This window comes from Burkholderia sp. 3C (assembly GCF_054589155.1).
On record NZ_BAAILN010000136.1, the window covers coordinates 28319 to 85989 of the forward strand.

The window sequence follows — 57671 nt, forward strand, 5'->3', positions numbered from 1 at the left end:
AGGCGATCGCCATCTTGATGCTGTTCTTGCGGGCCGAGGTCGAGATCATCTCGCTGCCGCGCCATGCCACCGGCCGCACGTAACCGTCCGCGATGCCGTTGCGTTGCAGCAGCTCGGCCGTCACGGTTTCGATCTGTTCCCGGGAGTAGGGAATCGCGAAATCCATCAACTCGGCCGAGCGGAACAGGCGGTCGGTGTGCGCGCGCAGCTTGAACACGCGCCCGTCATACACGCGCTCGCCTTCGTAGACGCAGCTCGCGTAGTGCAGGCCATGATTGAGGACGTGGATGTTCGCGGATTTCCATTCGACGAACTCGCCGTTCAGCCAGATCCAGCCGTCGCGAAGATCGAATGGCAAAGCTTGGGTCGTGCTCATGCTTCCTCCGTCAAATGCAGCAGTTCGTTCAGTTCGGGCAAGTTCAGGTGCTTCGCTTCGCGCAGCAGCACCTCGGTTTCTTCGTCCGATGCGGGAATCCCGTCGCTCAGGCGCGTGGCGCGGATGCGTTCCTGCGGATCGCCGGCCACCAGCACCTGCTGGCCGTCGCGGGCCGGGGTGGCGCGCACGGCGTCCATCAGGCGGGCGACTTCGCTCTGGAAGCGGGCCGGTTCGATGAAGGCGCCCACATCGATGGCGATCATGAAATGGCCGATCTGGCGGCCCGTGTCGAAGCGGCCGGTGTCGAGGTGTTCGAGTTCGTGGTCGAGCGGCATGCCCGACAGCACGCAGCTCAGGATCTGCACCATCATCGCGAGCCCCTGGCCCTTGTAGCCGCCCAGCGGCGCGAGCGACACGACCTCGTCGGGGCTTTCGGTGTAGTCGCCGTGCTGGTCGAGCACCCACCCGAGCGGCAGCCGGATGCCGTTCTTTCGGTAGTGCTTGATTTGCGAATAGGAGATCTGGCTGGTGGCCATGTCCAGCACGAAGTTCCGGCCTTCGCCCGCCGGCGCCGCAAAGCACACCGGATTGGTGCCGAACATCGGCCGCTTGCCGTTGAACGGCGCCATGCGGGCCGCGGCGCTGGTGGTGACGAGCGCCGCCATGCCGCGCGCCGCGATTTCGCGGCCATAGACGGCCGCCGCGCCGAAGTGATTGGAGTTGCCCACGGCCACCGCGCCGATGCCGTGCTCGGCCGCCAGATCGGCCGCGAGCCGTGCCGCGTGCGTGCCCGCCACGGTGCCGAGCGCGCGGTCGGCGTCGAGCGTGGCGATGCCGCCGCGCCGGCGCAGCACCTTGAACTCGGGCGCGGCGTTGCTGCGGCCTTCGTCGAGTTCGCGCAGGTAGAGCGGCAGCAGCCGCAAGCCGTGCGTATCCACGCCCGTCAGCGAGGTTTCGATCAACGCATGCGCGAACCAGTGCGCATGCTCGGCAGACACGCCGCGGCGCAGCGCGGCCTGGACGCAAATGCTGCGCGCCTTATCGGATTTCAGGTAGTTCACGGGTGGACTCGCGGTGAGGGGGCCGGGGATGGAGCGTGTCGCGTTGCGCGGCGGGCACGATGCGATGAACCGCATGAGCCGGGTGCCGCGCAGGTTTGTGCTCCGCTTGCAGTTCTTTCTCGAAGAAGAAATTCGCCTCGCCGAAGGCCGGCACGAGATCGTCGAGCCAGGTCGCGTGCTCGTCGAACTTGGCGAAGAACGGGCGGCGCACCCAATCGGGGTTTCGCGCCTGCAGGAACTGCAGCGCGAAGACTTTCTCGCCGGCGATGGTGGTGATGCCGTCCACCATCACCTTGCCGGGGAACGCGCTCATCGACGGGCCGCGCACCGTGCGCGACAGCCCCGACACGCGTTGATAGGCCGACTGGAAAATTTCGTAGGCCTTCGCCAGCGGCACCTCGAAGTAGTGGCTCGGCCCGGTATCGCGCTCCACGAACATGTAGTACGGAATCGCGCCCAGGCGCGTGCCGGTGGTCCACAGCTCGACCCAGTCGTCGGGGTTCTCGTTGATGTTGCGGATCAGCGGCGCCTGCATGCGCAGCGTCGCCCCGGAGCCGGTAATGCGCTTGACCGCCTGCTGCGCGATGGGCGAGCGCAGTTCGGCCGGGTGGTTGTAATGGCCCATGATCGCGAGGTTCTTGCCCGACGCCACCACCTTTTCGAACAGGCGCAGCAGGTCGTCCGCATCCTTGTCGGTGACGAAGCGGTGCGGCCAGTACGACACGGATTTGGTGCCGATTCGAATGTTGCGAATGTGTTCCAGCTCCGGGATCAGCAGCGGCTCGATGTAGCTCGCGAGCGAGCGCGTGTTCATGACCAGCGGATCGCCGCCCGTCACCAGCACATCGGTGACCTCGGGGTGACGGCGCAGGTAGGTGACCAGTTCATCGGTTTCCCGGGCATTGAATTTGAATTCCTCCATGCCGACGAATTGCGCCCAGCGAAAGCAGAACGTGCAATAGGCATGACAGGTTTGCCCGGCGCTCGGGAAGAACAGCACGGTTTCCTTGTATTTGTGCTGGATGCCGTGCAGCGGCACGCCGTCGAGCGTCGGCACGTTGTGCGTCATCTGCCCGGCCGGATGCGGATTCATGCGGCGGCGCACGGCCTCGACGCGCGCCTTGAGCGCATCGCCGTTGCCGCTGTCGATCAGGTCGCTCAAGGATGCGTATTCTTCCCTGGACAACATGTCGGGATGCGGAAAGATCATCCGGAACATCGGGTCGTCGGGAATTTTTTCCCAATCGATCAAATCGCGTAATACATATTCGTTGGTGCGGAATGGCAGCACTTGCGAAACCACGCGGAGTGCATCCTGCATTTCGTGCGGCAATCGCTTCCAATAGGAAGACTCGCGAAACAGCTTCGCGGTATATGCCTTGAACTTTTCAGGCTCCAATTTATTTCTCCATCAGCATTAATGTGTTGTTCGCACCGGTAGCTGGATGAGTCGAAAACGTGGTTCTGCGATAAACCGCTGGCGAGCCACGGCAATGACGCAAATTAAAAAGACAACAGTTCTCCCTTCGCTCGATTTCGCGAAAAAAACGACTGGTCCGAATTAGAGTTATCTGATGCCGGCTATTTAGTAAATGAAGCTAAACAACATAAAGAAAAGTCTTGCGCACAACAAGGCACGCCCCTGCTGATGCAGGATTGCGTGCTGGTCGATGAATCGCGTCAGAATCTTTCTTTATTTGTTTTGTTATGGGGCTGCTTTCGTCTTGCCAATTCAGATTGAATTGGATTCAAACATGGTACCTTTGTTTTTGCCGAGAATGCTCAAGAATTGAATGTGGTTTCATTTCGTGACATTTAATCGAAACTAACGGCGCGGTAATGTTCAATTCGGTAAAGCGACGCTCATTTCCCGCAACAGCGAATCGGCATGATCGAGGTGATGCATCACCCACAGCATGTAGCGGATGTCGACGTGAATCGCGCGAGTGGCGGCCGGGTCCAGCAGCCAGCCCGAACTGACGCCTTCCCACGCGCTGTCGAATACCAGCCCCACCAGCTTGCCGTCGCGGTCGAGCGTGGGCGAGCCCGAGTTGCCTCCGGCGATGTCGACATCGGAGAGGAAATCCACCGGGAGTGGGTTCGCGTCGGGGCCGGCCAGGCCGTCGAACGCATGCGCACGGATGGCGGCGAGTTCGGCGGCCGGGGCATTGAACGGCTCGATCCCGGTGGTTTTCTGCACGATGCCGTCGGTGGTGGTGAATGGCGCGTAGTCGACCGCGTCGCGTGGCCGGTAGCCGCGCACCACGCCGAAGCTCACGCGCAGCGAGGCGTTGGCGTCGTGGTAAGCCGGCAGGCCGTGTGCATCGCCGTACGCCGTCAGTGCCTTCATGTAGCCGGCGCGCGCGGTGGCGTCGTCGCTGTCGGCGGCCTGTTCCGCATGTTCGACGGCGATCAGGTCCGGCATCAGCGCACGCATCAGCACGATCCAGCTGTCGTGGCTTGCCGCGAGTTGATCGGGGGTGGCCGACATCGCCGCGATGCGGCTCGATTCGTCGGTCAGCGTGCTGTCGGCGTATAGCGCCTCCACCTTGCCCGCCAGCGCGGCGGCGTCGCTCGCGCCGTCGAGCCAGCGATCGAGCGCGGGCAGATGCTGATCGGCCGGCAGCGTCACATAGCGTTGCAGCACGTAGGCCAGCAATTGCCGATCGACGGCCGGATCGTAGCGGCGGTCGATGCTCCGCTGTTGATCGAGCAGGTTCGCCTCGTCGCGCTGCCGGAAGCCGTCCTCGCGTTCGGTGTCGGGTTTTTGCCGTTCCGCCGCCAGCCGCACGATCCGATACGACGCCTGATAGAGCTGCGTCTGTTGCAGCAGATAGAGCATCAGATGCCGCTCGCGATAGGCGCGGTGCGCCTGGACGAGCCGTGTCAGCGTATCGACCTTGGCTTGCAGTGCCGGGCCGTCGAGCCGGCCGCCGGCCGGTTGCTGCGCAAGCCAGTGGCGCAGGTCGGCTTCCTGCGCGCGACGTATCGCAAGCGCGTCGCCGCGAATCAGCTCGTCGCGCGCGCCCCGATAGAACTTGATCGAATTGTCGAAGCGCGCGACCTGGTGCGCGTACGCCACCGCGACGGCCGGCCTGCGCTGCCCGGCGTCGTCGACGATGCGGTTCATGTCGCCGAGCGTGCGGATCAGCGCGGGGTATTGCCAATCGATCGCATCGCCGAGTTCTTCGGGCAGCCGGTGGCGATCCGTGCGCTTCGGATAGCCGGCGGTCATCACGAAATCGCCGGCCTTCACGCCTTGCGGGTTCAGCGTCAGCCAGTGCTTCGGGCGATACGGCACGTTGTCCTTGGCATAGGTCGCGCTGCTGCCGTCGCGGCCCACGTAGGCGCGCAGGAAACTGAAATCGCCGGTGTGGCGCGGCCACATCCAGTTGTCGACTTCGCCGCCGAACTTGCCGATCGATTGGGGCGGTGCGTACACGAGCCGCACGTCGCGCAATTCCCTTTGGCGTACCAACTGATAGTCGTAGCCGCCGCTGAAGGTTTGCACGACGCACTGATAGCCGGGCGTGGTGCAGTCGCGTTCGAGCCGATCCTTCTCGTTGCGGATCGCGACATAACGCCGATAGCCGTCGCTGCCGGGCGGTACCGCGGCTTCGATGCGGTCGGTCACGTCGGTCACCTGCTCGGTGACGTAAACATGCTGCGTGGGCGCGGCCGCCAATTCGTCGGCCTGCGTGCGGGCCAGGAAGCCGCGCTCGATCAGGTTGCGTTGCGGCGTGGAGTTGTATTGCAGCGCGCCGTAGCCGCAGTGATGGTTGGTGACGATCAGGCCGTCGGGCGAGACGAACGAGGCCGTGCAGGCGCCGAGCCAGACCACGGCATCGAGCGGCCACGCTTGCAGCGAGGCGAGTTGCCGGGGATCGAGCGCGAGCCCGCGCTGCTTCAATTGCGGCGCGAGCGACGGCAATTGAGCGGCTTGCCACATGCCTTCATCGGCGCGCGACACGGTGGCGGCCAGCATCGACAGGGCGACGAACAGGGAGCCGTGCGCGCACGACGGCTTGAAACGCATCTTGAGCCCCGTATCGATACCGGCTGGGTGGCGTGGGGCCCGGCCGGCCCGCACGCGCGGTTGCCGGGCGGCGGCGGACGAGAAAAGCGCGGAGATGAGCGCGTTCAATGGGTGCGGACGAGCAGGTCGGCGGTGACGTCGTCGCAGGTGCACGCGCCGAGCATCGCCATGTCCCGATCGACCTCGTCACGCAGCAGGCGAATCGCGTGTGCCACGCCCGCTTCGCCGGCCACCGCCGAGGCGTAATTGAACGGCCGCCCGACGAACACGAGCCGGGCGCCGAGCGCCAGCGCCTTGAGCACGTCGGCGCCGCGGCGAAACCCGCCGTCGATCATCACGGGGTAGTCGCGGCCCACGGCGCCGACCGTTTCGGCCAGGATGCGCATCGGCGACACCGCGCCATCGAGTTGCCGCCCGCCGTGATTCGACAAAATGATGCCGTCGGCGCCGGCCGCGCGCGCGGCCACCGCGTCGGCCACGCTCAGAATGCCCTTGATGACGAGTTCGCCACGCCACTCGTTGCGGATTCGCTCGAGATACCGCCAGTCGAGGTGATCGCGCGCCGAGAAATCGCGCAGCACATGCGCGGACACAATGGGCGCGCCGCGCGTGGCGAACGAGTTTTCGAAATGCGGCATGCCGTGCGCCAGCAGCGTGCGGGCGAAGGTGCCGGCCAGCCAGCGCGGCCGCACGATGCCGTCACGGAACAAGCGCAGGCTCGGACGCAATGGCGTCGAAAATCCGGTTTTGACATGGTTCTCGCGATTCGCCGGCACGGGGATGTCGACCGTGACGACCAGCGTGCGATAGCCGGCGCGGGCCACGCGTTCGAGCAGCGGCGTGATCCGGCTCGCATCGCCGGGCAGGTAGGCCTGGAACCAGGTATCGGGCGCGGCGGCCGCCACGTCTTCGAGCGGGATCAGCGACGAGCCGCTCAGGACCGACGGGATGCCGGCCCGTTGCGCGGCCCTGGCCAGCACGATGTCGCCGCGATAGGCCGACAGCGCGTGAATGCCCATCGGCGCGATGCCGAACGGCGAGGCGTAGCGGCGGCCGAACAGCTCGATGCCCTGATTGCGGCCGGAAACGTTGCGCAGCACGCGTGTCACGAAGCCGTGCTGCTCGAACGCGATGCGATTGTCGGTGCAAGAACGATTGTCTTCCGTGCCGCCGCTGACATAGCCGAAGATCGGGCGCGGCAGCACGCGGCGCGCGGCTGCTTCGAAGTCATGAAGATTCTGAATGCGCCGCAGAACGCGCGGAGGCCGGGCCGCGCGAGCGGGGGCAGGGCTTTCGTGATCGATGGGCGAGGCAACCGTATTCATCGCAATGCACGTTCAACAGGACTCCATGATTCTAGGTAGGCGGGGGTCCGATAAAAAGCGATAATCCGCCAACACGTTCGTTCGAAAAAAGCGAAGGAAATGGCCACCCCGACTCTCAAGCAACTGGACGCGTTCTATTGGGCCGCAACCTGCGAGAACTTCACGACCGCCGCGCAGCGGTTGCACCTGTCGGTGTCCTCACTGTCGAAGCGCATCAACGAACTGGAACAGGTGGTGGGTGTCAGCCTGTTCGATCGCAGCGGCCATCGCGCCGTGTTGACCGGCGAGGGCGAGAAGCTGATCCCGGGCGTGTTGCGCGTGCTCGAATCGGTCGCCGCCTTGCAGAACACGATCGCGCACGACGAGGGGCTGACGGGGCGCATGCGGTTCGGTGTCGGCGAGCTTTCGGCGATGACATGGTTGCCGCGTTTTATCGCAACGGTGCAGCAACATCACCCGAAGCTCGCGATCGAACCTCATGTGGACGTGGGCGCGATCCTGGAAGAGAAGGTCGATATCGGGGAACTGGATTTCGCTGTGATCGCAGGGCGATCGTCGCGCAGCAGCGTGCTGTCGCAGCCGGTTGGCGAAGCGCAGTTCGCCTGGATGGCCGCCGAGCGTCTGGTCGGAGCGCAGCGCAAGCTGACATCCTCATTGATTTCTCAGCACGCGCTCGTGATCCTGCCGTCGGGCTCCGGCATCACGCGCATTCTCGATGATTGGTTATTGGCGCGCGGCATCAATCACGCGCGCCGGTTGCCGTGCAACAGCTGGAGCGCGGTGGCCGGCATGTTGCGCGAAGGCGTGGGCATCGGCTTCCTGCCGGTCAACTGGGCCGCCGGCCCGTGGGGCGACGAACTCGTGCCGCTGGAAAGCGATCCGCCGCTGGCGCCGCTTCAATATGCGTTCCAATGGCGGCGCGGCGACGTGCGTGGCCTCATTCCGGCGATGCTGGCGCTGGTGCGGCAGCGCGTGGATTTTCACTGATCCGGTTTGCCATCCAGCAACTCGATCAAACCGAACGGCGCGTGCTCCCCGGTGCAACGATCGAGCGTGTCGTGTGCCTGTACCGCCACGGCCTCGCTGCGCGCGAACATCGCCGTTTCGTAAGATGCCAGCGCCGCGTCGAGATCGTCAGGATGCCGGACGATCGCCGCCGCGAGTTCGGCGCCGTCGAGCATCGCCAGGTTCGCCCCGTCGCCCGACGGCGGCATCAGATGCGCGGCGTCGCCAAGCAAGGTCACGCCGGGCACGCGCGGCCAGCGCAGGCCCACCGGCAGCGCGTGCAGCAGGCGGGGCGTCAGCTCCGAATCGGCTGCCGTGATCAGCGTGGTGAGCACCGGCGACCAGCCTTCGAATTCGGCCGCGACCGTTGCGATCGCAGCGGCTTTATCCGTGAAATCGATGGCGGCCATCCACTCGGTGCTTTTCCTCAGTTGTACGTAGGTGTGCAGCACGCCGTTCGCCTCGCGATGCGTGAACAGCCCCTTGTCGGGCACGGATGCGATCATCGCGCCGGCGCCCACCACCCGAGCCGTGGCGGCATGGTGTCGATCCACATCGTACAGATAGGTTTCGACGATGCTTTCGCCCACGTAGGCCGGCTTCACGTCGGTCAGGCAGGCGCGCACTTTCGACCAGGCGCCGTCGGCGCCCACCAGCAACGCGGCGCGGGCCGTCGTGCCGTCCGCGAACGCGAGCTGGCGTGCGCCGCCCTGGAGGGCCGAGATGCCCGTGAGCTTCCTGCCCCAGCGCACCGTGCCGGGCGGCAGCGATGCCAGCAGCACGCGGCGCAGATCGCCGCGCAGCACTTCCGGCCGCCGGCCCTGGCCATCGTCGGGCTGGTCGAGCAGTACCTTGCCCTGCGGATCGAGCACGCGCATGGCCTCCGCGCCCTTGTGCACGATCGCCCAAAACTCCGGTAGCAGGCCGGCGGCGGCCAGCGCGCGTTGCCCGTCGTGTTCGTGAATGTCGAGCTGGCCGCCTTGCGTGCGCGTATCGGCCGACGGATCGGCTTCGTAGACGGTAGCGGCGATGCCGTGCCGGTGCAGCACGCGAGCGAGGATCAGGCCGCCCAGGCCCGCCCCGATGATGGCAATCGATGAGTTCATTCGGATTCCATGACAATTCGACGCTTGCCGCGACCACGGCAATTTCTCTGGAACGTCGTTCCATGATATGGTGGAACATTGTTCCAGTAGTCGTCAAGTCAATGATGAAAAAGAAAGACAGTGCCGGATCACGCCGGGAGGCCTCGCTATCGCGCGAGCGCATCGTGGAAGCATCGATCGAACTGCTCGACGCGCACGGCGAGCGCGGTTTGACGTTTCGCGTGCTGGCCGAGCGGCTGGCCACGGGGCCGGGGGCGATCTACTGGCATGTGGAGAACAAGAGCGAATTGCTGACCGCCGCGTGCGACGCGGTGGTGGCGCGCACGATCGAGGCGACGGCCGGCGCGGCCACGCCGGCCGACGTGATCCGCCAGTTGGCGCTGGCCTTGTTCGATACGTTCGACCGGCACCCGTGGGTCGGCTCGGCGCTCACGGATGCGCCGGGGCAATTGCCGACGGTGCGCATTTTCGAGCGCATCGGCCAGCAGGTGCGCGCGCTCGGCGTCGCGCCCGGTTCGCAGTGGATGATGGCGTCGGCGCTGTTCAGCTATATCGTCGGCATCAGCGGGCAGAATGCCGCGAACGCCGAGATGGCGCGCGAACAGGGCTTCGATCGCGTCACGCTGTTGTCCGAGATGGCGGCCGCCTGGTCGCAACTCGATTCGGATGCCTATCCGTTCGTGCGCAGCATGGCGCCAGGATTGAGCGAGCACGACGACCGGGCCGATTTCATGGCCGGCATCGATCTGATTCTCGGCGGGTTGGGTGCCCCCGCGCCGGCCACTGGCGCGGGGAAGGCGAAAGCGCGGCGCTGAAGCGCGCATCGGTCCGGCGCACCAACCTGCGCCGTCGCGGTGGATATTTGATCGATATGACACGATGTGTCATATAATCCACCAAGAGTCGCTCGGCGATTCGGGCGCTATCCACTGGGGTTCTGATGAAAATTCATTTCGTTGTCCATGAAGCATTCGAAGCGCCCGGCGCTTACGAAACCTGGGTCGTCACGCGCGGTCATACGGCGCGTTATTCGCGCGTCTATCTGGGCGAACCGCTGCCGCAGGACGTTCGGAACATCGATCTGCTGGTCGTGCTCGGCGGCCCGCAATCGCCGTCCACCACGCTGACCGAGTGCCCGCATTTCGATGCCGAGGCCGAGAAGGCGCTGATCCTCGCCTGTACGCAAGCGGGCAAGGCGGTGGTGGGCGTGTGCCTCGGTGCGCAGTTGATGGGCGAGGCGTTCGGCGCGGCCTGCATCGCCAGCCCCGAGAAGGAGATCGGCAAGTATCCGATCACGCTGACGCCCGAAGGCCGCGCGAACCCCAAGTTCGCGCACTTCGGCGACACGCTGGCGGTGGGCCATTGGCACAGCGACATGCCCGGCCTGACCGAGACGGCGGTGGTGCTGGCGGCCAGCGAGGGCTGCCCGCGCCAGATCATCGCGTATGGCCGGCTCGCTTACGGCTTCCAGTGCCACATGGAATTCACGCGCAGCGTGGTGGAGTTGCTGATCGCCGCGACGGGCGACGGATTCGACGCGCTGGCGGCGCACCGCTTCGTTCAGCAACCGGCGCAACTGCGCGCCAACCACTACGACGCGATGAACGACACGCTGTTCGGATTCCTCGACAAATTGGCCGAGGACTATCGCGTGTCGTCGCGCCCGGTAGCGCGAGCCGATTGATTCCCGCGCGCGGTGGCGAACCGCGCAACCCCGCCTTCGGCATTGCCGAGCCGGTATTGGTGCGGCGTCTCGCCGGCGATGCCGCGGAACATGTTGATGAAGACGGACGGCGAGGCGTAGCCCAGCTCCGACGCGATCCGTTTGACGGACTGCCCCGCATCGAGCCGCGCGAGCGCGCGCATGAAGCGGATGCGCTGCTGCCATTCGCCCAGGCCGATGCCGAGATCGGCGAGGCAGCGCCGTTCGAGCGTGCGTTCCGTCACGTTGAAGTGCGCGGCGAGCCACTGGGTCGTCAGCCGCTTGCCCGGCTCCGAATCGATCCGTTGCAGCACGGCCTGCATCAAGTCGGACGACGGCGGCGGCAGATACGCATCCACATGCGTCGAGGCACGGATCTCGTCGAGCGCGACCTGCGCCATGCGCTGTTGCGCGGCCGTTTCCGGCACCCGCACGTCGATGGCCGAGAACGCGTCGAGGATCGCGCGCAGCACCGGGCTGACCGTCATCGCGCAGGCTTGCGCGGGCAGCGCCGACGAGATGTCCTTCGACAAGTAAACGGATCGATAGGACACCGGCATGTCGTTGACCGAAAAATGCTCGACGTTCGGCGGAATCCACACGGCGTAATGCGGCGGCGAGAGAAACGTCCGGCCCGCGATCTCCAGGCGCATCACGCCGCGCGTCAGGTAGTTGAATTGCCCCCAGTCGTGCGCATGCGCATCCCAGATGTCGGGTTCGAGCGCGAGGTGGCGGAAATACAGCCCTTGGGAGAGATCGACGGAGGTGGGGATGGCGACTTTCGGCGGCATGTCGGCTTTTCGCAATCGAATGTCGGGAAACAGGGATATGCCGATAGTACGACAGTCCCTAGAATCGGCGCACCCGACACTCCGATAAATGACCTTCGATGAACTATTTTTTTCCGTTGCTCGCCGCCGTGCTCTGGGGCGGAAACACCGTCGTGACGAAGTTTTGCGCGGCGTCGCTGTCGCCGTTCGAAATCAGTTTCTATCGATGGCTGCTGGCCGTCGTCGCGCTGACGCCGTTCGTGCTGCCCGGCGTGCTGGGCAACTGGCGCACGATTCGCCCCGCGCTGGGCAAGGTGGTGGTGCTCGGCCTGCTGGGCGGCGTGGTGTATCAGGCGATCGCCTATATCGCCGCGCATTACACCAGCGCCACCAACATGGGCATCATCCAGGCGCTGGTGCCGTTGATCGGGCTGGTGCTGGCGATGGCGCTGCTGCGCCACAAGACCGATGCGGCGGCGCTGTGCGGGCTGGCCGTGTCGATCGTCGGCGTGCTGCTGGTGGTGACGAAGGGCTCGCCCGGCATGCTGCTGCGGCAAGGCATCAATCGCGGTGACGCGCTGATGCTGGTGGGCGTGTGCGGCTTCGCGCTGTACGGCACCTTGCTGCACAAATGGAAGCTGAACGTACCCGCCATGCAGTCGGTGTATCTGCAGGCGGTGGTATCGACCGTGGTGTTCGTGCCGCTGTTCGTGGCCGGGCCAAAGCACGACGTGACGGGCATGGACGGGTTCTACATCGCCTACGCGGGCCTGGGCGCGTCGATCGCGGCGCCGCTGTTGTGGATGCTGGGCACGTCGCGATTGGGGGCGGCGCGCGTGTCGCTGTTCTTCAACCTGGTGCCGATCGTCACGGCCTTGCTGGCCGCGGTGTTTCTCGGCGAGGCGATCACCTGGAGCGTTGCGATCGGCGGCGCGCTGGCCATCGCGGGCGTGGTCATGGCGGAACTCACGAAGCTCGCGCGCGTGCCGGCGCAAGGCGCGCCGCAGGGGCAGCGCGGGTAATGGGCGGCTGATGAGCGGCTGATGGGCGGCTGATGAGCGGCGTCAGCCACGCCGCGGCTTGAGGAGGCTTTTCTCTTCGCCCAGCAGTATCCAGCCGGCATCGACGGCATGACGCGGGTTGTCCTCGTGCAGCCACCAGGTGCCGCACACCGCGCATTGATAGTAGGAGACGTTGATCGGCGCCTTGAACAGTGCGCGAAACCGCTTGCGAGGCCCCTTCGGCAACAGTCCGGCGTGAGGGGTGCCGTGGGGACCGGCGCGATGCAATGTTTCGCATGCCTGACAGCGCATGACTTCGGGGGGATTGTCACGGGTGTGACGCATTCGACGGCAACCTGCCTTTAAGCTTGAAAGCTGATTTTCATCGAATAGTAACGTATTACGGCATGCGAAACGATCGATGAAATCGTTTCCGGACGAATGAAAACGATTCCGTCGCATCGAAGCGGGCCAGGTTGCCATGTCGATGCGATGTTCAGCAGTCGCAAGCGCGCAACATCGGCCGCGTTGCGGTGACGTGAGCCGGGCCGCGCATTCGGTGCACCGGGCGTTGCGTCCGGATCGGCCGGTTTCTGCTTGTCCGCCAGGCCCGGCAAGGCTTCCGGCGTCATGAGAGCGGGCCGGCGACAAGGCTGCCGCCACGCCGGACGATAAGTCTGCGGCCCGACTCTATCGCCCCCCGCTTCAAGAAATCGTTAAGCCCGCGCATAGCCGAAATCGCGATAAGCATTCGGGGAATCCTGCTTTGGCGCGTGCAGGCCGGGCCGTAAGCTCGCCTCCCTGACAAAAACGATGCCGCTTCGGCCTACGACATGACCCCGCTCCTTACGCTCCGTTCACGGCTGCGCGTCATCGCGCGCGGCGCGGCTGTCGCCGCGACGCTGTTCGCCTCGCTGCACGCCTCGGCCGACACCACGCTGCTCAACGTGTCCTACGACCCGACGCGCGAGCTGTACGCCGCCTACGACAAGCTGTTCTCCGCCTGGTATCAGCAGACGGCGCACACGGCCGTGACGGTGCGCACCACCAACGGCGGTTCGGGCGCGCAGGCGCGGCAGGTGCTGAACGGTCAGCAGGCCGACGTGGTCACGCTCGGCATCGCCTCCGACATCGACGCGCTGGCGGCCCACAAGCTGCTGCGGCCCGACTGGCAAAAGCAGCTCGCGAATCGCAGCACGCCCTACACGTCGACCATCGTGTTCCTGGTGCGGGCCGGCAACCCGAAGGGCATTCACGACTGGAACGATCTGGCGCGGCCGGGCGTGGGCGTCGTCACGCCGAACCCGAAGACCTCGAGCGGCGCGCGCTGGAACTACCTGGCGGCCTGGGCCTACGCGATCCAGCAGCCGGGCGGCAACGAGGCCAGCGCGAAGGCGTTCGAGAAGGCGCTGTACCAGAACGTGAAGGTGCTCGATTCGGGCGCGCGCGGCGCGACCAACTCGTTCGTCGAGCGCGGCATCGGCGACGTGCTGGTGGCCTGGGAAGACGACGCGCTGCTGGCCGTCAACAAGCTGGTGCCCGGCAAGTACCAGGTGGTGGTGCCGTCGATCAGCATCCGCTGCGAGCCGCCCGTGGCGGTGGTCGATTCGGTGGTGGACCGCCGCGGCACGCGCGCCGTCGCGCAGGCCTACCTCGAACACCTGTATTCGCCGCAAGCGCAGGCGCTGATTGCTCAGAACTACTATCGTCCGGCCGACCCGGCGGTGGCGGCCCGCTTCGCCAAGAGCTTCCCGGCGATCAAGCTGGTGGACATCGACAACCCGATGTTCGGCGGCTGGCACGACGCGCAGGCCAAGCACTTCGGCGACGGCGGCGTGTTCGACCAGATCTTCCAGCCGAAGTAAGTCATGGCGGCCCGTTCCCTTTCGTCCTGGCCCGGCGCCTGGCGGCGGCCCAGCCCGCTGCCGGGCTTCGGCCTCGGGCTCGGTTATGCGCTGTGCTGGCTCGGCGTGATCGTGCTGTTGCCGTTCTCGGTGCTGTTGCTGCGTGCCGGCGCGGGCGGCTGGAGCGGCTTCGCGGCGGCGGTCTGGACGCCGCGCCTGCTCGCGTCGTACCGGCTGACGTTCGGCACCGCGTTCATCGCGGCCGCGATCAACGCGCTGTTCGGCTTCGTGGTGGCGTGGATGCTGACGCGCTACCGGTTTCCGGGCCGGCGCTGGCTCGATGCATTGATCGACCTGCCGTTCGCACTGCCCACCTCCGTGGCCGGCATCACGCTGGCGATGCTGTTCGGCCCGAACGGCGCGATCGGCGGCTGGTTCGCCGCGCACGGCGTGGAGCTGGCGTTCAACGCCAACGGCATCGTGATCGCGCTGGCCTTCGTCGGCCTGCCGTTCGTGGTGCGCACGCTGCAGCCCGTGATCGAGGAGATGGGCCGCGAGGAAGAGGAGGCGGCCGGCATGCTCGGGGCGTCGCGGGTGGCGACGTTCCGGCGCGTGATCTGGCCGGCGCTGCGGCCCGCGTTGCTGACGGGCTTCGGCCTGGCGTTCGCGCGCGGCGTGGGCGAATACGGTTCGGTGATCTTCATCGCCGGCAACCGGCCGTTCGTGTCGGAAATCACCTCGTTGCTGGTAGTCACCAAGCTGGAGCAGTTCGACTTCGACGGCGCGGCATCGATCGCGGTCGCGATGCTGGCGGTATCGTTCGCTGTCCTGATGGCGATCAACCTGCTGCAACGCAGGCTGGAGCCGCGTTCGGGCGGCCGGAGGCGCAGCGCATGAGCAGCCTGCCATCGCGCCCGGCCCCGGCATCTCCGCCGGGCTTGCCCGCCACGCGTTCGGCGCGCGTGGGCAGCGCCGCGCTGACCACCGAGCCGCCGTGGCTGCGGCGCCTGATCATCGCAACCGGCGTGCTGTTTCTCTCGGTGCTGCTGATTTTTCCGGTCGCGTCGATCTTCATCGCCGCGTTCAGCGCCGGGCTGCGGGCATTTTTCGATGCGTTGCGCGACCCCGACGCGATCTCGGCGATCCGCCTGACTTGCATCGTCGCGTTGATCTCGGTGCCGCTCAACACGGTGTTCGGTTTCGCCGTGGCGTGGGTGGTGGCGCGCTTCGACTTCGTCGGCAAGAGCCTGCTGAAGACCGTGATCGACTTGCCGTTCTCGGTGTCGCCGGTGATCGCCGGGCTGCTGTTCATGCTGGTGTTCGGCGCGCAGGGGCCGTTCTGGGGCTGGCTGCAGGATCATCACGTCGATATCGTGTTCGCGCTGCCGGGCCTCGTGCTGGCCACCACGTTCGTGACGTTTTCGTTCGTTGCGCGCGAGCTGATTCCGCTGATGGAGGCGCAGGGCTCGGACGAGGAGGAGGCCGCGCTGGTGCTCGGCGCGTCGGCGTTCCAGATGTTCTGGCGCGTGACGCTGCCGCGCGTGCGCTGGGGCCTGCTGTATGGCGTGGTGATCACCAATGCGCGGGCGATGGGCGAGTTCGGCGCGGTGTCGGTGGTGTCGGGGCATGTGCCCGGCGTGACCAACACGTTGCCGCTTTACGTGCAGGTGATGTACGACGGCTACCAGTTCGCGGGCGCGTTCGCGGCGGCCAGCCTGCTGGCGCTCGCCGCGATGGCGACGCTGGCGTTCAAGAGCCTGCTGGAGCGGCGGCTGCGCCGCCACTGAGCAGGCGCGGAGCGCATCACTTGTCGACGGTCTGCTGGAACTGCGCGGGATAGCGGTCGCCCGCGATCTTGACGGCGGCCAGCGCGGTTTCGATGGCGCGCAGGTCGTCGGTGGTCAGCACGACTTGCGCGGCGCCGAGGTTCTCTTCGAGCCGCGCTATTTTCGTGGTGCCCGGAATCGGCACGATCCACGGTTTCTGCGCGAGCAGCCAGGCCAGGGCGATTTGTGCGCGCGTCGCGCCTTGCTCGTTCGCGATGGCGCCGAGCACGTCCACCAGTTGCGCGTTGGCGCGGCGATTCTCTTCCGAGAAGCGCGGCACGACGTTGCGGAAGTCGTTCTGGGCGAAGGTGGTGCCCGCATCGATCGCGCCGGTCAGGAAGCCCTTGCCGAGCGGGCTGAACGGCACGAAGCCGATGCCCAGCTCCTCGAGCGTCGCGAACAGCTTCTGCTCGGGCTCGCGCCACCACAGCGAATACTCGCTCTGGATCGCGGCTACCGGCTGCACGGCGTGGGCGCGGCGAATGGTTTGCGCGCCGGCTTCGGACAAGCCGAAATGCTTGACCTTGCCTTCGGCGATCAGGTCCCTCACCGTGCCGGCCACGTCCTCGATGGGGACGTTCGGATCCACGCGGTGCTGATAGAACAGATCGATGCGGTCCGTGTTCAGACGCTTCAATGCGGCTTCGGCCACGGCGCGGATGTTTTCCGGGCGGCTGTCGAGGCCGGTGGCCACTTCGCCGTTCTTGAAGCCGAACTTGGTTGCAATCGCAACCTGATCGCGAAATGGCGCGAGCGCCTCGCCGAGCAGGGTTTCGTTGACGAACGGCCCGTAGGCTTCGGCGGTGTCGAAAAACGTGACGCCGCGCTCGAAGGCATCGTGGATCAGCGCGATGCTCGCGGCTTTTTCGGTGGCCGGCCCGTAGCCGAAGCTCAAGCCCATGCAGCCGAGGCCGATCGCGGATACGGTCAGGCCGCTGTTGCCGAGTTGACGTGATTGCATGTGGTTCTCCTGAATGCGGGCGATGGGGCGTGCGCCGTCATCGAATTGATCAGGAGGACAGTGTATTTTCCGGAGCCGCGCTCAACAATCCGCCTGAAGCGGCATGAGGCTTTGAGAAAAACTCATGAATGCGGAGAATCGGGCTCGGCGTGCCCGGCCGGCTTGCCACGATCGTTCGCGAGCAGGCCGGCATAGAAATCGATGAACGCGCGCACCTTCGACGAGACGGTTTTCTTGCGTGGATAAACGGCCCAGACAGCCGGCGCGGCGTTTTTCAGGCGGGCTTCCCATCCCGGCAGCAGCGCGACCAGCCGGCCGTCGTCGAGCGCCTGCTCGCAGGCCCAGGCCGGCAGCAAGGCGATGCCGCAGCCGCGAAGGGCGAGGTCGAACAGGGCATCGGTATCGTTGACGCGCAGCCGGCCCTTGAGCGTCACGGGCACGGCCGGCACGGTTCGAGCCGCCCGCGTGTCGACGAACAGCCAGCGGTCGTCGGCCGCCAGCGCGAAGCGCAGCACCGTGTGGCGCGCGAGTTCGGCCGGGCCGGACGGCTCGCCGTGCTCGGCAAGGTAGGCCGGGCTCGCGCAGGCAAGACGGCGGTGGGACGTCAGTTGCCGCGCCATCAGTTCCGAATCGGGCAGCGCGCCGATGCGGATCGCCAGATCGAAGCCGGCATCGACCAGGTTGACGATCTCGTCGCGCATGTCGATATCCACGTCGATCTTCGGGAAGCGGGCCATGAACGCGGGCAGGTGCGGCACGATGTGCCTGCGGCCGAACGCGGCCGGCATGGTGATGCGCAACACGCCGCGCGGCGAGCGGTTCAGCGAGGACGTGACCTCGCGGGCTTCGTCGAGGCTGCGGATCACGCCGCTCGCCTGCTGGCGGAACACCCGCCCGCCTTCGGTCAGCACCAGGCCGCGCGTCGAGCGGTTGAACAGCGCGATGCCGAGGTCGTGTTCCAGTTCGGTGATGTGACGCGACACGGTGGATGTCTTCACGCCGAGGCGCGCGGCGGCCTGGCTGAAGCTGCCGTATTCCGCGGCGTGGAGAAACGACCGGATGCCGGCGAAGTAATCCATGACGGAAGCGGGGGGCGGGTTCGAAAGGAGGCCGGGGAAGGCCCGGCGCCTGGCCGATTGTAGGCGAAACCGGCAGGCCCGGTTATCCCTTTCATGCAAAGCTGATGTCCCCTTTGCGCCATTCCGGCCAAGCGGCGGCGTGCCTACAGTGATGTCGTGGCTTCGCACCGGGCGAGGCCCTTCGATGAATCGCTCAGGAGGACATCATGTTGGACAAGACGAGATTGCCGGCGCTGCCGGCGGACGACGACGCGATCGTTCGGGATGCACAGTATTTCGAGTACACCTCTTCCGCGAACCCGATCGGCGCGAAGCTGATTTCGCGCGTGCCGTATCGCACGTTCCCCTCGTCGCTGTACGACGACGGCCCGACGCGGATCGTGCCGCTCGATCTCTCGGCCGAGCTGGCTTGCGAGGTGCCGGCGACCGGCCCGAGCCTGCTGGGCCATTTCGTGCGCATCGTGGCCGGGGAGACGATCGCAGTGAACCCGAACGCGACGTCGCAGGTGTTCTACGTGCTGGAGGGATCGGGCACGGTCTCGCAGGAGCACACGGCATTTGCATTCGGCGCGGGCGACTTCTTCGCGATGCCGGGCGGCAGCGCGGTGGAACTGGCCGCCGATTCGACGGCGCGCCTCTATTACGTGAACGATGGCCCGCTGCTCGCCTATCTGGGCGCGGCCGTCTCGCAGCAGCGCTTCGCGCCCACGGTCTACCCGGCGGCCACCGCTCGCGACGAACTGGAAAAGGTGGCCGGCTTGCCGGGCGCGGCCCAGCGCAATCGCGTCAGCGTGTTGCTCGGCAACCGGCATTTCCCGCAAACGCGCACCGTGACGCACACGATGTGGGCGATGTTCGGCATCGTGCCGGCGAAGGCCGTGCAGAAGCCGCACCGCCATCAGTCGATCGCGCTCGATTTCATCCCGGCGTGCGAGCCGGGCGTCTATACGCTGGTGGGCACCGAAGTGGACGATAACGGCCAGATCATCGACCCGGTGCGCGTGGACTGGACGCCCGGGATGGCGTTCGTCACGCCGCCCGGGTATTGGCACGCGCACTACAACGAATCGGATGCGCCGGCTTTCGTCATCCCGCTGCAGGACGCAGGCCTGCAGACCTACCTGCGCGCGCTGGACATTCGCTTCGCGCGCTGACTCACGACGGCCCGGCCATGCGGCGCATTCGCCTGGTCGGGCGCGCCGTCAGGCGGTCGTCGCCGCCCGCACGGGCTGGCCGCCTCGCGCCGGCTGCCCGTTCGCCACGAAGTAGCTGGCGGTGGAGCGCGCGAGCGGCTGGCGCCCGCGAATCCGGTCGGCGATCTTCTCGGCAATCATGATGGTCGGCGCGTTCAGGTTGCCGGTGGTGATGATCGGCATGATCGATGCATCCACCACGCGCAGCCCATCGAGGCCGTGCACGCGGCCCTCGTTGTCGACCACGGCCATGTCGTCGTAGCCCATCTTGTTCGAGCAGGACGGATGGAACGCCGTTTCGGCGCGCTGGCGCACGAAGGCATCGAGTTCGGCATCGCTCTGGAGCTTCGCGCCGGGGTGCAGTTCGTCGCCGCGAAAGCGATCGAGCGCGGGCTGCCGCATGATCTCGCGCGTGGCGCGGATGCCGTCGCGGAACTCGCGCCAGTCGAGCGCGTGCGACATGTAGTTGAACAGAATGCTCGGATGCGCGTTCGGATCGCGCGAGGTCAGCTTCACGCGGCCTCGGCTCGGCGAGCGCATCGAGCCGACGTGCGCCTGGAAGCCGTGCATTTCAATCGCGTTCGAGCCGTTGTAATTGATCGCGACCGGTAGAAAGTGGTACTGAATATTCGGCCAGAGGTCATCGTCGCGGGTGCGGATGAAGCCGCCCGCCTCGAAGTGATTGCTTGCGCCGATGCCGGTGCCCTTCAGCATCCATTCGAGGCCGATCTTCGGCTGGTTCCACCATTTCAGCGCGGGGTAGAGCGATACCGGCTCCTTGCAGGCGTACTGGATATACATCTCCAGGTGATCCTGCAGGTTCTGGCCGACGCCGGGCAGATCGAGCACGACGGGAATCTCCAGTTCCTTCAGCCACGCGCTCGGGCCGACGCCCGAGCGTTGCAGCAATTGCGGCGAGGCGATCGCGCCGCTGCACACCAGCACTTCGCGGCGCGCGTGCGCGGTGACGGCCCGGCCGTTGCGCAGGTAGGCCACGCCCGAGGCGCGCTTGCCGGAGAACAGGATCCGGTCGGCCAGCGCGTGCGTGACGATCTCCAGATTCGGGCGCGGGCGCGCCTGATCGAGATAGCCGCGTGCCGTAGAGGCTCGGCGGCCGTTCGGCGTGACGAAGCGGTCCATCGGGCCGAAGCCTTCCTGCTGATAGCCGTTCAGGTCCTCGGTGCGCGGGTAGCCGGCCTGCACGCCGGCCTCGACCATCGCCTCGAACAGCGGGTTCGCGCCGGGCTTGCTGGTGGTGACCGACACCGGGCCGTCGCCGCCGTGGTAATCGTTGGGGCCGGCGTCGCGTGTCTCGGCCTTGCGGAAGTAGGGCAGGCAGTCGAGATACGTCCAGTTTTCCAGGCCCTGGTGCGTGGCCCAGTTGTCGTAATCGAGCGCATTGCCGCGGATGTAGCACATGCCGTTGATCAGCGACGAGCCGCCGAGCCCCTTGCCGCGCCCGCATTCCATGCGGCGGTTGTCCATGTGCGGTTCGGGGTCGGTTTCGTAGGCCCAGTTGTAGCGGCGGCCTTGCAGCGGGAACGCGAGCGCCGCCGGCATCTGCGTGCGGAAATCGAAGCGGTAGTCGGGGCCGCCCGCCTCCAGCAGCAGCACGCTCACGTCGGCGTCCTCGGTCAGCCGCGTGGCCAGCACGTTGCCGGCCGAGCCGGCGCCGCAGATGATGTAGTCGTATTCGCGTGGGGTCATGGCTTGGCTCCTGTCCTCAGAACACCGGGTTGTAGCGGCCGAGTTCGACCTGCACCGATTTGATCCGCGTGTAGTGCTCGAGCGTGGTGATGCCGTTCTCGCGGCCGACGCCCGATTGCTTGTAGCCGCCTACCGGCATTTCGGCCGGTGATTCGCCCCAGGTGTTGATCCAGCAGATGCCGGCTTCGAGGCGGTGGATCGCGCGGTGCGCGCGCGCGAGGTTTTCGGTCACGACGCCGGCCGCGAGGCCGTAATCGGTGGCGTTGGCGCGCGCGATCGCTTCGTCCTCCGTAGCGAAATCGAGGATGCTCATCACCGGCCCGAAGATCTCCTCGCGCACGATGCGCATCTCGTCGCGGCAATCGGCGAACACGGTGGGCGCGACGTACTGGCCGCCGCCGAAGTGGTCGTGCACCAGGCGCTCGCCGCCGGCCAGCAGCTTCGCGCCTTCGGCCTTGCCGCTTTCGATGAAGCCGAGCACCTTGTCGAGCTGCGCGGCACTGACGAGCGGGCCGAAGTTGGTGGCCGGATCGGACGGCTTGCCGATGCGAATCCGTGCGACGCGCGTCAGCACGCGTTCGATGAAGGCCTGCTTGATCGAACCATCGACGAACACGCGCGTGCCGTTGGTGCACACCTGTCCGGCGCTGAAGAAGTTGGCGGTGACGGCGATATCGGCGGCGCGGTCGAGATCGGCGTCGGCGAACACCAGCAGCGGCGACTTGCCGCCGAGTTCCATCGTCACTTCCTTCAGCGAGGACGCGCCCGCCAGCGACATGACCTTCTTGCCGGTTTCCACGCCGCCCGTAAACGACACCTTGGCGATGCCCGGATGCGCCGTCAGCATCGCGCCCACCGCGCCGTTGCCCTGCACCACGTTGAACACGCCGGCCGGCACGCCGGCTTCCGTATAGATTTCCGCGAGCTTCAGCGCCGACAGCGGCGTGATCTCGCTCGGCTTGAAGATCATCGCGTTGCCGGCCGCGAGCGCGGGCGCGCTCTTCCAGCAGGCGATCTGGATCGGGTAGTTCCAGGCGCCGATGCCGGCGCACACGCCGAGCGGCTCGCGCCGTGTATACACGAACGATTCCTTGCGCAGCGGGATCTGCACGCCTTCGATGGCGGTGGCGAGGCCGGCGTAATACTCGATCACGTCCGCGCCGGTGACGATGTCCACGGCCAGCGTCTCGGCGATCGGCTTGCCGGTATCGCGCATTTCGAGTTCGGCCAGCGTGTCGTTGCGCTCGCGCAGCAAATCCACCGCGCGGCGCAGGATGCGCGAGCGCTGCATCGCCGTCATGGCGGCCCACACGCGCTGGCCTTCGCGCGCCGATTCCACGGCGCGATCCACGTCGGCCGTGCTGGCCTGCTGCACCGTGGCGAGATGCTCGCCGGTGGCCGGGTCGTAGGTCTCGAAGCTGGCGCCGCCGGTGGCGTCCACGTATGCGCCGCCGATGTAAAGCTTCTGCAGTCCGTAAATCGTCTTGGAAGTCATGACGTTCTCCTAATCGATGGTGACGCCTGCCGCCACGTCGCGAGGCGCGAGCTGCAGGTCGATGTAATCGTTGGCGAGCCGCTGGGCGGTTTTGGTGTCGATCGGGCCGCCGGCCAGCGCGCCGCGCAGCCACAGCCCGTCGATCAAGGCGGCCAGGCCCAGCGCCGCGAGCCGGGCCTGGCCGCGCGGCAGCGCCTTCGCGAATTCGGCGCTCAGGTTCGAATGAAGCCGCCGCGTGTTCACGCGCTGGAGCCGGCCGAGCGCCGGCGCATGCATGCTTTGCGACCAGAACGCGAGCCAGGTCTTCATGACGGGCGCGCTGACCTGCGTGTCGTCGAAGTTGGCGGCCACGATCGCGCGCAACCGGGCGCGCGGCTCGCGGTGCGCCGCGACGCGCCGGCGCGTGGTGGCGAGCCAGAGGTCGCGCAGCACATGGCGCATGGTCGCTTCGAGCAGGCTGTCCTTGTCGCCGAAGTAATGGCTGACGATGCTGGTCGAGATGTTCGCGCGCTGCGCCACCGAGGCGAGCGTGGTGCCGGGCAGGCCGGCCTCGTCGATCGTGCGCAAGGTCGCGTCGATCAACTGCGCGCGCCGCACTTCCCGCATTCCGAGCTTGGGCATGGCGAAGGGCCGGGGGAGGAAAAGAGCGCAGGTTACCGGTTTTTTATTGAACGTTCAATCAACAAAAAACTGCCGAGGCCGACGAAAAACAGGGTCGTGGGCGCGCTCGGGCATGAGATGAAAGAGTTACCGGTGGTTGCGTGTACATCGGTCGGCATTACGTAGCGTTGGCGAATAAAACAAAATGAATGCGGGCCGTAAAACAGTGAATTATGTTTAAAGCGTTTCAAGCTGCCAATTTTTTCGTATTCAAATGGATATTGAATCGGAATATGGGGTGGGATTGGCGGCCTGCGACGCAGAAGCGGCAGGGCGGCGAGCCGAGCGCGCGTTGCGCATGGTCTCGTTGCTGTTCTGCAACAAATCTCATACACCATTGATAACGAAGAGATTTTGTAGTTGGGTCGATCACGATGTGCTGCACCTGACATATTTGACAGGGCGCTATGGTCGGCTATACCACAGAAAATATGACGCAGGCATGAAGGCCGTTTTTCGATGAGGATTTAAGAAACAATTTTTCATGAACCATGCGTGTCGGATAGGCAATTATTCAAGAGGGAAATTAATCCGAATTGGTTGAATTTTTATGGTTTCGCGTATTAGTATTCATACCCATGAAGCAGCTCCGTTCGACAGGTTCAGGCAGTGTTCCTGCCGCATCGATCGGCAATAACGACAGCGTCTGAAGTCATTGTTACGAGGCGCCGGGGGCCACGAGGTTGTCGCATGGAGCCAAATCCGTGTCGCACCGATGGCGGCCGCATCGTCCCAGGGCGCTGCGGGACCCTGGCACAGGGAAGGTAGCCGCCGCGGGTCGTCGTCTCGTGGTCCGGTTACGGGGAGCGTTCGCGGAAGCGGGCGCGTATCGTTTTTGACTGCCGGTCCTTGCCGGAGCACGCCATGCCTATCGAGAAACAGGTCGTCCCACTGCCGAACGGCTTGAAAATCCACGTCGAGCATCATGTCTACGATCCGTCGTTCGAGACGGTCATCCTGATCAACGGCGCGCTCGCGACCACCGCCTCGTTCGGCCAGACGGTGCGTTATCTCGGCGAGCGGCTCAACTCGATCTGTTTCGACCTGCCCTACGCGGGGCAGTCGCGCCAGCACAACCCCGGCCAGTTCGTGCTCACCAAGGACGACGAGGTCGACATCCTGCTGCACTTGAGCGAGCGCTTCCGCCCGTCGTATCTGCTGTCGGTGTCGTGGGGCGGGGTGGCGTCGCTGTTCGCGCTGTCGCGCGGCTGCACGAGCGTGCGCCGCGCGGTGGTGGCCTCGTTCTCGCCGTTCCTCAACGACGCGATGGTCGATTACGTGACGCGCGCGCGCGACCACATCGCGGCCGGCGAGAACCTGCACGCGGCGCAACTGCTGAACGACACCGTCGGCCGCTATCTGCCGCGCATCATGAAGCTCTACAACTACCGCTACCTGACCAAGCTGCCGCGCGACGAGCAGGATCAGGTGGCTTTCCACGTGAACCAGATCCTCGAGATGCGGCCCGAGCAGTATCTCGACGAATTCACGCGGATCGGCTGCGGCGTCAAGTTCATCAATGGCGAACTCGACGAATACACCACGCCGGGCGACGTGCGCCGCCTCGGCAGCTACGTGCGCCGCGCCGAGTTCGAGACGATCCGCAAGGCCGGCCACTTCCTCGATCTCGAAGGGCGCCAGCAGCAGGAACACGTGCGCGACGCGATCCTCGGCTACTTCTGCGAAGAGCGCGGCGCCACCGCTCCGGACGGCTCGTTCGACGCGCTCGCGCCCATGCCGGTGCTGTCGTAATCCACGGCCGGCCCGGCCGCCGCGCCACCGCCGCGCGCAGCCCGGCCGGCTTCCTGAGCGCACCGGAAGCGGTCACGCAGAGGCGGTAACGATGTCGAAGATGATCATCACGGCGATCGGGTCGGCGGGGGATGTGTACCCGCTGCTCGGCGTGGGACGCGCGCTCGCGGACCGCGGGCACCGCGTCGTGTTCTGTACTCACCCGCAGTTCGAGGCGCCCGCGCTGCGCTGCGGTTTCGAGTTCGTGCCGATCGGCACCGCGCAGGAATACGCCGATGCGATGGCGAACCCGGCGCTGTGGGATTCGCGCACGTCGTTTCGCACGCTGTGGGCCGTGATCGCGCCGTCGTTGCGTCCGCACTTTGTAAAGTTGTCCGAATTGATCGACGACGACACGGTGCTGGTCGGCACGCTCTGGGCATTTTCCGCACGGCTGTTGCAGGAACGCGACGGCGTGCGCTACGTATCGGTTCAAGTGTCGCCGTCCACGCTGCTGTCGGCGCATGCGCCGCCCACCCATCAACGCCTGACGATTCCCGGCTGGCTGCCGCTCTGGTTCAAGGCCGGCCTGATGACGCTGATCGAGCGCGGCGTGCTCGACAAGGTGTGCGGGCCGCAACTGAACGCGCTGCGCGCCGAGCTGGGGCTGGCCCCCGCGCGCCGTATCCTCGGTCGCTGGCTGCATTCCACCGACGGCGTGCTGTGCCTGTTTCCCGACTGGTTCGCCGCGCCGCAGCCCGATTGGCCGGCCCAGCACCGGCTGGCCGGTTTTCCGCTGTTCAACGATATCGATGCGCACGCCCCCGATCCCGAACTCGACGCATTTCTCGACGCGGGCGCGCCCCCCGTGGTGTTTACCGCCGGCTCGACTCTTGTCGACGGCGCGGGCTTCGCCGATGCAGTGGGCGAGGCGATGCGCGCGACCGGCGTGCGCGGCGTCCTGATCACGCCTGACACGGCGCGCCGCGACGGCGAGCCCGATGCGTCGCGCCTGATCAAGCGCCGTTACGTGCCGCTGCGCGAGTTGCTGCCGCGCGCCCGCGCGCTGGTGCATCACGGCGGCATCGGCACGGCGTCGCTGGCTTACGAGGCGGGGCTGCCGCAAGTGGTGATGCCGTCCGCGCACGATCAGTTCGACAACGCGCAACGCGTGGCCGACAGCGGCTGCGGCGTGCGGCTCGACGCGCCGGTGGACGGCGCGCAACTGGCCGATGCGCTCGCACGCGTGCTGGGCGACACCGCGATGGTGGAGCGTTGCGCGACCGTGCGGGCCGCGATGGCCGGCGCGGCCGACGGCTGCGTGCTGGCCGCGCGCATCATCGAGGATTGCGCGGCGCCGGCCGCCGGCCGCGCCGCCACCGGGCGCGCCGCGCCGGCCGCCGGGCTGCCGGCATCGCAGGCGTCTCGCGCATGAGCGACACGCAGTACGCAAACCAGGCGAACCCGGCGTCCGACGGCCCCGAAACACCCACGACGCGCAACGACGGCAGCGCGGTTCCCCCCGGCGCGACCGAAGCCGGCGGCACGCCATCCGCCGACGCCGCGCCGCCGATGCGCGGCGCGCGCCTCGCGCTGCTGACGTTCGCGCTGTCGCTCGCCACTTTCATCGAGGTGCTCGATTCGACCGTCACCAACGTGGCGGTGCCGTCGATCTCGGGCAGCCTCGGCGTGTCGAACAGCCAGGGCACCTGGGTCATCAGTTCGTACTCGGTGGCGGCGGCGATCGCCGTGCCGCTGACGGGCTGGCTCGCGAAACGCGTGGGCGAGCGGCGCCTGTTCGTCACCTCGATCGTGCTGTTCACGCTGACCTCCATGCTGTGCGGCCTGGCCAACGACCTGCATGTGCTGGTGGTGTGCCGCGCGTTGCAGGGCTTGTGCTCGGGGCCGATGGTGCCGCTTTCGCAAACCATCCTGATGCGCGCGTTCCCGAAGGACAAGCGCACGCTGGCGCTCGCGCTCTGGGCCATGACGGTGCTGCTTGCGCCGATCCTCGGCCCGGTGGTGGGCGGCTGGATCGTCAGCAATTATTCGTGGCCGTGGATCTTCCTGATCAACCTGCCTATCGGGCTGTTCTCGTTTACCGTCTGCATGACGCTGCTGAAGCCCGCTCGCGAAGGTGGCCAGGCCGGGCCGATCGACGTGGTCGGCATCGCGCTGCTGGTGGTGGGCGTGGGCGCGTTGCAGGCGATGCTCGACCTTGGCCACGATCGCGGCTGGTTCGGCTCGCCGCTGATCTGCACGCTGGCGATCGTGGCGGCGCTGGCGATTGTCTCGCTGCTGATCTGGGAGCGTGGCGAGAGCCACCCGGCGGTGGACCTGAGCCTGTTTCGCGATCGCACGTTTTCGTTCTGCGTCCTGATCATCTCGCTCGGCATGATGGCGTTCTCGGTGGTGGGCGTGGTGTTCCCGCTCTGGTTGCAGACCGTGATGGGCTACAACGCGTTCCATTCGGGGCTGGCCGCCGCGCCGCTCGGCGTTCTCGCGTTCGTGTTCTCGATCCTGGTGGGGCTCTATTCGAGCCGCTTCGACGCGCGCGTGCTGGCCACCTTCGGCTTTCTCGTGTTCGCCTGCGTGCAATGGAACAACGCGCACTTCACGCTGAACATGACGTTTGTGCAGATCATCACGCCGGGGTTGATCCAGGGCATGGGCCTGCCGTGCTTCTTCATTCCGCTGACGGCGGCCACGCTGTCGCGCATTCCCGACGACAAGCTGGCGGCCGCATCGAGCCTGTCGAACTTCCTGCGCACGCTGTCGGCCGCGTTCGGCACCGCGATGAGCGTGACGCTGTGGGAGAACCGCGCGACCTATCACTACGACATCGTTTCGCAGGCCGTAACGAAATCCGACGGCAACACGCAGCGCTATATCGATGCGCTGCACGCCACCGGCGTTACCGGCACGCGCGAACTGTTGTCGATCAGCAACGTGGTGCACAAGCAGGCCTACATGATGGCGACCGGCGACATGTATTTCATGGCGAGCATGACCTGCCTGACGCTGGCCTGCATGATGTGGCTGACGCGCCCGAAGCGCGGCGCGGCCATGACGATCGGACACTGAGGCAGGCACGGCCATGACCGCAACCACCGCGAACGACACGGGGAACACCATGAAACTTGGGGCACTGATCATCCTGTATCACCCGCGCGACGATCAGCTCGCGCGCCTGCGCGAGGTCGCGCGCGATTGCGACGCGCTGGTGGTGGTCGACAACACGCCGGCCGCCAGCCTGGCCGCGCGCCGCGCGGCCGATCAGGATGGCTATGCATTGATCCATCACGGCAACCGCGGCGGCATTGCCGGCGCGTACAACGCCGGGCTGGCCGAACTGTTCGCGCGCGGCGTGGATGCGGTGGCGCTGTTCGATCAGGATTCGACGGTGCCCGCGCCGTTCTTCGCGACGATGCGCGCGGTGTGCGCCGGCTTCGACACGCGCGGCTTCCTGGCCGGCCCGCGCATCTTCGACGAGAACGATCGCCGCTACCTGCCCGAACTCGCCACCGACGGCGTGAGCGTGCGCCGCCTGCCGATGCATGCCGACGCGCCCGTGCAGCGCTGCGGCTTCCTGATCTCGTCGGGCAGCGTGATCTCGCGCGAGGCGTATGCGCGCCTGGGGCGTTTCGACGAATCGCTGTTCATCGATCATGTGGATACCGAATATTGTTTCCGTGCGCTGGCGCGCGACGTGCCGCTGTACGTGGTGCCGCAACTGGTGTTGCCGCACCGCATCGGCAACAAGCGCCGCCACCGGATCGGGCCGCTCGAGATGTCGGCGATGAACCACCCGTCGTATCGTCGCTATTACAGCGCGCGCAACGCGGTGCAGCTCGGCATGCAATACGGCCTGCGGTTTCCGGTGGCGATCGTGCCGAGCCTGCTGACGCTGTGGCAGGTGGTGCAGGTGCTGTTGTGCGAGGACGACAAGGCCGCCAAGCTCAAGGGAATCGCGTTCGGCGTCAGCGACGGCCTGTTCGGCCGCCTCGGGCCGCTCGAACAGTCGCGCCCGGGCTGGGCCGCGCACGCGGGCGAGAGGGTGCGCCACGGATGAGCCGATGCAGCTTGCCGGGGCGCCCGGCACTCGCGGGCGGCGTGCTCGCGGCGGTAGTCGCGCTGGCCGGCTGCGTGCCGTCCGGCTTCCAGACCCAGGTTCAACCGCATGTGCCCGGCGCGAACGCGCTGGCCGGCGTGAGCGGCGACGTGCAGCCGGGCGGTGCGTGGCCCGCGCCCGACTGGGTCAAGCAGCTCGGCGATCCGCAGCTCGACCGGCTGGTGGCCGAGGCCTACGAGAACAACCCGAGCCTGCAGGCGGCCCGGGCTCGGATCGATATCGCGCAGGCGCAGTTGCAGCAGTACGCGTCGACCACGGGGCTGGTCGGCACGGCCGGTGCGTCGCTGAGCAAGGCTCGCGTGCCGCGCAGCGACGGCGTGGCGAACGTGCAGGTGGGCGGCTTCAACGTGCCGGTGGATTTGTTCAGCGATCCGAATATTTCGTCATCCTCGCTCTATGCGGGATTCAATTACCAGATCGACCTGTGGGGGCGCAATGCGGCTGCCACGCGCGGCATGTTGTCGAACCGCGACGCCGCGCGCGTCGATGCCGAACAGGCGCGGCTCACGCTGGCCGTCACGCTCGTCACGCTGTATTGCCAGCTCGATCAGGCCTACGCGCAGCGCGACCTGCTCGAAGAGAAGCGCACTGCCAGCGACCAGATCAACGCGGTGCTGCGCGAGCGCGCCGCGCGCGGCATCGACAACGCTTACGACGCCAGCGATGCCGCGATCAAGCGCAACCGGCTGATCGCGCAGCTCGCGATGGTGGACGAACAGATCACGCTGTCCGAGGTGCAGATCGGCGTGATGACCGGCAAGGGCCCCGAGCGCGGCCTCGCGCTCAAGCGCCCGCATCCGGGCGATCTGGTCGATGCGCCGTTGCCGCCGAAGCTGCCCGTCGATCTGCTCGGCCGCCGGCCCGATATCGTCGCCGCGCGCCTGCGCGTGCAGGGCGCGTTCTCGGCCGTGGACGGCGCGAAGGCCGAGTTCTATCCGAACGTGAACCTGTCGGCGGTGGGCGGCCTGTTCGCGCTGACGCCCGCCGCGCTGCTGCGTGGCCGCGCGTTCGGCGGCTCGATCGGCCCGGCCATCACGCTGCCGATCTTCGATCGTGGCCGCCTGAAGGCCAAGCTGGCCGGCGAGGTCGCCAACGCCGACCTGAGCATCGCGCTCTACAACCAGAGCGTCGACCAGGCGCTCGGGCAGGTCGCGCGGCAGTTGACGCAACTGCGCACCATCGACACCTTGCTTGCCGAGCAGCAGCATTCGGTGGCCGCCGCGCAGAAGATCGTCGACATCGCCGACGAGCGCCACCGCCGCGGCTTCGGCATGGAAAAGGACGTCAACACCGCGCGCCTGACGCTGGTGGACGAGCGCACGCAACTGATCGACCTGCTCGCCAAGCGCCGCGCGCTGCGCATCGGCTTGATCGATGCGCTCGGCGGCGGCTTCGACGTGACGAAGATGGCCGCGCCCGCGATTGCCCACGACGAACTCGCATTCCCTCCCCACGATCGACTGACCGACTCGCATTTCGACTGACCGCATGGACGACAACAACAACGCGCGCCGCGACCCCGCCGGCGCTCCGCACGATGCCGGCCGGCTCGACGCGAAACGCGCCGCGCGCCGGCGCCACTTCGCGCTGTTCTTCTGCCTCGTGTCGATACTCGCCATCGCGGCCGCGATCTACTGGTTCCTGAGCGGGCGCTATTACGAGGAAACCGACGACGCCTACATGTCCGGCAACATCGTGCAGGTGGGCGCGCAGGTGCCGGGCACCGTGATCGACGTGCTGATCAGCGACACGCAGCGCGTGCGCGCCGGGCAGACGCTGGTGCGGCTCGACGATGCCGAGGCCGCCGTTTCGCTGGCGCAGGCCAGGGCGCAGCTCGCGCAGGCGGTGCGGCAGGCCGCCAACGCGGGCGTGTCGAATGCGATGTACGCCGATACGGTGGCCGCGCGCCAGGCCGATCTCGATGTTGCGCGCAGCGCCTACGATGCGCGCGCGCATGCCAGCGTGGAGGTGGTGTCGCCGGAGGAGACGGCGCGCGCCCGCGCGCAGGTGATCGCCGCGCAGGCGCAACTGGCCGCCGCGCAGGCGCAGCTCGAATCGGCGCGCGTGCTTGGCAGCCGTCTTGCCGTGGAGGACAACCCGTCGGTCGTGCAGGCCGCCGCGCAGTTCAAGCTGGCGTGGCGCAACCTGAAGCGCACCACCATCGTCGCGCCGGTGGATGGCACCGTCGGCCAGCGCTCGGTGCAGGTCGGCCAGCAGGTCGGGCCGGGCGTGCCGCTGCTGTCGCTGATCCAGTTGAACGCGTTGTGGATCGAGGCCAACTTCAAGGAAGGGCAGATCCGCAACATGCGCGCGGGGCAGCCCGTCAGCATCGTTTCGGATATCTACGGATCGAAGGTGGTGTATCGCGGGCACGTGGAGGGCTTTTCGGCCGGCACCGGCAGCGCGTTTTCGATGCTGCCGTCGCAGAACGCGGCCGGCAACTGGATCAAGGTCGTGCAGCGTGTGCCGGTGGTGATCTCGATCGATGCGGCCGATCTGGCCGCGCATCCGCTGCGGATCGGGCTGTCGATGCGCGTGACGGTGGATACGCATGAGCGCGGCGGCCATTTGCTCGATAATGAGCAGCCGTTGCCGGGGCAGAGCACGCGGGTGCATGACAGCGTGGCGTCGGAAGCGGACGCGGCAGCGGTGGCGGTGATTCGGGCGAACCAGTAGGGCGCGGTGTTCGGCGCCGTTGCCGCTCGCGCTTGCTTGCCATCGATACGTGCCATCGCGTTTGAACCACGACAACTCATGACCTCAGCCGAAACCTACCTCGCCGCGCTCCGTCAGGCCTTGAACGACGAAGGCAACGCCGCGCTGGCCCATGCGAGCGGCGCGAGCCCATCGCAACTCGACGTGCTCCGCGCCGTGTACCCGCAAGCGCCGGCCACGCTCGTGGAGCTGCTTCGCCGCCTGAACGGCACGTACCACCAGACGTACGGCGATACCCGCATCGGCGTACTGGTGCTCGGCTCCGATGTCGAAAGCTATCCTTACTATCTGCTGTCGGTCGAGCAGATCGTCGAGGAGGCGGCCGGCGCCTTCGGCAGCGAAAGCATTGCCGACATCTACAATCTGGAAGGATTCGCGCCGGGCGAATTGTTCGACTCGCGCATCGATGCCGGCGTGCCGATGGGCCGCCGCCTGTGTTTTTCGCATTGCATGAACAACGGCGGCTCGTCGCGGCTGTATATCGATTTCGATCCCGCGCCGGGCGGCAAGCCCGGCCAGGTGGTTCGCTTCCTGCACGATCCCGACAGCTATGCCGTGCTGGCCGACGACTTCGACCAATATCTACGGCAACTGGCCGCCGACGGGTTTCCGTTCCTGGAGGATCAGGACGAACTCGAACTGCATTGGCAGGCGCCGTCGCGCAAGGGCGACTGAGGCGCGCGCCTCAGCCGCCTTGGTTCTCGATCCACGCCCACAGCGTCGGATCGGCGAAATCGCGAATCGTGTCGTGTGCGCCGGCTTCGCGCAGTTGCGCGTCGGTCAATGCCGTCAGCATGCCGAACGTGTGGATGCCGGCCGAGCTGGCCGAGCGCACGCCGGAGCCCGAATCCTCGAACGCCACCGCATGCGCGGCGTCGCCGCCCACGCGTTCCAGCGCCGTCAGGTAGGGCAGCGGGTGTGGCTTGCCATGTTCGAGTTCGCCGCCGATCACCAGCACTTCGAAACGCGTGTCGAGCCCGAGTGCTGCCAGCATCAGCGTGGCGTTCTCGCGCGGCGCGTTGGTGACTACGGCGCTGCGCGCGCCGGTTCGCTCGATATGGTCGAGCAGGGCCTCGGTGCCGGGCGTGGGCGTGAGCCGCGCGCTCAATTGCGCGCGAAACATCTGTTCCTTGTCGGCCGCCAGCGCCGTGTATTCGTCTACCGGCATCCCCGGAAACAGCCCGCCGAAGATCATCGAATCGGGTGCGCCCATCACGTTCGCCTTGTAATAGGCGAGATCGATGCTGCGCTGCCAGCGTGCGAGCAGGGCGTTGAAGGCATTGAGGTGCAGCGCGTCGGTATCGACGAGCGTGCCGTCGAGATCGAACAGGAAGGTGGGCGTGCTCACTGGGCGGGTTTCCTGGGGCGGGGGATATGCAGCGGCAAGGTAGCAGAGCGGGGTGGGGAAACAAGCTGGCAGAACTAACGGTTTTGGCGGGCGCGCTCAGATGTTGGGATGTCTGCGCGATTTTTCACAACGACGGGCGGTGCCGTGCCTCGTATTGTTGCGGTTTGGGTTGATTCATTCAGCATGTCAAGGCCGGGCCGGTGACTCTTTCGCGATGCAGCATGCGTGGGCGCGCTATGCCACGCGGCCCATGTCGGCATCAAACAACCCCATGTCGCGTTTACTACGCCCCCCGCCCCGCCCCCCGGACTACCCTCTGAAGGCTTGCTGCCCGACCCGTGCGCGGCCGCGCCGGGCGAAGTGCAGCACCAAGCCAGAGAGACAGGAGACGAAGCGATGAGCAGCAATCGAGGAGTCGTGTATCAGGGCCCGGGCAAGGTCGAAGTGCAGAACATCGACTATCCGAAGATGGTCGATCCGAGCGGGCGCAAGATCGGCCACGGCGTGATCCTGAAGGTCGTCAGCACGAACATTTGCGGCTCGGACCAGCACATGGTGCGCGGCCGCACGACGGCGCCGGTCGGCCTCGTGCTCGGCCACGAAATCACGGGCGAAGTGATCGAGCTGGGCGGGGACGTGGAAACGCTGAAGCTCGGCGACATCGTCACGGTGCCGTTCAACGTGGCCTGCGGGCGCTGCCCGATGTGCCGCGAGCAAAGCACGGGCGTGTGCCTGAACGTGAACCCGGCGCGCGCCGGCGGCGCGTACGGCTACGTGGACATGGGCGGCTGGATCGGCGGCCAGGCCGAGTACGTGCTGGTGCCGTACGCCGATTTCAACCTGATCAAGTTCCCGGACCGCGACCAGGCGATGGCGAAGATCCGCGATCTGACCTGCCTGTCCGACATCCTGCCCACTGGCTATCACGGCGCCGTCACGGCCGGCGTGAAGCCCGGCTCGACGGTGTATATCGCGGGCGCCGGCCCGGTGGGGATGGCTGCGGCGGCCTCGGCGCGCCTGCTCGGCGCGGCGGTGACGATCGTCGGCGACATGAACGCCGAGCGCCTCGAACACGCACGCAAGGTGGGCTTCGAAACGGTGGACCTGTCGAAGGACACGCCGCTGGGCGACCAGATCGCGGCGATCGTCGGCCGCCCGGAGATCGACTGCGCGGTGGATTGCGTGGGCTTCGAGGCGCATGGCCACGGTTCGGAAGGCAGCAACGAGGAAGCGCCGGCCACGGTGCTGAATTCGCTGATGGAAATCGTGCGTCCGGCCGGCGCGATCGGCATCCCGGGCCTGTACGTGACGGACGATCCGGGCGCGAAGGACGTGGCCGCCAAGCACGGCAGCCTGAGCATCCGCTTCGGCCTGGGCTGGGCGAAGTCGCACTCGTTCCATACCGGCCAGACGCCGGTGCTCAAGTACAACCGCAACCTGATGCAGGCGATCCTGTTCGACCGCCTGCCGATCGCGGATATCGTCAACGTGACGGTGATCTCGCTCGATCAGGCGCCGGAAGGCTATCGCAAGTTCGACGGGGGTGCGCCGCGCAAGTTCGTGATCGATCCGCACGGTCTGATCCCGGCTTGACGATCGGTTGAGGCCGCCAGGCCCGGAACCCGAGAGACACGGCCCGCGCTTCGGCGCGGGCCGTTTTCATTTTGGTTGCGCACGCAAGCGCTTGTGAGAAAAGAGAACGGCCTCGGGCCGCAATCAGCCGAAATCGCGTGCCGCCAGCGCCTCGGCCGCCGCGGCCACGGGTGCCTGCCATTCCCCGAGCGTCGGCTGGCGAAACAGGCGCATGCTCGGATACCACGGCGTGTAGTCGACGTGGTTGAGCCAGCGGCTGTCGCCGGCCTGCGAGAGCATCAGCCACACCGGCTTGCCGAGCGCGCCGGCCAGATGCGCGACGCCGGTATCGATCGACACGAGCAGGTCCAGCCGGTCGAGCACGGCGGCCGTGTCGGCGAAGCTGTGCAGCGCGGGCGCGAGATCCACCACGCCGTGGCGAGCGACGGTTTCGCGTTCTGTATCGCTGAGTTCTCCTACCTGCAACGAATAGAAGCGGCAGCCCGGCTGATCAAGCAGCGGTGCCAGCGCACCGAGCGCGATCGAGCGATACGGCTCGTGGCGCACGCCCGAATTGCTGCGCCACACCAGGCCGATGCGCGCGAGGCCCGGTGCGTCGAGCGCGTCGCGCACGGCATCGGGCAGCGCGGAGGCGGGCGGTGCGTCGAGATAGGGCGTATCGAAGCGCGGCGCATGCGGCGTGCGCTGGTAGCGCGCGAACAGATTGAACAGCCAGGTCACGCAATCGCATTCGTCGGCGAGTGCGCCGATATGCGGGCCGCTTTCCCGCACGAAGCCGTCGTGGCGAAGCACGCCGCGCGCGGCGTCCACCACCTGCACGTCGACCGAGGCGGCGCCTTCTTCCTTCAGGCATTGCAGATAGCGTGCATGCATGAACAGGTCGCCCGCGCCGCCTTCCATCATCACCAGCACGCGCTTGCCCTCGACCGAATCGTGGTGGCCGAGGAATTTGCGCTCGGCCCATTCGAAGCTGCCGCCGTGGCCGGGATACAGCGTCTCGACGATGGTGCGCCGGTGCGGCGCGTCGCGCAGCTCGCGGTACAGCCGGTGCGCGTCGCGATAGCGGCCCTGGCCGAAGCGCGCGACGGTTTGCTCGAAGCGGACGATATAGAGGTTCGGGTCGCCGGCCAGGCCGGCTTCGGCGCGCGTGAGCAGCGCGTCGGCGTCGGCGAAGCGGCCGAGGTAGTTCATCTCGATGCCGGCCAGCGCCTGCGCGAACGGCGTGCCGCTTCGGGTGGCACCGGCTGCGGCGCGTTCGGCCTGCTCGAGCGCGGCCTCTGCGTGGCCGGACTCGCGCAAACGGCGTGCGAGCGCCAGCGCGGCGTCGCCGTGGGGGGCGTTCAGGTAGGCGAGATAGGCGTTCGCCAGCGCGGCATCGTGTTGCACGTCCGGTCCTGGTGAGGCGGCGCGCCGCCGCCCGCGTCCGGCCGGGGCGGGAGCGTCAGGCGTGCAGCACGAGCGCCGGTTGCGATGCGCCGATCGGCAGCATCGGTTGCGCCAGCGGTGCGACCTGCTTGCGGCGTTCGCGGGTCGGCGCGGTGCCGAACGCATCGCGATAGCTCTTGCTGAAATGGCAGGCCGACTGGAAACCGCATGCCATTGTAATGTGCATGATCGACATATCCGTCTGCAGCAGCAGCTCGCGCGCGCGGCGCAGGCGCAGCGTCAGATAGTAATGCGTGGGGGTCATGCCGAGATGCTCGCGGAACAGGCGCTGCAACTGGCGTTGCGACATGTTCGCGAGCCGCGCCAGTTCCTCGCGCGAGAGCGGCTCCTCGATGTTGTTCTCCATCAGCGCGATCACCTCGAACAGCGATTTGTTCGCCGAGCCGAGCCGCGCGACGAGCGGCATGCGCTGTTGCGCGCTGGTATCGCGCACGTGTTCGACGATGAACTGCTCGGCGATCTGCGTGACGCGTGCCGTGCCGACGCGCGGCGCGATCAGGTTCAGCATCATGTCGAGCGGCGCCACGCCGCCCGTGCAGGTGATGCGGTCGCGGTCGATCACGAACAGCTCTTTCAGGAAGCGCGTGTCCGGGAATTCTTCCTTGAGCGCCGACATGTTCTCCCAATGAATCGCGCAGGCATAGCCCGACAGCAGGCCGGCCTTGGCCAGCGCGTAGGTGCCGGTGCACAGGCTGCCGAGCGCCACGCCCGCGCGCGCGAAGCGGCGCATCGTGACCAGATGCTCGGCCGTGGTGGCGCGCTGGACATCCACGCCGCCGCACACGAACACCACGTCCGGAATGCCCAGCGTCTCGGCCGGCGCGGTATCCACGCTCAGGCCGTTGCTTGCCGTGACCGGGCCGCCTCCCGGCGACACCACGGACCAGCGGTACAGCGTCTGGCCGCTCAGGTAGTTTGCCATCCTGAGCACTTCGATCGCGTTGGTGAACGCGATCATCGTGAAGTTGGGCAGGGGAACGAACGCGAAGTGAGACAGACTCGCGGTGCGGTCGGGGGACATGGGGCGTTCCTTGAATCGGGAATCGGCGCGCTGGGGGAACACGGCTCGGCTATTGTGGAATCCCGCGCAACAACCATGCCATACGGCTAAACCCTGATCGCACCGTGGGCCGGGCCTCGCAACGGATGGTGCGGCGCACCGCGGCGGGGATGCGCTGCACCGCGCCGGCTCGCGCCAGGCGCGGCCGGCACCGTGCCGGTGCCAGATCATGCGCGCTTTCGCGCGCCGCCTGCCTCGGTGCATACCCGTAGGCGCTCACCGGTCCGGAAACGACGGGCCGGCCGACTTGTACAAAACGGACGCGCATGTCGGAAAAGGCAAAGAAAGCGTCTGAATTCATCAATCGGCCAAAAATCCGAACGACAAGAATAGAGCCGTCGGCAGCCACTGCGAAAACCCGCCTCGATCCCTTGCAGGACGGGCCTTTCCCGGAAGCGCCAGCCGCCGGGATAACCCGCACGATCGCCCACACTACGCGCCATTCTGGAGAATCACATGAGCACGCTGCATCAGGACAGCATCATCATCGACGGCCTGAACATCTCGAAGTTCGATCGTTCGGTGTTCGAGGATATGCACAAGGGCGGCGTGACGGCCGCCAACTGCACCGTGTCGGTCTGGGACAGCTTCATCAAGACGGTCGACAACATCGGCACGATGAAGCAGGCGATCCGCGAGAACAGCGAACTGCTGACGTTGGTGCGCACCACCGACGACATCGCCCGCGCCAAGCGCGAAGGCAAGACCGGCGTGATCCTCGGCTTCCAGAATGCGCATGCGTTCGAAGACAACCTCTCGTACATCGAAGCGTTCGCCGACATGGGCGTGCGCGTGGTGCAGCTCTGCTACAACACCCAGAACCTGGTCGGCACCGGCTGCTACGAACGCGACGGCGGCCTGTCCGATTTCGGCCGCGAAGTGATCACCGAAATGAACCGCGTCGGCATCATGGTCGACCTCTCGCATGTGGGCGGCAATACGTCGTCCGAAGCGATCGCGTTCTCGAAGAAGCCGGTCACGTATTCGCACTGCCTGCCCTCGGGCCTGAAGGAACACCCGCGCAACAAGAGCGACGCGCAACTGCGCGAGATCGCCGATGCCGGCGGCTTCGTGGGCGTGACGATGTTCGCCCCGTTCCTCAAGCGCGGCATCGACGCCACGATCGACGACTACATCGAGGCGATCGACTACGTGGTGAACCTGATCGGCGAGGACACGGTGGGCATCGGCACCGATTTCACGCAGGGCTACAGCACCGAATTCTTCGACATGCTCACGCACGACAAGGGCCGCTACCGCCGCCTGACCAATTTCGGCAAGGTCGTGAACCCGGAAGGAATCCGAACCATTGGCGAATTCCCGAACCTGACCGCGGCGATGGAAAAGGCCGGCTGGAAGGAATCGCGCATTCGCAAGATCATGGGCGAGAACTGGGTTCGCGTGTTCAAGGACGTCTGGGGCGCCTGATTCCGCGCCGGCCCCGGGCCGGCCAACCGCCATTCACTCAATCGATCCGCACCACGCGCCCGCTCCACGAGCCACGGCGCGCGGGCGAAGTCGCGCCCGAACCCGGGCGCCATGCCTCATCACGGAGTCAACGATGCAACCGCAACTGCCCATCGACGTCGATCCCAACACCGGTGTCTGGACCACCGACGCGCTGCCGATGCTGTACGTGCCGCGCCACTTCTTCACGAACAACCACGTGGCCGTGGAAGAAGCGCTGGGCCAGGACGCCTACGCCGAAATCCTCTACAAGGCCGGCTACAAGTCCGCCTATTACTGGTGCGACAAGGAAGCGCCGGCGCACGGCATCCAGGGCATGGCGGTGTTCGAGCACTACCTGAACCGCCTGTCGCAACGCGGCTGGGGCCTGTTCAGCATTATCGAGGCCGATCCGGTGAACGCGCGCGCCCGCATCGAGCTGCGCCATTCGTCGTTCGTGCTCCAGCAGCCGGAGAAGATCGGCAAGCTCTGCTACATGTTCGCGGGCTGGTTCGCCGGCGCGATGGACTGGGTCAACGACACCACGCCGGAAGGCAAGGGCGCGCCGCGCGCGTTCTCGACCGAAGCGCATTGCGCCGGCGAACACCATGACCACCACGGCCATTGCGTGTTCGAAGTGTCGCCGATCGCTGCCTGATTCATACCCGATACCAATACGACAGAGCCCGCCAGAGGTCGCCCCCAATGCGTTACCCGAACCTGTTCAAGCCCATGACGCTCAACCAGCTGACCTTGCGAAACCGCATCGTCAGCACCGCGCACGCCGAGGTGTACGCGGAGCCGGGCGGCCTGCCGGGAGACCGGTACATCCGTTACTACGAGGAGAAGGCGAAAGGCGGCGTCGGCCTCGCGATCTGCGGCGGCTCCAGCCCGGTATCGGTCGACAGCCCGCAAGGCTGGTGGAAGTCGGTCAACCTGTCGACCGACAAGATCATCGATCCGCTCACGCGCCTGGCCGACACGATGCACCAGCACGGCGCGAAGATCATGATCCAGGCCACCCACATGGGCCGCCGCTCGTCGTTCCATGGCGAGCACTGGCCGCACCTGATGTCGCCGTCGGGCGTGCGCGAGCCGGTGCACCGCGGCAACGCGAAGATCATCGAGATCGAGGAAATCCGCCGCATCATCGGCGATTTCGCGGCCGCCGCGAAGCGCGTGCAGGCCGCCGGCATGGACGGCATCGAAATCTCGGCCGCCCACCAGCACCTGATCGACCAGTTCTGGAGCAAGCGCTCGAACCATCGCACCGACGAATGGGGCGGCAGCCTCGAAAACCGCCTGCGCTTCGGCATCGAAGTGCTGACGGCCGTGCGCGAGGCGGTGGGCAAGGATTTCTGCGTCGGCCTGCGCATGTGCGGCGACGAATTCCACGAGGATGGCCTCGATCACGAAGCGCTCAAGGAAATCGCGCAGGCGATGTCCGAGACGGGCCTGATCGATTACCTGAGCGTGGTCGGCTCGGGCGGCGACACCCACAACACGATCGCCAACTGCATGCCGCCGATGGCTCTGCCGCCGGAACCGTTCGTCCACCTCGCGGCCGGCATCAAGTCGGTCGTGAAGATCCCGGTGATGCACGCGCAGAGCATTCGCGACGCGGGCCAGGCCGAGCGCCTGCTGGCCACCGGCATGATCGACCTGGTCGGCATGACGCGCGCGCAGATCGCCGATCCGCACATGGTGATCAAGATCCGCGACGGCCGCGAAGACGAAATCAAGCAGTGCGTGGGCGCGAACTACTGCATCGACCGCCAGTACAACGGCCTTGACGTGCTGTGCATCCAGAACGCGGCCACCTCGCGCGAATCGACGATGCCGCACATCGTCGAGAAATCGCGCGGCCCGAAGCGCAAGGTGGTGGTGGTGGGCGCCGGCCCGGCCGGCCTGGAAGCGGCGCGCGTGGCGAAGCTGCGCGGCCACGAGGTGGTGCTGTTCGAGAAGAACACGGAAGTGGGCGGGCAGGTGATGATCGCGGCGAAGGCGCCGCAACGCGAACAGATGTCGGGGATCATCCGCTGGTTCGACATGGAAACCAAGCGCCTCGGCGTGGACCGCCGCCTCGGCGTGGCCGCCGACGAGAAGATGATCATGGCCGAGAAGCCGGACATCGTGGTGCTGGCCACGGGCGGCTCCAGCTTCACCTGGCAGGTGCCGGGCTGGGGCGTGGACGAAGGCCTGGCGGTGAGCTCGTGGGACATCCTGAACGGCAAGGTCGAGCCGAAGAAGAACGTGCTGCTGTTCGACGGCGTGAGCACCCATGCCGGCGCGGGCGTGGCCGACTTCATGGCGAGCCGCGGCTCGCAAGTGGAGATCGTCACGCCGGACGTGAAGGTGGCCGACGATTGCGGCGGCACGACGTTCCCGATCTTCTACCGCCGCCTGTATGCGTTCGGCGTGATCCATACACCGAACTACATGCTTGATCGCGTGTACGTGGAGGACGGCAAGACGATCGCCGTGCTGCGCAATGAATACACGGAAGAGCAGGAAGAGCGCGTGGTCGATCAGGTGGTGGTCGAGAACGGTTCGTCGCCGAACGACGAACTGTACTGGAAGCTCAAGCCGGAATCGCTGAACCGCGGCCAGATCGATCCGCACACGCTGTTCGCGGCCGAGCCGCAGCCGTGCCTGTCGGAAGAACTCGGCAACGGCCGCTTCCTGCTGTTCCGCGTCGGCGACTGCATCTCGATGCACAACGTCCACGGCGCGATCTACGACTCGCTGCGTCTCGTGAAGGACTTCTGACGATGAATCCGGCTTTCATGATTACCGCCCTGCTGTGGCTGTCGGTGGCGGGGCTTGCGTTCGCCGTCGCGAAGCGCTCGGCATTCTGGCGCGTGGGCCGGGCCACCGCGCCCGGCGCGTTCGGCATCGGCCACTTATTTACCATCCCGAAGCGTTATTTCGTCGACCTGCACCATGTGGTGGCTCGTGACCCATACATCGCCAAGACCCACGTGGCGACGGCGGGCGGCGCGATCGGCGCGATGGCGCTGGTGTTCGTCAACTATGGCCTGGCGATCTACTCGCCGTGGCTCGACAAGCTGATCCTGCTGGCCTCGCTCGCGATGCTGGTGGGCGCGGTGTTCGTGTGGCGCCGCCGTGCGGCGAAGAACGTGCCGGCGCGCCTGTCGCGCGGCCCGTGGAATACGTTGCCCTGGCTGCTCGGCTCGTTCGCGTTCGGCCTCGCGCTGTACGCGGTGGTGCCGGCCAGCGCGATGTCGGGCGCGGTGGCCGTGCTCTGCGCGGTGCTGATCGCGATCGGCGCGTTCGCCATGACGTTCGGCGCGGCGCGCGGCGGCCCGATGAAGCACGCCATCGCCGGCCTGCTGCATCTGGCGTTCCACCCGCGTCAGGAACGCTTCGCGGCGAGCCGCGAGAGCTTCACCGGCAACGGCACGGCCGTGCCGCCCACGGCGCTCAAGCTGCCCGATATCGAGCAGCAGGAATACGGCGTCGGCAAGCCGGTGGAATTCCGCTGGAACCAGTTGTTGAGCTTCGATGCCTGCGTGCAGTGCGGCAAGTGCGAAGCCGCCTGCCCGGCGTTCGCCTCGGGCCAGCCGCTGAACCCGAAGAAGCTGATTCAGGATCTGGTGACCGGCATGGCCGGCGGCACCGACGCCGCCTACGCCGGCAGCCCGACGCCTGGCATCGCGGTGGGCCGCCACGGCGGCGAGCCGAACGGGCCGATCGTCTCGGGCCTGATCGAAGCCGACACGCTGTGGTCGTGCACCACCTGCCGCGCCTGCGTGCAGGAGTGCCCGATGCTGATCGAGCATGTGGACGCGATCGTCGACATGCGCCGCAACCAGACTCTGGTGCACGGCACGGTGCCGGGCAAGGGCGCGGAAACCATCGCGAACCTGCGCGAAACCGGCACGATGGGCGGCTTCGACACGGCGGCGCGCTACGACTGGTCGGTGGACCTGCAAGCGCCGGTGGCCCAGCCGGGCCGCCCGGTGGACGTGCTGATCGTGGCCGGCGAAGGCGCGTTCGACATGCGCTACCAGCGCACGCTGCGTGCGTTCATCAAGGTGCTGAACAAGGCCGGCGTGGATTACGCGGTGCTCGGCCGCGCCGAAACCGATACCGGCGACACGGCGCGCCGGCTCGGCGACGAAGCCACGTTCCAGCAGATGGCCAAGCGCCTGATCGGCACGCTCGACGCGCTGTCGTTCAAGCAGATCGTGACGGCCGATCCGCACGTGATGCACAGCCTGCGCAACGAATACCGCGCGCTCGGCGCGCGCTACACGGTCAAGCATCACACGGCGTTCGTGGCCGAGCTGGCCGAGGCGGGCCGCATCACGCCGAAGGCCAACGAGGCGCTGCGCGAGAAAAAGATCACGTATCACGACCCGTGCTACCTGGGCCGCTACAACGGCGAAATCGAAGCGCCGCGCAAGCTGCTCAAGACGATCGGCATCCAGGTGGTGGAGATGGAACGCAACGGCATGCGCGGGCGCTGCTGCGGCGGTGGCGGCGGTGCGCCGCTGACCGACATCCCCGGCAAGCAGCGGATTCCGGATATCCGCATCGCGGACGCGCGCGCCATCGGCGCCGACGTGGTCGCGGTGGGTTGCCCGAACTGCACGGCGATGCTCGAAGGCGTGGTCGGCCCGCGCCCCGACGTGCTCGATGTCGCCGAACTCGTCGCCGCCTCGCTGGAGTGAATCGATGAACACCCTCAAACGTATCGATCCGCGCCGGCCCTTCGTGGTCACGCCGGCCGGACTCAAGCGCATCACGCTGGGCGAGGTGGGCGGGGCCGGCGGCAACGTCGCGTTCTGGGCCGGCCACGCGCACCACGATGCGCCGAAGCCCAAACGCAGCGTGGAAGCCGCCGAGCATGTGCTGCTGGTGGTGGGCCACCCGGAGCGCGGTTCGCTCGACGATCACACGCGCCAGGTGGCGGCCGCCGCCGCGCTGCTGGCCGACGCGCGCAGCGAAGTGGTGCTGCTGTCGTTCGGTGAACTGAAGGACGAGATCGCCGAACTCGGCATCGACAAGCTGATCGAGCTGCCCGGTTTCGACCGGCGCGGCTTCGCGCCCGACACCGAGCTTCAGGCGCTGCTGGCCTGCGCCGCCGCGCTGGCGCCGCGCCATGTGCTGGTGCCCGACAATGCCACCGGCGACGGCGACCTCGGCCGCCGCTACGCCGCCGCGCTCGGCGCGAGCGTGGCCGCGCAGGTGGTGGAGATCGACGCGAAGCACGTGGGCGTGTACGCCGACGCCAAACGCCAGTTCTGCACGCGGGCCTTGCCCGACGTGGTGCTGCTCGCGCCGAACGCCGTCGAACCGAAGCTGCCGTTCGTCGGGGCCGGCGAGCGGCTTGCCGCGCCGTTCGCGATCGGCACGGCCGGCGCCGCCAACGGCTATCGCGATCTCGGCATGGAAGAACTCGACGCCGCGCAGGTGGCGCTCGAAGAGGCCGATTTCATCGTGTCGGCCGGCAACGGCGTGACCGACGTGGGCGCGTTCGAGACGCTGGCCGGCGTGTTCGGCGCGGCGATCGGCGCGAGCCGCGTGGCGGTGGACAACGGCCACTTCACGCGCGACAAGCAGGTGGGCGCGACCGGCAAGACGGTCGAGGCCAGCCTCTACATCGCGTTCGGCATTTCCGGCGCGGTCCAGCATTTGCAAGGTATCAAGGACTGCCGACATGTGATCGCCGTGAACCTCGACGCCAGCGCGCCGATCGCCAAGCGCGCGAACCTCACGCTGGTGGGCGATGCGCAGGCGACCATCGCCGCGCTGATCGAACAAGTGAACGCCGCCCGTGCGGCACGCGGCCGTGCGAGCGAGCACGGTGCGCGGCATCTGGAAGGAGTGGCCGCATGAACGCCCCCCGCAAACTGTCGCGCATCGCGGTGCTGGTGTCGGTGGGCCGGCACCCGGTCAGCGGCGCGCCGCGCTACAGCCGCAACGACGCGGCCGCGCTCGAACTGGGCCGCACGCTGGCCGGCGAGCACGGCGCGCAACTCGAAGTGCTGCATGCCGGCGATCCGAACGATCCGGCGCTGGCCGATTACTTGGCGCTCGGCGCACGCAAGGTCGAGGTGATCGCATGCCGCCCCGGCGACGACGCGGTCGCGGCGCTGGCGGGCCGCCTGGCCGGCGTGGACCTGGTGCTGACCGGCACGCGTGCCGAAGGCGCGTTCGATACCGGCCTGCTGCCGTATCAGGTGGCCGCGAAGCTCGACTACCGGCTGGCCGGCACGGCCGTCGATATCGAGGTGCGCAACGGCGAAGCGGTGATCCGGCAATTCCTGCCGAAGGGCCTGCGCCGCAAGGCGGCCGTGATGCTGCCCGCGGTGGTGGCCGTGCATCCGCTCGCCAACGCGCAGCCGCGTTACGCCTATGCGCGCCAGCGCGCCGGCAGCGTGGTGCCGGTGCCGGCCGAGGCGGTGGCGGCGAGCGCCGAATCGGCCGATTTCGCGGCCTGGAAAACAGCGCCGACCGAACGCAAACCCGTCAAGCTGGTGGCCGCCGAGAAGCGCTCCGGGCATGCCCGCATGCTGTCCGCGACCACCACCGAAAGCCGCGGCGGCAACGTCGTAAATGAAGGGAGTTCGGTCGAAAAAGCACAAGTGATCCTGGCGTATTTGCGCGAGCATCAACTGATCGATTACTGAATCGCTGACCCTTTGTCAGTCGGCGGGAACCAAGCATAGAGTCCGGAGCAAACGATGAATCAAACGGTAGATATTCGCGCGCTGGTGGAGCGCCGCAAAGCGGGTTACAGCCTGGAGGCCCCGTTCTACCTGAGCGAGGAGATTTTCCAGCTCGATATGGACGCGATCTTCCGCAAGCACTGGATTCAGGTCGCGATCGAGCCGGACGTGCCGGAACCGGGCGACTACGTGACGGTGGAACTCGGCAGCGATTCGATCCTGATCGTGCGCGACGACGACATGGAAATCCGTGCGTTCCATAACGTCTGCCGCCACCGCGGCGCGCGCCTTTGCAACGAAGACAAAGGCTCGGTCGGCAACATCGTCTGCCCGTACCACAGCTGGACCTACAACCTGACCGGCGCGCTGATGTTCGCCGAGCACATGGGCGAGAAGTTCGACCGCTGCAAGCACAGCCTGAAATCGGTGCATCTGCAGAACCTCGGCGGCCTGCTGTTCGTCTGCCTGGCCGACGAGCCGCCGGCCGACTTCGAGAACCTGCGCGCCGCGATGGAGCCGTACCTGCTGCCGCACGATCTGCCGAACACGAAGATCGCCGCGCAGATCGACATCATCGAGGAAGGCAACTGGAAGCTGACGATGGAGAACAACCGCGAGTGCTACCACTGCGTCGCGAACCATCCGGAGCTGACCATTTCGTTGTACGAATATGGCTTCGGCTATCAGCCGTCGCCGGCCACCGCCGAAGGCATGGCCGCGTTCGAGCAGACCTGCGAAACGCGCGAGAAGCAATGGGCCGAGCTGGGCCTGCCGTCGGTCGAGGTCGAACAGTTGCTCGACGTCACCGGCTTCCGCACCCAGCGCCTGCCGCTCGATCGCGCCGGCGAATCGCAAACGCTCGACGCCAAGGCTGCATCGAAAAAACTGCTCGGCGAATTCGAACGCGCCGACCTCGGCGGCCTGTCGTTCTGGACCCAGCCGAACTCGTGGCACCACTTCATGGCCGATCACATCGTGACGTTCTCGGTGATCCCGCTGTCGGCCGGCAAGACGCTGGTGCGCACCAAGTGGCTGGTTCAGAAGGACGCGAAGGAAGGCATCGACTACGACGTGAAGAACCTCACGGCCGTGTGGAACGCCACCAACGATCAAGATCGCGCGCTCGTGGAATTCTCGCAGCGCGGCGCATCGAGCAGCGCCTACGAACCGGGCCCGTACTCGCCGTTCACGGAAGGCCTGGTCGAGAAATTCTCGGCGTGGTACATCGGCCGCATGGCCGCGCACCTCGGCGCTTGACGGCCGCTACCCCAGCACACACCCAGCACGGACAGGACAGGCGGAGCAAGAGATGATGCGAGATGCCGCGAATTTCGAACCGGTAGACAGCCGCGTGACGCAGCCCGATTTCTGGAAGGCGTTGCCCGAACTCTGGACGAGCGACGTCGAGGAAACACTGATCTGCTGCCATGTGCGGCAGGAAACGCACGACGTGCGGAGCTTCTTTTTCCGCTCGCCGTCAGGGCGCACGTTCGCGTTCGAGCCGGGCCAGTTCGTCACGCTCGAACTCGATATCGACGGCGAGACGATCAACCGCTGCTACACGATTTCGTCGTCGCCGGCGCGGCCGCACACGCTGTCGATCACGGTCAAGCGCGTGCCGGGCGGCAAGGTGTCGAACTGGCTGCACGACAACCTCCAGGCCGGCGCATCGGTGCGCGTGCTCGGCCCGGCCGGGGAATTCACCTGCGCGCGCCACCCCGCGCGCAAGTTCCTGTTCCTGTCGGCCGGCTCGGGCATCACCCCGCTGATGTCGATGAGCCGCGCGCACTACGATCTGGCCGAGGATCGCGACATCGTGTTCGTGCACAGCGCACGCACGCCGGACGACATCATCTTCCCGCGCGAGATCGACATGATCGCGTCGAGCCAGAACAACTTCCGCACCGCGTTCGTCTGCGAACGCGTAGGAAGCCGAACCAACTGGCCGGGCATCACGGGTTATTTGTCGCTGCCGCTGCTCAAGCTGATCGCGCCGGATTTCATGGAGCGCGAGATCTTCACCTGCGGCCCTGCGCCGTACATGAAGGCGGTGCGCGACCTGCTCGACGAGGCCGGCTTCGACCGCCAGCAGTATCACGAGGAAAGCTTCTCGTTCGAAACCATGCTCGACGAGGCCGCGCCCGAAACCGTGGAAACGCTGGTCGAGGAAGGCGTGCCGGTGCCGGAAACCACGCACTATGCGGTCAGCTTCGCCAAGAGCCATCGCGAGATCGCCTGCGGCGCCGACCAGACCGTGCTCGACGCGGCGCGTCAGGCGGGAGTGCGTTTGCCGTCGTCGTGCTCGCAGGGCATGTGCGGCACCTGCAAGGTCAAGCTGGTGTCGGGGCAGGTGGACATGAAGCACAACGGCGGGATTCGCCAGCGCGAAATCGACAACGGCATGGTGCTGCTGTGCTGCAGCAGGCCGCTGTCCGATCTCGTGGTGGACAAGTAAGTAGGGCGAGGCTACGCAGCCGGCAACACCCCACGTCGCTTATCGACAAGGACGTGTCGGAAAACGACGATACCGCTGAATTGTGGCTGCGGAACCTAGAGAGACCCACAAGGCGTGCAACGTCGCGCCAATGACCACCCCAAGGAGATCGACCATGAAATTCATCGCAAAACTGGCCTGGTGCGGGGCCTTTGCCGCGCTGTTGACGGCCGCCGCCCCCTCCGCCTTCGCCGACACGAAGCCCACCATCAAGATCGGCTACGTGGAAGGGTGGGACGACAGCGTCGGCACCTCGAACGTCGCCGCCCAGATCATCGAGAAGAAGCTCGGCTACCCGGTGCAGCTCGTGCCGGTGGCGGCAGGCGTGATGTGGCAGGGCGTGGCGCGCGGCGACCTCGACGCGACGCTGTCGGCCTGGCTGCCGGTGACGCACGGCGCGTACTGGGATCAGTTCAAGACCAAGGTCGTCGACCTCGGCGTGAACTACCCGGGCGCGAAGATCGGCCTGATCGTGCCGACCTACGTGAAGGCCAAGAGCATCGCCGATCTCGAAGCCGAGAAGGCCGATTTCGCCGGCCGCATCGTCGGCATCGATGCCGGTGCCGGCGTGATGCGCAAGACGGATGACGCGATCAAGGCCTACGGCCTGTCGTACACCCTGATGGCCAGCTCGGGCAGTGCCATGACGGCCGAACTGGCGCGCGCCGAAAACGCCAAGAAGCCGATCATCGTGACGGGCTGGGTGCCGCACTGGATGTTCGCGAAGTGGGACCTGCGCTTCCTCGACGATCCGAAGAAGGTGTTCGGCGAAGCCGAGCACGTCGACAGCGTGGCGAACCCCGGCCTCGAAACCAAGGCCAAGCCGGTGGTGGCGTTCCTGAAGAAGTTCCAGTGGAAGGCCGGCGAGTTGGACTCGGTGATGCTGGCGATCCAGGGCGGCGCGAAGCCGGATGCGGCGGCCACGCAGTGGATCTCGCAACACGGCGACCGCGTCAAGAGCTGGACCGACGGCGCGCAGTAATCGCCTGAAAACGGTAAGGCAGTGTTTGTAGTCAAGACTGCGAAGTAAAAATGCCCGTCCGATCTCAGGTTGGACGGGCATTGTTTTTGATAAAAACAGCTTGTTTCAAGGGGTTTTGTGAAAGCTTGGTTACACTGTTTCCCTTGAGACGGATCTTGAGAGGAGGTGCTGGATGGGTCAGACAGAGCTGCGAACACGCAGCACGCACGAGGTCGACAAGACGCGCTCACACGAACAGGAAGGCCGTTCGCTGCATCGCGGCCTCAGTTGGAAAGATGCTTTCTGGGTGACCAGCGGCGTGCCGGCCGGGGTGCTCTTCACGATCGGCGGCGTGTGCGCCACGATCGGCCAACCGGCGTGGGCCATCTGGATCGGCGCGATCACGATGGGGCTGCTCCAGAGCGCGACTTATGCGGAAATATCGGGGCTATTTCCACATAAATCGGGCGGCGCGTCGGTGTATGGCGCGATCGGTTGGGTGCGGTACAGCAAGATGATTGCCCCGGTGTCGGTGTGGTGCAACTGGCTCGCCTGGTCGCCCATGCTCGCGCTCGGCTGCGGCCTTGCCGCCAGCTATGCGCTCACGTCGCTGTTCCCGGCCGACGCCGCGATCCAGCACTGGCAGTTCACCGTCGCCAACCTCGGCTTCATCAAGCCGGGCCTCACGTTGCGGATCAACGCCACGTTCGTGATCGCCGCGATCCTGCTGCTGATCACGTTCCGCCTGCAGCACAGCGGCGCATCGGCCGCCGCGAAAACCCAGCGCATCCTCGGCATCGCGTCGCTCACGCCGCTGCTGATCGTCGGCATCGTGCCGTTCGTGACGGGCGACGTGCCGATGTCCCACTTGTTGCCGTTGCTGCCGCTCGGTCACGACGCCAACGGCCATCTCACGGCCGCCACGTTCGGCAGTTGGAACGGGCAGGGCGTGGTGATGGCGCTCGGCGCGATGTTCATGGCCGGTTGGGCCTCCTACGGATTCGAAACGGCGGTGTGCTACACGCGCGAATTCCGCGACCCGGCCCGCGACACGGCCAAGGCGATCTTCTGGTCCGGCGCGCTGTGCCTGGTGGTGATGACGCTGGTGCCGCTCGCGTTCCAGGGTGCGCTCGGCACCAGCGCGATGCTCGACCCGAAGATCGGCGACGGCACCGGCGTGGCTGCCGCCATGGCGAAGATGGTGGGCGGCGGCGTGTGGGTGGCGAACGCGATCGTGGTGATGCTGATGCTGTCGATCCTGCTGATCGTGATGACCTCGATGATGGGTTCGTCGCGCACGCTCTATCAGGCTTCCGTCGACGGCTGGCTGCCGCGCTACCTCTCGCATGTCAACGAGCACGGCGCGCCCACGCGCGCGATGTGGACCGATCTCGGCTTCAACCTGGTGTTGCTGATGATGTCGGATTACATGACGGTGCTGTCGATCTCGAACGTCTGCTACATGATCTTCGTATTCCTGAATTTGCAGTCGGGCTGGATCCATCGCATGGATCGCGGCAACTGGAAGCGGCCGTTCCGCTGCCCGACCTGGCTGCTGGTGGCAGGGTCGATCTGCGGGTATCTGAACCTCGTCTATGTGGGCGCGGGGGCGAACCTGCAGGGCGAGGGCACGCTGCGCAACGGCATCATCGCGATGCTGCTGATCGTGCCGGTGTTCGTCTATCGCCATTACTGGCAGGATCGCGGGCGCTTCCCGAAGCAGATGCAGCAGGACATGGAATTGGCCGTGCCGAAGCGGCATCCGATATACGAGGCGCTGCCGTTCGTGGCGTTGATCGCGGCGGCGCTGACCGTGGCGATTTCGTATCACCTGGCCTGGCGATGAGGTAGCCGCGGCGGGGTGATGCCGGAACAACGCAGGACCGCAGGACCACGGGGCCGCCGATCAGCGGCCCTTTTTCTTACAGTTGCATTCGCAACGCTTCCTTTCAAATCTCCCTGTTCCTTTCCGAATCGAAAGCATTCGGACGAAAAAGATTCGAAATTCGATGGAATAAGCCGCTTCGCCCCAGCGTTATGTGGTCGACGAGAACGTGTTCAAGGCGACGCAGGCGAACACCGCGACTCAGCCGAGTCGAGCCGTCGAGATACCGGTTCGGTCGAGGTACGCCCGGTCGAACTCCATCCGTGTCATTCGATAAGGAATAGAAAATGAAATTGAAGCGCATTGCAGCCATGGCCTCGTTGGCCGCCGTCACGGCCTTCACGCTCGCCGCATGCGGTGGGGGAGACGACAACAGCACGCCGACGGTGACCGCCCCGCCGCCCCCGGCGCTGAAGACGCAGTTCAAGGCCACCACGCTGGTGTCCGACGGCAGCGCGACGGCTGCCAATATCGACCCGAACCTCAAGAACGGCTGGGGCATCGCGTTCAACCCGACCGGCGTGATGTGGGTGTCGGACAACAACACGCATCTGTCGACGCTGTACGACGGCAACGGCGTGCCGCAATCGCTGGTGGTGTCGATCCCGGCGAACGCGGCCGGCGCGGCCGCCGGCCCGACGGGCATCGTGTTCAACAAGACCGCCACCGATTTCCAGATCAGCGCGAACGGCGGTGCGGCCGCCAATGCCGTGTTCATGTGGGCCACCGACGCGGGCACGATCGCCGCGTGGTCGCCGAAGGTGCTGCCGACGCAGGCCGTCAACGCCTATGACGACGGCGCGGGCGGGGCGGTCTACAAGGGCCTCGCGATCGGTGTGAACGCCGGTGCGAACGTGATCTACGCCACCGATTTCCACAACAAGAAGGTCGATACGTTCGACCGCGCGTTCAACAAGATCCTGGTCGGCAAGTTCGTCGATCCGAGCCTGCCGGCGGGCTTCTCGCCGTTCGGCATCGCAGCGATCGGCAACAACGTTTACGTGTCCTACGCCGTGCTCGGCAGCAACGGCAAGACGCAGGTAAACGGCGCGGGCAACGGCGTGGTGGATGCGTTCGACACGGCCGGCAACTTCGTCAAGCGCGTCGCCACCGGCGGCACGCTGAATTCGCCGTGGGGCATAGTGATCGCGCCGTCGAACTTCGGCTCGGCCAGCAACGATCTGATGGTGGGCAACTTCGGCGACGGCACGATCGACGTGTTCGATCCGACCACCAATGCGCTGATCGGCGCGCTGCCGAACCCGGACGGCTCGACGTTCAAGCAGGCCGGCATCTGGGGCATGTCGTTCGGCAATAACGCCGCGAACCAGCCGACCAACACGCTGTTCTACGCGGCCGGCCCGACGCCGACCACGGGCGTGTACGGCCGCATCGACGTCACGCCCTGAGCCTAGGGAAATCCGGCGCCCGAGGTGTCGCTGTTCGTTGAGTGGAGAGCGGCAGCACCGAGGGTGAGGTGATATGGAATCCTGACGATATGCCGTAAGCGGAAGCGGCTTGAAAAAATACCCGATCGCATCGCTGCGATCGGGTCGAGAAGGTCAGAGAGACCCAAGGAAATTCCGTCGAGTGGCGCTCCGCGCCGGCTCAGTTGAACACGACCGTCCGGTCGCCGTTCAGGAACACGCGGCGCTCGGTGAATGCCTTCACCGCCCGCGCCAGCGTCATGCACTCCGTGTCGCGCCCCACCGTCAGCAATTGCTCGGGCCGGTACGCGTGATCGACCCGCTCCACCACCTGCTCGATGATCGGGCCTTCGTCGAGGTCGTCCGTCACGAAGTGCGCGGTCGCGCCGATCAGCTTGACGCCGCGCGCATGCGCCTGGTGATAGGGCTTCGCGCCCTTGAAGCCGGGCAGGAACGAATGGTGGATGTTGATCGCGCGGTTGGCGAGCTGCGCGCTCGCCTCGGGCGACAGCACCTGCATGTAGCGCGCGAGGATCACCAGCTCGGCGCCGCTCGATTCGAACAGGTCGAGCCACTGCGCTTCCTGCTGGCGCTTGGTGTCCGGCGTGATCGGGAAATGGTGGAACGGCAGGTGATGCTGCGCGGCCAGCGGTTCGAGATCGGGGTGATTCGAAGCAATCCCGACGATATCCATCTTCAGTTCGCCCATCTTCCAGCGGAACAGCAGATCCGCCAGGCAATGTTCGAGCTTCGACACCAGGATCAGCACCTTCGGGCGCGCGCTGGCGTCGTGGATCGCCCATTGCATGTCGAAGCGCTCGGCGATCGGCGTGAACTCGGTGCGCAGCGCCTCGATGTCGGGCGTATCGGCGGCGTCGTTCGCATGGAACACGCAGCGCACGAAGAAGCGGCCGCTCAGGTCGTCGTCGAACACGGTCAGTTCGTCGACGTAGCAACGGTGACGGTCGAGCACGCCGACCACGGCGGCCACCTGGCCAGCCGCGCTCGGGCACGACAGCGTCAGCAGGAATCGGGAATTGCGTTCGGAGCCGGACATGCTTTCCTCGGATCGGCGGCGGCGCGGTGCGCCGCACGCGGCCGCTCGATTGCGGCCAGGCTCCAGTAGAACAGTCCGATATCGCGCTGAATAGAATCGAAACGTCGTGACGCTGGTATCGAAACGCCAAACGGGGGCGGGCGCAATGCCTGGCCCCGGCCGCGGCTCAGATGCCGGCGGCCAGCACGGCGCGCTCGCCGGCGTTGGCTTCGCGGCAGCGGTCGAACAGCCAGCGGCGGAAGCGGCCGACGGCCGGCGCCTCGGGCCGCGACGGCGGGCGCACCAGGAAGTAGCCGCGCGAGGTGACGACGGTGGCGTCCACGCAGCGCACCAGTTGCCCATCCTGCACGAGCTGGTCGACGAGCGGCGACCAGCCGAGCGCGATGCCCTGGTTCATCAGCGCGGCGTGCACCACCAGCGCATAACTGTTGAACGTCAGCCCGTGCGGCTCGGGCGGCGCGATCAGGCCATGCGCGCCGAACCAGCCCTGCCACGCCAGCCAGCGCTCGGGGCGGGTGGGCTGCACGTGCAGCAGCGGGCGCGTCAGCAGGTCGGCCGGCGCGGCGATCGGGCCGTGGCTCGCCAGGAAGGCCGGCGAGCACACCGGCGTGACCGATTCCTCGAACAGCCGCGTGGAGGTGCACGACGGCCAGTCGCCGTCGCCGAACAGGATCGCCACGTCGGCGTGATCGCGTTGCAGATCGGCGTGCTGGGCGGTGACCACGCGCACGTCCACATCGGGCATTTCCTCCTTCAGCTTCGACAGGCGCGGCATCAGCCAGTAGGTCGCGAACCCGACATCGGTCGCCAACGTCAGCGCGCCGCGCGTGCGGCGCTCGCGAATGTCGGCCGTGGCGCAGCGCAGCGTGTCGAGGCTCTGGCGCACTGCCTCGAACAGCCGCTCGCCGTCCTCGGTCAGCGTCACGCCGCGATGGCCGCGGTCGAACAGCGGCGTGCCGAGCGCTTCCTCCAGTTGCACCACGCGCTGGCTGACGGCCGGCTGGGTGGAGCCCAGCTCGCGCGCGGCCGCCGTGAAGCTCGCGAGGCGCGCCGCGGATTCGAACGCGGACAGCGCCTGCATCGGCGGCAAGCGCTCGGCTCGCCCCGGAAGCCCGTCTGACATAAGCACCTCTGATGGCCCATAAGCATTCGACATCTTCCCCGCGCGATTCCGGCCGGCGACAGTGAAGTCAGCCGCGCCGCGCCGTGGCGAGTGGGGCGAAGCTCAGGGCTTACCCGACGCTGCCGGCGGCGGCGCGATCCCGTCGATTCTAATTCAGTCAATTCGCAATGCTTAACACGAAGCCGAATATCCTTATCTTGATGGCTGATCAACTGACGCCGTTCGCGCTGTCCTCCTACGGGCACCGTGGCGCGATCACGCCGACCATCGATCGCCTGGCCGCCGGCGGGGTGGTGTTCGAGTCCGCCTACTGCGCGAGCCCGCTGTGCGCGCCGTCGCGCTTTTCGTTCATGGCGGGCAAGCTGCCGGCCGCGATCGGCGCCTACGACAACGCCGCCGAGCTGCCGGCCCAGACGCTGACGTTCGCGCATTACCTGCGCGCGGCCGGCTACCGCACGGCGCTGGCCGGCAAGATGCACTTCTGCGGGCCGGATCAACTGCACGGTTTCGAGGAGCGCCTGACCACCGACATCTACCCGGCCGATTTCGGCTGGGTGCCCGACTGGACCCAGCCGGCCGACCGCCCGAGCTGGTATCACAACATGGGCTCGGTGCTCGACGCCGGCCCGTGCGTGCGCACCAACCAGCTCGATTTCGACGACGAAGTGACGTTCGCCACGCGCCAGAAGCTCTACGATCTGGCGCGCGAGAAGGAAATGGGCACCGACGCGCGCCCGTTCTGCCTGGTCATGTCGCTGACCCATCCTCACGATCCCTACGCAATCACGCGCGAGTATTGGGACCTTTACCGCGACGAGGATGTGCCGATGCCGGCCGTCACGCTCGGCTTCGACGAGAGCGATCCGCACTCGCGGCGGCTGCGCGGCGTCAGCGAGATCGACCGCACGCCGCCCAGCGAGGCGCAAATCCGCGCCGCGCGCCGCGCCTATTACGGCTCGACCAGCTATGCCGACGCGCAATTCGGCGCGGTCATGACTACGCTCGAAGCCTGCGGGTTCGCCGACGATACGATCGTGATCGTGACGGCGGACCACGGCGACATGCTCGGCGAGCGCGGCCTCTGGTACAAGATGACGTTCTTCGAGGGCGGTTGCCGCGTGCCGTTGATCGTCAATGCGCCGGGCCGGTTCGCTGCCTCGCGCGTGTCGGCGTCCGTCTCGCACATCGACCTGCTGCCCACGCTGGTGGAGTTCGCCACCGGCGGCGCGCCGGCCGAATGGCCCGACGCGATCGACGGCCAGAGCCTGGTGCCGCACTTGAGCGGCGCGGGCGGCCACGACGAGGCGATCGGCGAATTCCTGGCCGAAGGCGCGATCGCGCCGATCGTGATGATCCGGCGCGGCGACTGGAAATTCATCCACACGCCGGTCGATCCGGACCAGTTGTTCAACTTGAAGGACGACCCGCATGAACTGAGCAACCTCGCGGCCGACCCGGCGCAGAGCGAGCGGGTGGCGGCGTTGCGCGCCGAGGTGGCGCGACGCTGGAACCTCGACGCGATCCACGCCGACGTGCTGGCCAGCCAGCGCCGCCGCCGCTTCCACTTCGCGGCCACCACGCAGGGCCGCATCCAGTCGTGGGACTGGCAGCCGATGCAGGACGCCAGCCAGCGCTACATGCGCAACCACATCGAACTCGACACGCTCGAAGCGATGGCGCGCTACCCGCGCCCGCAACGCTGAACGCCGGCACACCTTCCATCCACACGGGAATACAAGCAATGAAACGACACCTTCGCATTGCAGGACCGGCGCGCGCATTGCGGCGCAGCCTGCTCGCCGCGAGCCTCGCGCTCGCGTTTGCCGGCGCGGCGCAGGCCGCCGATCCGGCCTCGTGCGGCGACGTGCGCATGGCCGCGCCGGGCTGGACCGACATCGACGCCACCAACGCCATGACGGGCGCCGTGCTCGACGCGCTCGGCTACCACCCGCGCGTCGCGAACCTGTCGGTGCCGATCACGTTCCAGGGCCTCAAGAAAGGGCAGGTGGACGTGTTCCTCGGCAACTGGATGCCGGCGCAAGGGCCGCTCGTGAAGCCGTTCGTCGACGAGAAATCGATCGACGTGCTGCACGCGAACCTGACCCATGCGAAGTTCACGCTGGCGGTGCCCGACTACGTGGCCGCGGCCGGCGTGCACTCGTTCGCCGATCTCGCCAAGTACGCCGACCGCTTCGAAGGCCGCATCTACGGCATCGAGCCGGGCGCGCCGGCCAACCAGAACATCAAGCGGATGATCGCCGACAAGGCGTTCGGCAGTGCGAACTGGTCGCTGGTCGAATCGAGCGAGACAGGCATGCTGACTCAGGTGGAACGCGCCGAACGCGATCACAAGTGGATCGTGTTCCTGGCCTGGGAGCCGCACCTGATGAACACCAAATTCCATCCGGTCTACCTGTCGGGCGGCGATGCCTACTTCGGCCCCGACTACGGCGGCGCGACCGTCAATACCGTGTCGCGCAGCGGCTATGCGAACCAGTGCCCGAATCTCGGCCGCCTGTTCAGACAGATCACGTTCAACGTCGACCTGGAGAACGCGATGATCGCCTCGATGCTGCTCGACAAGCTCTCGCCCGCCGACGCCGCGAAGCGCGCGCTGCACGCCCATCCGGACCTGCTCGGCACCTGGCTCGACGGCGTGACCACCGCGAGCGGCGCGCCCGCGTTGCCGGCCGCCAAGGGCGCGCTCGGCCTGTGATGTGACGCTCGTCCGGTGCGGCCACCGCATTCAGGGTTTATCAGCAGCGGTCGCTGACAGGCCATTTGTGGTCGTTCATGGACGTGTCGCCCATAAATTGGGTTTGTATTTTTTCCTTCACGCGGCCGCACCTTCACAACAACCACGATGGCCGCGCAAGCGATACCCGGTTTCATGCAAGACGTAGGGCTCGTGCGTGCGCGAGTCATTCTTCCAACAGGAATGCAGGTTTGGGGTTGCCACAATGATTAAAAGAAAGAAAATTGCCGCAGCCGGCGCCGCCGCGCTGGCACTGGCAGGCGTGTCGTCAGCGAGTCATGCGCAGAGCAGCGTCACGCTGTACGGCATTCTCGATGCCGGTGTCACCTACGTGAGCAATTCGGGCGGCGCGCATGTCTTCAAGTTCGACGACGGCGTGTCCTACGGCAACCGGATCGGCTTCAAGGGCGTCGAGGATCTCGGCGGCGGCCTGAAGGCGGTGTTCGTGCTCGAAAGCGGTTTCCACCTGAGCAATGGCCAGCTCGGTTTCGGCGGCGCGCTGTTCGGCCGTCAGGCTTATGTCGGACTCCAGAACGATTGGGGCACGCTGTCGTTGGGCGACCAGCTCGACATGACCGAGGAGATGGTCTATCTGACCAACGTGTCGGCGTGGGCCAGCGGCTACGCGATCCACCAGGGCGACTTCGACCGCT

General features: G+C 66.6%; 50 protein-coding genes (1 of these 50 cut by a window edge). 31 read left to right on the plus strand and 19 right to left on the minus strand.

The window, feature by feature from the left end; all coding sequences use genetic code 11:
* From ACYP33_RS28175 to ACYP33_RS28195, 5 genes are all read right to left on the minus strand, one after another.
* On the minus strand, nt 1-376 hold a 376-nt coding region (locus tag ACYP33_RS28175; protein WP_459624704.1), incomplete at its 3' end, for an aminotransferase class IV.
* Nucleotides 373-1437, minus strand: a complete 1065-nt coding sequence (locus ACYP33_RS28180) for an Ldh family oxidoreductase (protein ID WP_414441272.1) — start codon at nt 1435-1437, stop codon at nt 373-375. The genes ACYP33_RS28175 and ACYP33_RS28180, both read right to left, overlap by 4 nt.
* A complete protein-coding gene (locus tag ACYP33_RS28185) occupies nt 1415-2758 on the minus strand; it encodes a KamA family radical SAM protein (RefSeq protein ID WP_459624705.1) in 1344 nt (447 codons plus the stop codon). Before ACYP33_RS28185 ends, ACYP33_RS28180 begins: the two co-directional genes overlap by 23 nt.
* 522 nt (nt 2759-3280) lie before the next feature.
* Entirely contained in the window at nt 3281-5473 is a 2193-nt protein-coding gene (locus tag ACYP33_RS28190) for a S46 family peptidase (RefSeq protein WP_459624706.1), read from the minus strand.
* A gap of 104 nt (nt 5474-5577) precedes the next feature.
* A complete protein-coding gene (locus ACYP33_RS28195) occupies nt 5578-6798 on the minus strand; it encodes an alpha-hydroxy acid oxidase (protein ID WP_459624707.1) in 1221 nt (406 codons plus the stop codon).
* 99 nt (nt 6799-6897) lie between these two features.
* Between ACYP33_RS28195 and ACYP33_RS28200 the strand changes: the two genes are divergently transcribed.
* Complete coding sequence (locus ACYP33_RS28200; RefSeq protein ID WP_414448175.1) at nt 6898-7785, plus strand: LysR family transcriptional regulator; 888 nt, start codon at nt 6898-6900, stop codon at nt 7783-7785.
* On the opposite strand, the gene ACYP33_RS28205 is transcribed toward ACYP33_RS28200, so the two are convergent.
* Nucleotides 7779-8909, minus strand: coding sequence for an FAD-dependent oxidoreductase (locus tag ACYP33_RS28205; RefSeq protein WP_459624708.1), 1131 nt, complete (start codon nt 8907-8909; stop codon nt 7779-7781). The genes ACYP33_RS28200 and ACYP33_RS28205 overlap by 7 nt on opposite strands.
* 164 nt (nt 8910-9073) lie before the next feature.
* On the opposite strand from ACYP33_RS28205, the gene ACYP33_RS28210 reads away from it, so the two are divergent.
* Together ACYP33_RS28210 and ACYP33_RS28215 are read left to right on the plus strand one after the other, a co-directional pair.
* Nucleotides 9074-9724 (plus strand): TetR/AcrR family transcriptional regulator, encoded by a 651-nt coding sequence (locus ACYP33_RS28210; protein ID WP_459624709.1) that lies wholly within the window; start codon nt 9074-9076, stop codon nt 9722-9724.
* A 125-nt stretch (nt 9725-9849) separates the two neighbouring features.
* Nucleotides 9850-10593: a glutamine amidotransferase-related protein gene (locus ACYP33_RS28215; RefSeq protein WP_459624710.1), complete on the plus strand. Its 744-nt coding sequence runs from the start codon at nt 9850-9852 to the stop codon at nt 10591-10593.
* Here the strand turns inward: ACYP33_RS28215 and ACYP33_RS28220 are convergent.
* On the minus strand, nt 10554-11402 hold the full coding sequence (locus ACYP33_RS28220; RefSeq protein WP_459624711.1) for an AraC family transcriptional regulator: 849 nt from the start codon (nt 11400-11402) through the stop codon (nt 10554-10556). The genes ACYP33_RS28215 and ACYP33_RS28220 overlap by 40 nt on opposite strands.
* A 98-nt stretch (nt 11403-11500) precedes the next feature.
* On the opposite strand from ACYP33_RS28220, the gene ACYP33_RS28225 reads away from it, so the two are divergent.
* Nucleotides 11501-12403 (plus strand): DMT family transporter, encoded by a 903-nt coding sequence (locus tag ACYP33_RS28225; RefSeq protein ID WP_459624712.1) that lies wholly within the window; start codon nt 11501-11503, stop codon nt 12401-12403.
* 42 nt (nt 12404-12445) lie between these two features.
* Here ACYP33_RS28225 and ACYP33_RS28230 read toward each other — a convergent pair whose 3' ends face one another.
* The gene (locus tag ACYP33_RS28230) at nt 12446-12727 is read right to left on the minus strand and encodes a hypothetical protein (RefSeq protein ID WP_414448169.1); all 282 of its coding nucleotides are present in this window, start codon (nt 12725-12727) and stop codon (nt 12446-12448) included.
* Nucleotides 12728-12744: 17 nt separating this feature from the next.
* A complete protein-coding gene (locus tag ACYP33_RS28235) occupies nt 12745-13014 on the minus strand; it encodes a hypothetical protein (RefSeq protein ID WP_459624713.1) in 270 nt (89 codons plus the stop codon).
* Nucleotides 13015-13215: 201 nt separating this feature from the next.
* On the opposite strand from ACYP33_RS28235, the gene ACYP33_RS28240 reads away from it, so the two are divergent.
* The 3 genes from ACYP33_RS28240 to cysW are packed head-to-tail and all read left to right on the plus strand — an operon-like array spanning nt 13216 to nt 16013.
* On the plus strand, nt 13216-14247 hold the full coding sequence (locus ACYP33_RS28240) for a sulfate ABC transporter substrate-binding protein (RefSeq protein ID WP_459624714.1): 1032 nt from the start codon (nt 13216-13218) through the stop codon (nt 14245-14247).
* A gap of 3 nt (nt 14248-14250) precedes the next feature.
* The gene (gene cysT, locus ACYP33_RS28245; RefSeq protein WP_459624715.1) at nt 14251-15123 is read left to right on the plus strand and encodes a sulfate ABC transporter permease subunit CysT; all 873 of its coding nucleotides are present in this window, start codon (nt 14251-14253) and stop codon (nt 15121-15123) included.
* Nucleotides 15120-16013, plus strand: coding sequence for a sulfate ABC transporter permease subunit CysW (gene cysW, locus ACYP33_RS28250; RefSeq protein ID WP_459624716.1), 894 nt, complete (start codon nt 15120-15122; stop codon nt 16011-16013). Before cysT ends, cysW begins: the two co-directional genes overlap by 4 nt.
* A 16-nt stretch (nt 16014-16029) precedes the next feature.
* Here the strand turns inward: cysW and ACYP33_RS28255 are convergent, their stop codons facing one another.
* Nucleotides 16030-17013, minus strand: coding sequence for an aldo/keto reductase (locus ACYP33_RS28255; RefSeq protein ID WP_459624717.1), 984 nt, complete (start codon nt 17011-17013; stop codon nt 16030-16032).
* 122 nt (nt 17014-17135) lie between these two features.
* Nucleotides 17136-18092 (minus strand): LysR family transcriptional regulator, encoded by a 957-nt coding sequence (locus ACYP33_RS28260; protein ID WP_459624718.1) that lies wholly within the window; start codon nt 18090-18092, stop codon nt 17136-17138.
* Nucleotides 18093-18298: 206 nt separating this feature from the next.
* Here ACYP33_RS28260 and ACYP33_RS28265 point away from each other — a divergent pair, with 206 nt between their 5' ends.
* On the plus strand, nt 18299-19246 hold the full coding sequence (locus tag ACYP33_RS28265; protein WP_459624719.1) for a cupin: 948 nt from the start codon (nt 18299-18301) through the stop codon (nt 19244-19246).
* A gap of 48 nt (nt 19247-19294) precedes the next feature.
* On the opposite strand, the gene betA is transcribed toward ACYP33_RS28265, so the two are convergent.
* From betA to betI, 3 genes are read right to left on the minus strand one after another with little or no spacing between them, the layout of a single operon-like run.
* On the minus strand, nt 19295-20992 hold the full coding sequence (betA, locus tag ACYP33_RS28270) for a choline dehydrogenase (protein WP_459624720.1): 1698 nt from the start codon (nt 20990-20992) through the stop codon (nt 19295-19297).
* A gap of 16 nt (nt 20993-21008) precedes the next feature.
* A complete protein-coding gene (gene betB / locus ACYP33_RS28275; RefSeq protein WP_459624721.1) occupies nt 21009-22487 on the minus strand; it encodes a betaine-aldehyde dehydrogenase in 1479 nt (492 codons plus the stop codon).
* 9 nt (nt 22488-22496) lie between these two features.
* A complete protein-coding gene (gene betI, locus ACYP33_RS28280; protein ID WP_459624722.1) occupies nt 22497-23108 on the minus strand; it encodes a transcriptional regulator BetI in 612 nt (203 codons plus the stop codon).
* A gap of 253 nt (nt 23109-23361) precedes the next feature.
* On the opposite strand from betI, the gene ACYP33_RS28285 reads away from it, so the two are divergent.
* From ACYP33_RS28285 to ACYP33_RS28320, 8 genes are all read left to right on the plus strand, one after another.
* Complete coding sequence (locus ACYP33_RS28285; RefSeq protein WP_459624723.1) at nt 23362-23610, plus strand: hypothetical protein; 249 nt, start codon at nt 23362-23364, stop codon at nt 23608-23610.
* A gap of 401 nt (nt 23611-24011) precedes the next feature.
* Nucleotides 24012-24899 carry an alpha/beta fold hydrolase gene (locus tag ACYP33_RS28290; RefSeq protein ID WP_414448157.1) on the plus strand — a complete coding sequence of 296 codons (888 nt, stop codon included), beginning with the start codon at nt 24012-24014 and terminating at the stop codon, nt 24897-24899.
* 91 nt (nt 24900-24990) lie between these two features.
* Nucleotides 24991-26313: a glycosyltransferase gene (locus tag ACYP33_RS28295; RefSeq protein ID WP_414448156.1), complete on the plus strand. Its 1323-nt coding sequence runs from the start codon at nt 24991-24993 to the stop codon at nt 26311-26313.
* On the plus strand, nt 26310-27962 hold the full coding sequence (locus tag ACYP33_RS28300; protein ID WP_459624724.1) for a DHA2 family efflux MFS transporter permease subunit: 1653 nt from the start codon (nt 26310-26312) through the stop codon (nt 27960-27962). Before ACYP33_RS28295 ends, ACYP33_RS28300 begins: the two co-directional genes overlap by 4 nt.
* A 49-nt stretch (nt 27963-28011) precedes the next feature.
* Nucleotides 28012-28950, plus strand: a complete 939-nt coding sequence (locus ACYP33_RS28305; RefSeq protein WP_459624725.1) for a glycosyltransferase family 2 protein — start codon at nt 28012-28014, stop codon at nt 28948-28950.
* On the plus strand, nt 28947-30494 hold the full coding sequence (locus ACYP33_RS28310; protein ID WP_459624726.1) for an efflux transporter outer membrane subunit: 1548 nt from the start codon (nt 28947-28949) through the stop codon (nt 30492-30494). Before ACYP33_RS28305 ends, ACYP33_RS28310 begins: the two co-directional genes overlap by 4 nt.
* Before the next feature lie 4 nt (nt 30495-30498).
* On the plus strand, nt 30499-31686 hold the full coding sequence (locus ACYP33_RS28315; RefSeq protein ID WP_459624727.1) for an HlyD family secretion protein: 1188 nt from the start codon (nt 30499-30501) through the stop codon (nt 31684-31686).
* 78 nt (nt 31687-31764) lie between these two features.
* A complete protein-coding gene (locus tag ACYP33_RS28320) occupies nt 31765-32400 on the plus strand; it encodes an SMI1/KNR4 family protein (RefSeq protein WP_459624728.1) in 636 nt (211 codons plus the stop codon).
* 10 nt (nt 32401-32410) lie between these two features.
* Here the strand turns inward: ACYP33_RS28320 and ACYP33_RS28325 are convergent, their stop codons facing one another.
* Entirely contained in the window at nt 32411-33073 is a 663-nt protein-coding gene (locus ACYP33_RS28325; protein ID WP_459624729.1) for an HAD family hydrolase, read from the minus strand.
* A 396-nt stretch (nt 33074-33469) separates the two neighbouring features.
* On the opposite strand from ACYP33_RS28325, the gene fdhA reads away from it, so the two are divergent.
* Complete coding sequence (gene fdhA / locus ACYP33_RS28330) at nt 33470-34666, plus strand: formaldehyde dehydrogenase, glutathione-independent (RefSeq protein ID WP_414441300.1); 1197 nt, start codon at nt 33470-33472, stop codon at nt 34664-34666.
* A 123-nt stretch (nt 34667-34789) separates the two neighbouring features.
* On the opposite strand, the gene ACYP33_RS28335 is transcribed toward fdhA, so the two are convergent.
* A complete protein-coding gene (locus tag ACYP33_RS28335; RefSeq protein WP_459624730.1) occupies nt 34790-36052 on the minus strand; it encodes a glycosyltransferase family 9 protein in 1263 nt (420 codons plus the stop codon).
* 55 nt (nt 36053-36107) lie between these two features.
* Nucleotides 36108-37133 (minus strand): GlxA family transcriptional regulator, encoded by a 1026-nt coding sequence (locus tag ACYP33_RS28340; RefSeq protein WP_414441302.1) that lies wholly within the window; start codon nt 37131-37133, stop codon nt 36108-36110.
* 495 nt (nt 37134-37628) lie between these two features.
* On the opposite strand from ACYP33_RS28340, the gene ACYP33_RS28345 reads away from it, so the two are divergent.
* The 11 genes from ACYP33_RS28345 to ACYP33_RS28395 all read left to right on the plus strand — a co-directional run bounded on the left by ACYP33_RS28345 (nt 37629) and on the right by ACYP33_RS28395 (nt 52065).
* Entirely contained in the window at nt 37629-38600 is a 972-nt protein-coding gene (locus ACYP33_RS28345; RefSeq protein WP_414441303.1) for a dipeptidase, read from the plus strand.
* A gap of 133 nt (nt 38601-38733) precedes the next feature.
* Nucleotides 38734-39276 carry a DUF5943 domain-containing protein gene (locus ACYP33_RS28350; protein ID WP_206125783.1) on the plus strand — a complete coding sequence of 181 codons (543 nt, stop codon included), beginning with the start codon at nt 38734-38736 and terminating at the stop codon, nt 39274-39276.
* A 47-nt stretch (nt 39277-39323) separates the two neighbouring features.
* On the plus strand, nt 39324-41387 hold the full coding sequence (locus ACYP33_RS28355) for an oxidoreductase (protein WP_459624731.1): 2064 nt from the start codon (nt 39324-39326) through the stop codon (nt 41385-41387).
* Between the two features lie 2 nt (nt 41388-41389).
* The gene (locus ACYP33_RS28360) at nt 41390-43315 is read left to right on the plus strand and encodes a (Fe-S)-binding protein (protein WP_414448145.1); all 1926 of its coding nucleotides are present in this window, start codon (nt 41390-41392) and stop codon (nt 43313-43315) included.
* 4 nt (nt 43316-43319) lie between these two features.
* The gene (locus ACYP33_RS28365) at nt 43320-44483 is read left to right on the plus strand and encodes an electron transfer flavoprotein subunit alpha/FixB family protein (RefSeq protein WP_459624732.1); all 1164 of its coding nucleotides are present in this window, start codon (nt 43320-43322) and stop codon (nt 44481-44483) included.
* Nucleotides 44480-45277 (plus strand): electron transfer flavoprotein subunit beta/FixA family protein, encoded by a 798-nt coding sequence (locus ACYP33_RS28370; RefSeq protein WP_459624733.1) that lies wholly within the window; start codon nt 44480-44482, stop codon nt 45275-45277. Before ACYP33_RS28365 ends, ACYP33_RS28370 begins: the two co-directional genes overlap by 4 nt.
* A 54-nt stretch (nt 45278-45331) precedes the next feature.
* On the plus strand, nt 45332-46573 hold the full coding sequence (locus tag ACYP33_RS28375) for an aromatic ring-hydroxylating oxygenase subunit alpha (protein ID WP_414441308.1): 1242 nt from the start codon (nt 45332-45334) through the stop codon (nt 46571-46573).
* A gap of 52 nt (nt 46574-46625) precedes the next feature.
* Nucleotides 46626-47771 carry an FAD-binding oxidoreductase gene (locus tag ACYP33_RS28380; protein WP_459624734.1) on the plus strand — a complete coding sequence of 382 codons (1146 nt, stop codon included), beginning with the start codon at nt 46626-46628 and terminating at the stop codon, nt 47769-47771.
* A 154-nt stretch (nt 47772-47925) separates the two neighbouring features.
* Nucleotides 47926-48792: a glycine betaine ABC transporter substrate-binding protein gene (locus ACYP33_RS28385; RefSeq protein ID WP_414441310.1), complete on the plus strand. Its 867-nt coding sequence runs from the start codon at nt 47926-47928 to the stop codon at nt 48790-48792.
* A gap of 172 nt (nt 48793-48964) precedes the next feature.
* Nucleotides 48965-50617: an APC family permease gene (locus ACYP33_RS28390; RefSeq protein WP_459624736.1), complete on the plus strand. Its 1653-nt coding sequence runs from the start codon at nt 48965-48967 to the stop codon at nt 50615-50617.
* Between the two features lie 326 nt (nt 50618-50943).
* Nucleotides 50944-52065 carry a TIGR03118 family protein gene (locus tag ACYP33_RS28395; protein ID WP_459624737.1) on the plus strand — a complete coding sequence of 374 codons (1122 nt, stop codon included), beginning with the start codon at nt 50944-50946 and terminating at the stop codon, nt 52063-52065.
* Nucleotides 52066-52264: 199 nt separating this feature from the next.
* Here ACYP33_RS28395 and purU read toward each other — a convergent pair whose 3' ends face one another.
* Nucleotides 52265-53140: a formyltetrahydrofolate deformylase gene (purU, locus tag ACYP33_RS28400; RefSeq protein ID WP_414448139.1), complete on the minus strand. Its 876-nt coding sequence runs from the start codon at nt 53138-53140 to the stop codon at nt 52265-52267.
* 166 nt (nt 53141-53306) lie between these two features.
* Nucleotides 53307-54221, minus strand: a complete 915-nt coding sequence (locus ACYP33_RS28405; RefSeq protein ID WP_459624817.1) for a choline sulfate utilization transcriptional regulator — start codon at nt 54219-54221, stop codon at nt 53307-53309.
* 209 nt (nt 54222-54430) lie between these two features.
* Here ACYP33_RS28405 and betC point away from each other — a divergent pair, with 209 nt between their 5' ends.
* The 3 genes from betC to ACYP33_RS28420 form a co-directional block, all read left to right on the plus strand.
* On the plus strand, nt 54431-55966 hold the full coding sequence (betC, locus tag ACYP33_RS28410; protein WP_459624738.1) for a choline-sulfatase: 1536 nt from the start codon (nt 54431-54433) through the stop codon (nt 55964-55966).
* A 38-nt stretch (nt 55967-56004) separates the two neighbouring features.
* On the plus strand, nt 56005-56979 hold the full coding sequence (gene choX, locus ACYP33_RS28415; protein ID WP_459624739.1) for a choline ABC transporter substrate-binding protein: 975 nt from the start codon (nt 56005-56007) through the stop codon (nt 56977-56979).
* Between the two features lie 244 nt (nt 56980-57223).
* On the plus strand, nt 57224-57671 hold the start of the coding sequence (locus tag ACYP33_RS28420; RefSeq protein WP_414441316.1) for a porin. Its footprint extends 698 nt past the window's final position; the window shows 448 of its 1146 coding nt (coding positions 1-448); it begins with the start codon at nt 57224-57226; its stop codon lies off the right edge, out of view.

Coding starts and splice junctions, on each gene's coding strand:
- ACYP33_RS28185 (WP_459624705.1), bottom strand. CDS start 2,758: ATGCAGGATGCACTCCGCGTGGTTTCGCAAGTGCTGCCATTCCGCACC.
- ACYP33_RS28190 (WP_459624706.1), bottom strand. CDS start 5,473: ATGCGTTTCAAGCCGTCGTGCGCGCACGGCTCCCTGTTCGTCGCCCTG.
- ACYP33_RS28195 (WP_459624707.1), bottom strand. CDS start 6,798: ATGAATACGGTTGCCTCGCCCATCGATCACGAAAGCCCTGCCCCCGCT.
- ACYP33_RS28200 (WP_414448175.1), top strand. CDS start 6,898: ATGGCCACCCCGACTCTCAAGCAACTGGACGCGTTCTATTGGGCCGCA.
- ACYP33_RS28205 (WP_459624708.1), bottom strand. CDS start 8,909: ATGAACTCATCGATTGCCATCATCGGGGCGGGCCTGGGCGGCCTGATC.
- ACYP33_RS28215 (WP_459624710.1), top strand. CDS start 9,850: ATGAAAATTCATTTCGTTGTCCATGAAGCATTCGAAGCGCCCGGCGCT.
- ACYP33_RS28220 (WP_459624711.1), bottom strand. CDS start 11,402: ATGCCGCCGAAAGTCGCCATCCCCACCTCCGTCGATCTCTCCCAAGGG.
- ACYP33_RS28225 (WP_459624712.1), top strand. CDS start 11,501: ATGAACTATTTTTTTCCGTTGCTCGCCGCCGTGCTCTGGGGCGGAAAC.
- ACYP33_RS28230 (WP_414448169.1), bottom strand. CDS start 12,727: ATGCGTCACACCCGTGACAATCCCCCCGAAGTCATGCGCTGTCAGGCA.
- ACYP33_RS28235 (WP_459624713.1), bottom strand. CDS start 13,014: ATGACGCCGGAAGCCTTGCCGGGCCTGGCGGACAAGCAGAAACCGGCC.
- ACYP33_RS28240 (WP_459624714.1), top strand. CDS start 13,216: ATGACCCCGCTCCTTACGCTCCGTTCACGGCTGCGCGTCATCGCGCGC.
- cysT (WP_459624715.1), top strand. CDS start 14,251: ATGGCGGCCCGTTCCCTTTCGTCCTGGCCCGGCGCCTGGCGGCGGCCC.
- cysW (WP_459624716.1), top strand. CDS start 15,120: ATGAGCAGCCTGCCATCGCGCCCGGCCCCGGCATCTCCGCCGGGCTTG.
- ACYP33_RS28255 (WP_459624717.1), bottom strand. CDS start 17,013: ATGCAATCACGTCAACTCGGCAACAGCGGCCTGACCGTATCCGCGATC.
- ACYP33_RS28260 (WP_459624718.1), bottom strand. CDS start 18,092: ATGGATTACTTCGCCGGCATCCGGTCGTTTCTCCACGCCGCGGAATAC.
- ACYP33_RS28265 (WP_459624719.1), top strand. CDS start 18,299: ATGTTGGACAAGACGAGATTGCCGGCGCTGCCGGCGGACGACGACGCG.
- betA (WP_459624720.1), bottom strand. CDS start 20,992: ATGACCCCACGCGAATACGACTACATCATCTGCGGCGCCGGCTCGGCC.
- betB (WP_459624721.1), bottom strand. CDS start 22,487: ATGACTTCCAAGACGATTTACGGACTGCAGAAGCTTTACATCGGCGGC.
- betI (WP_459624722.1), bottom strand. CDS start 23,108: ATGCCCAAGCTCGGAATGCGGGAAGTGCGGCGCGCGCAGTTGATCGAC.
- ACYP33_RS28285 (WP_459624723.1), top strand. CDS start 23,362: ATGGATATTGAATCGGAATATGGGGTGGGATTGGCGGCCTGCGACGCA.
- ACYP33_RS28290 (WP_414448157.1), top strand. CDS start 24,012: ATGCCTATCGAGAAACAGGTCGTCCCACTGCCGAACGGCTTGAAAATC.
- ACYP33_RS28295 (WP_414448156.1), top strand. CDS start 24,991: ATGTCGAAGATGATCATCACGGCGATCGGGTCGGCGGGGGATGTGTAC.
- ACYP33_RS28300 (WP_459624724.1), top strand. CDS start 26,310: ATGAGCGACACGCAGTACGCAAACCAGGCGAACCCGGCGTCCGACGGC.
- ACYP33_RS28305 (WP_459624725.1), top strand. CDS start 28,012: ATGAAACTTGGGGCACTGATCATCCTGTATCACCCGCGCGACGATCAG.
- ACYP33_RS28310 (WP_459624726.1), top strand. CDS start 28,947: ATGAGCCGATGCAGCTTGCCGGGGCGCCCGGCACTCGCGGGCGGCGTG.
- ACYP33_RS28315 (WP_459624727.1), top strand. CDS start 30,499: ATGGACGACAACAACAACGCGCGCCGCGACCCCGCCGGCGCTCCGCAC.
- ACYP33_RS28320 (WP_459624728.1), top strand. CDS start 31,765: ATGACCTCAGCCGAAACCTACCTCGCCGCGCTCCGTCAGGCCTTGAAC.
- fdhA (WP_414441300.1), top strand. CDS start 33,470: ATGAGCAGCAATCGAGGAGTCGTGTATCAGGGCCCGGGCAAGGTCGAA.
- ACYP33_RS28340 (WP_414441302.1), bottom strand. CDS start 37,133: ATGTCCCCCGACCGCACCGCGAGTCTGTCTCACTTCGCGTTCGTTCCC.
- ACYP33_RS28345 (WP_414441303.1), top strand. CDS start 37,629: ATGAGCACGCTGCATCAGGACAGCATCATCATCGACGGCCTGAACATC.
- ACYP33_RS28350 (WP_206125783.1), top strand. CDS start 38,734: ATGCAACCGCAACTGCCCATCGACGTCGATCCCAACACCGGTGTCTGG.
- ACYP33_RS28355 (WP_459624731.1), top strand. CDS start 39,324: ATGCGTTACCCGAACCTGTTCAAGCCCATGACGCTCAACCAGCTGACC.
- ACYP33_RS28360 (WP_414448145.1), top strand. CDS start 41,390: ATGAATCCGGCTTTCATGATTACCGCCCTGCTGTGGCTGTCGGTGGCG.
- ACYP33_RS28365 (WP_459624732.1), top strand. CDS start 43,320: ATGAACACCCTCAAACGTATCGATCCGCGCCGGCCCTTCGTGGTCACG.
- ACYP33_RS28370 (WP_459624733.1), top strand. CDS start 44,480: ATGAACGCCCCCCGCAAACTGTCGCGCATCGCGGTGCTGGTGTCGGTG.
- ACYP33_RS28375 (WP_414441308.1), top strand. CDS start 45,332: ATGAATCAAACGGTAGATATTCGCGCGCTGGTGGAGCGCCGCAAAGCG.
- ACYP33_RS28380 (WP_459624734.1), top strand. CDS start 46,626: ATGATGCGAGATGCCGCGAATTTCGAACCGGTAGACAGCCGCGTGACG.
- ACYP33_RS28385 (WP_414441310.1), top strand. CDS start 47,926: ATGAAATTCATCGCAAAACTGGCCTGGTGCGGGGCCTTTGCCGCGCTG.
- ACYP33_RS28390 (WP_459624736.1), top strand. CDS start 48,965: ATGGGTCAGACAGAGCTGCGAACACGCAGCACGCACGAGGTCGACAAG.
- ACYP33_RS28395 (WP_459624737.1), top strand. CDS start 50,944: ATGAAATTGAAGCGCATTGCAGCCATGGCCTCGTTGGCCGCCGTCACG.
- purU (WP_414448139.1), bottom strand. CDS start 53,140: ATGTCCGGCTCCGAACGCAATTCCCGATTCCTGCTGACGCTGTCGTGC.
- ACYP33_RS28405 (WP_459624817.1), bottom strand. CDS start 54,221: ATGCAGGCGCTGTCCGCGTTCGAATCCGCGGCGCGCCTCGCGAGCTTC.
- betC (WP_459624738.1), top strand. CDS start 54,431: ATGCTTAACACGAAGCCGAATATCCTTATCTTGATGGCTGATCAACTG.
- choX (WP_459624739.1), top strand. CDS start 56,005: ATGAAACGACACCTTCGCATTGCAGGACCGGCGCGCGCATTGCGGCGC.